Source organism: Kitasatospora sp. NPDC057692 (genome assembly GCF_042799475.1).
Classification (GTDB): domain Bacteria; phylum Actinomycetota; class Actinomycetes; order Streptomycetales; family Streptomycetaceae; genus Kitasatospora.
This window is the reverse complement of record NZ_JBHVIV010000054.1, coordinates 1-57,202: the sequence shown is the minus strand read 5'-3', so window position 1 is coordinate 57,202 and position 57,202 is coordinate 1. Positions and strand designations below refer to the sequence as shown.

Sequence of the window (57,202 nt, the reverse complement as noted above, 5' to 3'; positions counted from 1 at the left end):
TGCGGCGAGTAGTCGTCGACCTGCGGGACCTCGACGGGCAGCATCGACTCGGGCAGCGCGTGCATGACGCCGTCCTCGTCGTAGACGATCGGGAAGGGCTCGCCCCAGTACCGCTGGCGGCTGAACAGCCAGTCGCGCAGACGGAAGTTGACGGTGCCTTCGCCGATGCCGTGCGCGGTCAGCCAGGCGGTGACGGCGGCCTTGGCGTCGACGACGCTCAGGCCGTTCAGCGCGATGCCGTCCTCGGTGCCCTCGTCGTGGGCGGAGTTGACGATGACGGAGTCGTAGGTGTCGAACGCGTCGTCCCAGCCGGCCGGGTCCTCGCCGCGCCCGTCGGTGGGCTCGACGACGCAGCGCATCGGCAGGTCGAAGGCGCGCGCGAAGGCGAAGTCGCGGTGGTCGTGGGCGGGGACGGCCATGATGGCGCCGGTGCCGTAGCCCATCAGCACGTAGTCGGCGATGAAGACCGGGACGGGCTCGCCGCTGACCGGGTTGACGGCGTAGGCCCCGGTGAAGACACCGGTCTTGACCTTGGCCTCGACCTGCCGCTCGACGTCGGACTTGGCGGCCGCGGCGGCGCGGTAGGCGGTGACGGCCTCGGCGGGGGTGGCGGCGCCGCCGGTCCACGCCTCACGGGTGCCCTCGGGCCAGGCGGCGGGCACGATCGTGTCGACCAGCTCGTGCTCGGGGGCCAGCACCATGTAGGTGGCGCCGAACAGGGTGTCGGGGCGGGTGGTGAAGACGGTGATCTTCCCCTCGCCGACGGCGAAGTCGACGCGGGCGCCCTCGGAGCGGCCGATCCAGTTGCGCTGCTGCAGCTTGATGGCCTCGGGCCAGTCCAGCAGGTCCAGGTCGGCGATCAGCCGGTCGGAGTAGGCGGTGATCCGCATCATCCACTGGCGCAGGTTGGACTTGAAGACGGGGAAGTTGCCGCGCTCGGAGCGGCCGTCGGCGGTGACCTCCTCGTTGGACAGCACGGTGCCCAGGCCGGGGCACCAGTTGACCGGCACCTCCTTGGCGTAGGCCAGCCGGTACTCGCCCAGCACGTCCTCGCGCTCGGCGCCGTTCAGCTCGGACCAGGCGCGGCCGCCGGGGACCTCACGGTCGCCGTTCTCGAACTCGGCGACCAGCTCGGCGATCGGGCGGGCCTTGGCGGCCCGCTCGTCGTACCAGGAGTTGAAGATCTGCAGGAAGATCCACTGTGTCCAGCGGTAGTACTCGGGGTCGATCGTGGCGATCGAGCGGCGCGGGTCGTGGCCCAGGCCCAGCCGGCGCAGCTGCTGGCGCATGTTGGCGATGTTGGCCTCGGTGGAGACCCGCGGGTGGGTGCCGGTCTGCACGGCGTACTGCTCTGCGGGCAGGCCGAAGGAGTCGTAGCCCAGGGTGTGCAGGACGTTGTAGCCGTTCATCCGCTGGTAGCGGGCGAAGACGTCGGTGGCGATGTAGCCCAGCGGGTGGCCGACGTGCAGGCCGGCGCCCGACGGGTACGGGAACATGTCCATGATGAAGCTGTGCGGCTTCGCGGCGACGTCCGCGGCGGCCGGGTCGGCCAGGTCGCCGGCCGGGTTGGGGGCGTGGAACGTCCCCTCCTTCTCCCAGATGTCCTGCCAGCGGGACTCGATCTCCGCCGCCAGGGCGGCGCTGTACCGGAACGGCGCGGTCGCGGTGTCGGCCGCACCGGACGCAGGGGTCGTCTCGCTCATGGTCCTTCAAGCTCCATCGATGTCAGTTGGCGAACCGGCGTTCCGGGCCGGCGGCGGGACGGGGTGCCCGGGCCGGGCCCGGACGGATGCCGGGCGGCGGGCCCGGGCGGAAAACAAAAAAGCCCCTCGCAGGAGGGGGTGCCACGCCGACTCCGGCTCCGCCCTCGGGCGTGGCCGGTCCTGGTCAGCGCGGCCGACTAAGGAGCAGGCGCGCGGTTCGCATGGGCTCAGGGTACCGCAAGGGGGTCAGCGGCCTCCCGGGGATACCGCCGACGCGCCCGCCGCCCCGGCCCCGGCCACCCCGGCCGGAACGGCGTGCTCCGGGCCCTCCGCGGCGTCCGGGAGCCCCGCCGCGGCCGAAGCCGCCGTGCCGCTACCCGCGGACGCGCCCGCCACGCCCGCCGCCTCCGCCGACTCCTCCTCCACCGCCGCCGCGGCCACGGCCTCCGCGGCCTCCGCCGAACGGAACGCCGCGTCGATCCCGCGCAGCGCCCGTGCCACCCGCTCCGACTGCATCCCCGCGGCCAGCGCCCGCGCCCGGTCCGCGGTCCGCACCGCCTCGGCGGCGTCGCCCGCCAGCCGCTGCGAGTCGGCCAGCCGGACCATGAGCAGGGCCCGCGCCCGCGCCCTGCCCGGCCCCAGGCCCGCCACCGCCTCCGCCAGCAGCGCCTGCGCCCGTCCGTGCTCGCCCAGGAACAGGTACCCCTCCCCCACCATGCCCGCGAGGTCCGCCCGCGCCTCACCCGGGGCAACGCCCAAGGCACCGGCCGGGGCCCCGTCCGGAGCCCCGTCCAGCTCCGCGAAGGCCCGCTGCGCCGCCTCGGCCAGCGCGCCCGCCTCGCCGCGCCGCCCGTGGGCACGGGCGATCCGGCCGAGCTGCAGCGCCCGGTCGGCCGGGGCGAGCCCGTCCCCGGCCGCCTCCACCGCCTGCGCGAGCACCGCGACCACGTCCAGCCCGCGCCCGCCCGCGCTCCAGGTGGCCAGCACCACCAGGCCGCCGAGCACCGCCACACCGTCCCGGCGCTCCCCGCTCAGGTGCGCGGCGCGCAGCGCGGCCGCGAACGCCCGCTGCGCGGTGGCGTCGTGGCCGAGGTCGAACGCGGCCCGGGCGGCGAGCCGGGCGAGGCGGCCCGCGGCGCCGTAGAGCTCCCGGCCGAGCGGCTCGTCGTACCGGCCGAGTTCCAGCAGCTTGGCGACCATGGCCAGTTCGGCGCGGGCCGGGCCGAGGACGAGTCCGCCGCCGCAGGATCGTTCCAGCCGCAGTTTGCTGTCATGGGCGGCGGCGAGTTCACCGATCACCGCGGGATCGACGCGCAGCGCGCCGTCACCGGCGAGGGCGGGCGGCGGAGTGGCCAGCCGGCGGGCGGCCTCGGCGAGGTCGGCGCCGCGGAAGAGGTCGGTGAGGCGGACGGGTCCGGCGTCGGCGGCGGTCTCGCGCAGCGCGGTCTGCGCGGTGTCGGCCGTCCACGGGTCGGTCAGCAGGCGCGGGGAGAGGATCTTGGCCCCGCGGTGGCCGCCCATCGGGCCCCAGAGCTGTTCGTAGGTGACGGCGATGCCGAGGGTGCGGCCGAGCACCTCGCAGACGGCCTGGTCGTGCGGGCTGCGCGGGACCATGCCCCGGTCGCGCCACTTGTAGGGGGCGGTGGAGCTGATCGCGAGCCGGGACGGGACGGTGAGGTTGACCTCGCGCGCGAGCCGCTCCGGGCTCCAGCCGAGCTGGTGGAGTATCCGGGCGAGTTCCTCGTTGCGTCTGCGCGCCAGATCGGCCATGGCTCCGACGGTAGCGGCCCACCGGGGGCGGCCGCCGGAGGGTCGCGGAAAAGCCGTGAACGCCGAAGGCCGCCTCCCGTTCGGGAGGCGGCCTTCGTTTCCTGTGGAGCTACGGGGAATTGAACCCCGGACCTCTTGCATGCCATGCAAGCGCTCTACCAACTGAGCTACAGCCCCTTGACCTGCGATGTCACCGGGGGTTTCGTTCCGTTTCCCTCGGCGACATCGACTACTTTACACGGTCCGGGGGGTGCTCCACGAATCCGTTTCTCCGGCGGCCGCCTACCCGTCCACCGACCGCCCCTCCCGGCCCTCCGACCGGCCCTCCGGCCTGGTCTCCGGCCCGGTCTCCGCAGAGGCGGCCGCAGCGGCCACAGCAGAGGCCGGCACAGCGGCCGCCGCTCGACCCGCCGCAGCGGCCTCCCGCCGCCCGGCCGCCACCGCCCGGGTGGCGAGGCCGGCGGCGAGCACGACGGCCCCGCCGACGACGGCCGTGACGAGCAGCAGCGCGTGCCCGGAGCCGCGCGCGGACGCCGGCAGGTCGACCGCGCCCAGGAACACCGAGCCGACCAGCGCGATGCCGACGACCTGGCCCAGCTGGACCGCGGTGGCCACGGTCCCGCTGGCGTCCGCCGCGTCGGCGGGCGCGACCCGGGCGAGCGCCCCGGCGAACAGCGGCGCGTAGGCGCAGCCGGCGAGCAGTCCGAGGACGGCGGAGAGCAGCAGCACCGCCGCGCCGACCTCGGCCCCGTCGCGCAGCAGGAGGCCGAGCAGCACGTAGCCCACGGCGAGCAGGCCGGTACCGAGCTGGGGCAGCACGCCGTGCAGGCGCCGGGGCAGCCGCTGCCAGTACAGGCTGGCGAGGCCGAAGCCGGCGGCGATCGGCGCGGAGCAGAGTCCGGCCCGCAGGGCGCCGGCCCCGAGTCCGGACTGCTGGTGCAGGGCGAAGGAGAACATGAAGCCGGCGAAGGCCAGGAGGATCACGAACAGCGCGCCGACGGCGGGCAGCAGCCCGGGCGCCCCGAGCACCCGCCCGCTGATCAGCGGCTGTCCGCCGCGCCGGGCGATCCGCCGCTCGACGACCGCGAACAGGGCGAACAGCGGCGCGCTCGCGCCGAGCATCGCCCAGCCCCAGCCGGGCCAGCCGAGTTCGTGGCCGAGCACCAGCGGGACGACGAGCAGCCCGAGGGCGGCGGCGAGCAGCACCAGTCCGGGCAGGTCGAGGCCGCGGTCGCGGTCCCCGGGCAGCCGCGGCAGCAGCCGGGTGCCGGCCGCCAGCAGCAGCACGCCGATCGGGACGTTGACCAGGAAGACCGGTCGCCAGCCGGAGCCGAACAGGTCGGCGTTGACGAGCACCCCGCCGAACACCTGCCCGGCCGCGATGCCGCCGGCGAGGACGGCCGAGTACAGGCCCAGTGCGCGGACGCGGGCCTGGCCGGTGAAGGTCCGCTGGACGAGGCTCATCACCTGGGGGACCATCAGGGCCGCCCCGGCGCCCTGGAGCAGCCGGAAGGCGATCAGCCAGCCGGTGGCGGGGGCGATCCCGCAGGCCAGCGAGGCGGCGGTGAAGGCGGCCAGGCCGCGCTGGAAGAGCCGGCTGTAGCCGTAGCGGGCGCCGAGCCGGGCGCCGGTGATGAGCAGGACGGCGTAGGCGATGGTGTACCCGGCCACCACGAACTGGAGGGCGGCGCCGGAGGCGTGCAGGTCGGTGCGGATGGTCGGCACCGCGACGTTGACGATGGCGGTGTCGAGCACGGCCATGAACTGCCCGCCGAGGACGAGCGCGAGGAGCGGTCCGGGCCGGGCGACGGACGCCGTACCGGACCGGTCGGCGGGCGAGGCGGTCCCGGCCGGACGGCGCCGGGTCTGGAGATCGGTCATGCGTCGAGCCTCGGCGCGGCCGGGTACCAGTGGTTAGAGCCTGCGGATCCTGGTACCGGCAGCACCTGTTTCGCCCGGCCGGGCTGCGGCACCATGGCGGGTATGACCGTCGCGGACACCCCCGGCACCGTCAGGACCGGCCCCGCGGCCAGGCCCGCCGCGGCCGAGCCGCCCACCGGCCGCGCCCCCACCGGCGGCGCGCCCGCCGACCCGGCCCCTCCCGGCCGGCGCGACCGCCACCGCACCGAGCTGGCCGAGTACCTGCGCGCCCGCCGCGCCCGGATCTCCCCCGAGGACGTCGGCCTGCCGCCCGGCCTGCGCCGCCGCACACCGGGCCTGCGCCGCGAGGAGGTGGCCCAGCTCGCCGGCGTCGGGGTCACCTGGTACACGTGGCTGGAGCAGGGTCGCCGCATCAACGCCAGCGCCCAGGTGCTCACCGCGGTGGCCCGGGTGCTGCTGCTGGACGCCACCGAGCGCGAGCACCTGTTCCGGCTGGCCGGGGTGGCGGTGCGGACGCCGGCGGACCCGGAGCCGGTCCTGGACCCGTCGACCCAGGTGATCCTGGACGCCCTGGTGCCGCTGCCGGCCGCCGTCTCCAACAGCCGCTACGACGTGCTGGCGTGGAACTCCACCTACGAGGCGCTGTTCGCCGCGAGCCGGGTGCGGACGCACGACGGCTGGTTCAACAGCCTCTGGTGCACGGTGACCAGCCCGGACTGCTGCAACCCGTTCCTGAACCGCAGCGAGCAGCTGCCGCAGATGGTCGCGGTGCTGCGCGGCGCGTACGGCCGGCACGTCGGCGAGCCCCGGTGGGAGCGGTTCGTGGGGTCGCTGCTGGACGCGAGCGCGGAGTTCCGGGAGCTGTGGGCCCGGCAGGAGGTCTCCGCGCGGCGGACGGCGCTGAAGGTGTTCCGGCACCCGCGGGTGGGCGTGCTGCGGCTGAACGCGACGTACCTGACGATCCCCGGGGTGCCGGAGGCGTACGTCGCCGTCTACACCCCGGACACGCCGGAGGACCGCGCGCGGGTGGAGCGGCTGGCGGTGCTGCCGCCGGGCGGCTGGGCGGCCCCGTGCGGCCACACCGGCACCGGGCCCGCCGGCTGAGCCGCCGCACCCCGCCCGGGAGGAAACGCCGCCGGGAACGCCGGAAGGCCGCCACCCATTGGGTGACGGCCTTCCGTGGTCTGTGGAGCTACGGGGAATTGAACCCCGGACCTCTTGCATGCCATGCAAGCGCTCTACCAACTGAGCTACAGCCCCGCGACACGCGTGGCCCTCGCGGACCCCGGGTGCGGAGTGGAGCTACGGGGAATTGAACCCCGGACCTCTTGCATGCCATGCAAGCGCTCTACCAACTGAGCTACAGCCCCTCACTCGTCCGGATCTCCCGCTTCCCTTCCGGGCCGCGTTCCCTCCGTGCGAACGAGGAAGACTCTAACCGCAAAGGCCCGGAACTGCGAAATCCGCTCCCCGGCGCCCCCTCCGCACCCCGTCCGGAGAACCTCAGGTGTCGTCGCCGATGACCGGCTGCGGCAGGGTGCCCGCGTTGTGCTCCAGCAGCCGCCAGCCCCGCGCGCCCCGGCCCAGCACGGACCAGCAGCAGTTCGACAGCCCGCCGAAGCACTCCCACAGCTCCGGCTCCAGGCCGAGCATCCGCCCGAGCATGGTGCGGATGGTGCCGCCGTGGCTGACCACGACCAGCGTGCCGTTGTCGGGCAGCTTGCCGACCGCGTCGAGGACCACCGGCACCGAGCGGTCGGCGACCTCGGTCGCCAGTTCGCCGCCGCCCCGCCGGACCGGCTCGCCCCGGGTCCAGGACGCGAACTCCTCGGGGTGGCGCTCGCGGATCTCCGCGTTGGTCAGCCCCTGCCAGGAGCCCGCGTAGGTCTCCCGCAGGCCCTCGTGGTGCTCGACGTCCAGGCCGGTGACCTTGGCCAGCTCCTCGGCGGTGCGCCGGGCCCGCTGGAGGTCGGAGGAGATCAGCAGGTCCGGGCGCAGGCCGGAGAGCAGCCGGGCGGCCCGCTGCGCCTGCAGCACGCCCTGCCCGGTCAGTTCGATGTCGGTGGTGCCCTGGAAACGGGATTCGAGGTTCCAGGAGGTCTGGCCGTGCCGCCAGAAGACGATGCGCGGACCCCGCGCGTCCCGGCTCAGCTGTAGTCCTCGGCGCCGAAGTCGTCCGCCGGGGCGACCTCGGCCGGGGCGACGGCGTTGCCGTCCGCGTCGGTGTGCGCGTCGGGGCGGTTGCGGGAGGCCAGGGCGTCCTCGGGCAGCGGCAGCTCGGGGCAGTCCTTCCAGAGGCGGTCCAGCGAGTAGAAGGAGCGCTCCTCGGAGTGCTGGACGTGCACGACGATGTCGAGGTAGTCGAGCAGGATCCAGCGGCCCTCGCGCTCGCCCTCCCGGCGCACCGGCTTGATGTCCAGCTTCTCGCGCAGCTGGTCCTCGATCTCCTCGGCGATCGAGCGGACCTGGCGGTCGTTGCTCGCGGAGGCGATCAGGAAGGCGTCGGTGATCGACAGCACCTCGCTGACGTCGAACGCGACGATGTTGTGGGCCAGCTTGTCGGCCGCCGCCTGGGCGGCGACGTTGATGAGTTCCTGGCTGTGCTCAGTGGCGGTCACGGTGTTCTTCCGGCTCGGCGGCTTGGGGGCGCCCCGTGCGCGGTGCGCCGGGGATCGCCTTCCAGGATCTCACGCCGCCCGGGCGGCCCCGGAACCGTTTTCCGGGGCCGACCGGGCGCCCGCCCGGGCGCCCTGCCCTTACGCCTGCCCGCCGTCCGGCGCCCGGCTACGGGGCCTTCGGCGGCGCGTAGTCCTTGCCCAGGACGACGACCAGGTCGGCGTTCTGCGCGTCGGTGACCTTCTTGACCGCCGTCTCCGGCAGGTTGAGGCTGGTCGCCAGCGACTTCGCGGCGGCCTGCCGGGCGTCGTCGGTGTAGCGGATCTCACTGGTGGCCTGCGGCGCGGTCTTGGCGCCGCCGGGGACGAAGGTGAGGCCCGCGTTGACCACCTGGACCTGGGCGGCGGAGGCCGCCAGGTCGTTGCCGCTGGCGTCCTGGACGGAGACCCTGGCCGCCCCGTCGCCGCCGGTCGCGGACTTGACGGTGCCGCCGAGCACCTCCTTGACCTGCTTGCCCGCGGTGGCCTCGTCCAGCGAGCCGTCCGGCTTGACGGTCAGCGCGGTGGTGCCGAGCTGACCGCTCTTGGCGAGCCCGGCCATCTGCGTGAGGACCCCGGCGAGCGCGTCCTCGGGCAGCGAGGGGTCGAGCACCGCGTTCATCCGGTGCACGTCGTCCTTGGCGTCCTTGAACTCGACCGGCATGGTGCGCACCACGGCGTCCATCACCTGGCCGAACCTGGCCAGCTGGGCGTCGCGGTTCTCCCCGGCGTTCTGCAGGGTGGCGTAGGCGACCGCGGCCTTCCCGCTGAGCAGGGTGTTCTTGCCCGCGGCGGCGAGCACCTTGCCGTCCGGCTTGCCCCCCTCACGGACCTCGGCGTTGGTGTCCACCCGGACGCCGCCGAGCTGGGCGACCAGCAGTTCCAGGTACGGGGTGTCGAGCCGCCAGGTGCCGGCGACCGGGGCGCCGAGCACGGTGGTCAGGCCCTCGCGGGTGCCGGAGGCACCGAGGGTGTCCATGGCCTGGCCGACCGTGGTGACCGGCGGGTCACCGGGCCCGGGCAGCCGCAGCGTGTCCGGCAGCAGCAGCACGGTGCCCTTCCTGCCGGAGGCGTCGTTGACCAGCAGCGCGCTGGAGACCTTGCCCTGGAGGTCGCGCAGGTGGACGACGTTGACCTGGCGCGGTCCGGCGGCGGTGGCCGCGTCCTTCTTGCCGCCGGTGAGCCAGAGGTAGCCCCCGGCGCCGGCCGCGGCGACCGCGAGGACCACGCCGGCGGCGATCAGCCGCTTGCGCAGCCGGCGGCGGCGCTCGGCGCGCACCTCGCTGCGGGACTCGGCGAACTTGAGCCAGTCGATGACGTCCTCGGACTTCTCCGCCTCGTCGTCGACGAAGGTGAACTCGCCCGTGGTGTAGTCGTCCCCGGCGGCCCCGGCGCCGGTCCTGGCGCGGGCCGGGCGGGAGCCGCCGACCTGCTCGGACGGCGGTTCGGGCCGCGCGGGGGCCGCCGGTCCGGCGGCGGCCGGACGCGGCACCCGGGGGCGCGGCGGCGGCGCGGGCGCGGCGGGCTCCGCCGCCGGCTCCGGCTCGACGACGGCCGGCATCGGCGCCGTCGCGTACGGCTGCGCCTGCTGCGGCGGCTGGGCCTGCGGCTCCCGGTAGCCCTGCGGCTCCGGCTGGAGGTAGTGGTCCTGGTAGCCGTAGCCGCCCTGCTCGCGGTACCCCTGCGGCGCCTGCTGCCCGTACACCCCGGGCTGCTCGTACTGCGGCTCGTAGGAGGGCTGGTACCCCTGCTGCTGGTACTGGTCCTGGTAGCCGTACTGCCCCTGCCCGTAGGGCGCGGGCTGCACCGGCTGCCCGTACTGGTCGTACTGCTCGTACGAACCCGACTGGTCGTACGAACCAGGCTGCTCGTACGGGCCCGGCTGCTCGTACGGGCCGGGCTGCTGCTCGTAGCCGCCCTGCTGCTGGTGGGGCGGGTACTGCTGGTACTGCCCGGTGGACCAGTCGTCCGGCTGCCCGGGCTGCTGCTCCTGAGGTCCCCTGCGCTCGCTCATCCGTCGGTCGGCCCCTCCGGGATCAGGTCCGGTGCGGCGCGTACAGCGCCCGCTTGTCGATGTAGCGGACCACGCCGTCCGGGACGAGGTACCAGACCGGCTCGCCCTTGGCGACCCGGTTGCGGCAGTCCGTGGAGGAGATGGCCAGCGCCGGGACCTCCACCAGGGAGACCCCGCCCACCGGAAGCCCGGCGTCCGACAGAGTGTGCCCCGGCCGGGTGCAGCCGATGAAGTGCGCGAGCGAGAAGAGCTCGTCGGAGTCCCGCCAGGACAGGATCTGCGCGAGCGCGTCGGCGCCGGTGATGAAGAAGAGGTCGGCGTCGGGGTGCATCGCGTGCAGGTCGCGCAGGGTGTCGACGGTGTACGTCGGGCCCTCGCGGTCGATGTCGATGCGGCTGACCGAGAACTGCGGGTTCTCCGCGGTGGCGATGACCGTCATCAGGTAGCGGTCCTCCGCCGGACTCACCTGGCGGTCGCTCTTCTGCCACGGCTGTCCGGTCGGGACGAAGACCACCTCGTCCAGGTGGAACGCGCTGGCGACCTCGCTCGCGGCGACCAGGTGCCCGTGGTGGATCGGGTCGAAGGTGCCGCCCATCACGCCGAGACGGCGCCGCTCCGGCACCGGTACGCCGGGATTCCCGGTCTGCTCTCCCATGGCGCCACACCTTACGCGACGCCCGTTGCGGTGCGGGAACGGCCGGGTGACGGGCGTCCCGGGGGCGGTGCCGCACCCCGGGCCACCGTCGGCCGGGTCAGCGGTCCCGGTTGAAGCGGGTGGTCACGAAGAGCAGCAGCAGCAGGACGAACAGCGCGGCGCCACCCGTCAGGTACGGGTTGAGGCTGTCGTGGTTGCCACCCTCGCCCTCGTTCGCGAGGAGGTTCAGGACGGGAAGTGCGGCGGCAGTGCTCATGGTCGGCGGGACCTTCTCGGCTCGGATGGCGGGCAGGGGGTGTCGTACGGGCCGGTGAGGGCCCACCCGTCATCGTACGGGGGGTTACAAGGCAACCGCTCGGCGGCCCACCGCGCCTGAACCGCCGTGAGCCCGGGCCCGGCCCCGGCGGCCGCCGGGGCCGGTCAGTTGTTGCGGCCGGCCCGCAGCAGGATCCAGGCCAGCAGGCCCACACCGACGAACGACGCGACCACGATGATCCGCAGGAAGAGCCCGGGGCCGTTCTCCGCGGAGATCGGGGCGGCCAGGCTGGCAAGGGCGGCGGTGGACATCTGCGGGCTCCTCGGACTGCTCGGTGCCGCGGCCGGAGGTGGCCCGGCTCTCCCGGGCATTCAGGGTAAACCGCCCTCACACCGGCGCCGCCCACCGCCCCCGCGGGCGCCGTGCGCGCCGCGCCCGGACGGCGCCCGCGGCACTCGGAACGCGCCGCCGGGGACGAGTGCGCAACCACGGACGTTGTCCGAACAGTCGTTGCAGGCGAAGACCAGCGGGGGCCGGCCGGGGGGCCGGGGCCGCCGTCGACAGGGAGGCACTCACACCATGACCGACACGACCGCGAAGACCCCGAGCCGGCGCCGCCAGCGCTTCCCGGAGATCTCGACCCGCGCCTGGGAGCACCCGGCGGACCGCTCGGCGCTCGTCGCGCTGCGCAAGCTGACCGGCTTCGACGACGTGCTGAAGAGGCTCGCCGGCCTCGTCTCCGAGCGCTCGATCCGGCTGATGTTCCTGGCCACCGCCGTGAAGACCTCGGAGCGGCAGTTCCCCGAGCTGCACACCATGGTCCGCGACGCCGCCTACGTGCTCGACCTCGCGAACGTGCCGGACCTCTACGTCACCCAGGACCCGACGGTCAACGCCTTCTGCATAGGCATCGACACGCCGGTGATCGTGGTGACCAGCGGTCTGGTGGAGCTGCTGGACGAGGAGGAGCTCCGCTCGGTGATCGGCCACGAGGTCGGCCACGCGATGTCCGGGCACGCCGTCTACCGGACGATGCTGATGATCCTCACCAACATCGCCACCCGGATCGCCTGGGTGCCGCTCGGCAACCTGGCGATCATGGCGATCATCACCGCGCTCAAGGAGTGGTTCCGCAAGGCCGAACTCTCCAGCGACCGGGCCGGACTGCTGGCCGGGCAGGACCTCCAGGCCTCGATGCGGGCGCTGATGAAGCTGGCCGGCGGCCACAACCTGGCCGAGATGAACGTGGACGCCTTCCTGGAGCAGGCCGAGGAGTACGAGAAGGCCGGCGACCTGCGCGACGGCGTGCTCAAGCTGCTGCAGGTGCTGCCGCAGAGCCACCCGTTCGCGGTGGTCCGGGTCGCCCAGCTGAAGAAGTGGGCCGAGAGCGATGAGTACCGCTCCATCCTGGCCGGCGCCTACCCGCGCCGCACCGACGACCCGGACACCTCGGTCGGCGAGCAGTGGCGGGCCGCCGCCGAGCACTACACGACCTCGGTGAAGGAGAGCAAGGACCCGCTGATGGGCCTCATCCGCGACGTCGCGGGCGGCGCGGCCTCCGTCGGCGGCAAGCTCCGCGACACCTTCACCGGCGCCGGGCGCAGCAACGGCAACGGCAACGGCAACGGCAACGGCAACGGCAACGGCGGCAACAGCGCCGACGGCGGGAAGGACACCGGTTCCGGCGACAACCGCTGAGGCCGGTACGGGCGGCACCGCCCGCGGAGACCTTCCGGCGGCCCCCGGCCACCCCGGCCGGGGGCCGCCGGCGCACTCGCGCCGCCGCCTCAGCCGCCCGCCAGGACCCCGCACACCTGCCAGGCCGGCCGCGCGTGGTTCCCCGGGTCCACCGCCTGCGCCCCGGTCGGCGGCGCGGTGGGATCCGTCCCCGCCAGCACCGGCTGCACCACCCCGGCCAGCGAGCCGTCGCACGGAGCCGGCCCGGCCTGCAGCACCGAGTCCACCAGCCGCAGCTGCGCCGCCGCCAGGTCGACCCGGTCGAACTCGAAGGTCAGCTGCCGCCGCACGCTCTCCAGCGTGACCGGCGCCCCGCTCTGCGCCCCGGCCGGCTTCAGCGCGTAGACGAAGGTGTGGTCGGTGGTGATCCGCAGCGTGCTGCCGTCCGACTCGTCGATCCGCATGGCACCGGCCACCTTCACGGTGTCCGCGGCCAGCGCGACCTGCGCCGGGTCGAAGCGGACCAGCCAGCCGGTCAGCGCGTGGTGCCGGTCGTCGACCGGCTGGACGACGCTCGCGTCGAACTGGGCCTGCTCGCCCGGGGTGATGAAGGCCCGCACCTCCGCGGTCGCCCCCTGCACCAGCACGGCGGGCGACAGCGAGGACGCCACCAGGTAGCGCTGCACGGTGTCGAGCGCCTTGGTCACCTCGACCCGGGAGAAGTGCCCGGTGGCCGCCCCGCTCGGCGTCCCCAGCCCGACCGCGCCGTCGCTGTAGCCCGGCGGCAGGCCGGCGAACGGGTTGGCCGGATCGGCGGCCGGGTGGACCGTCGAGGCCGGGCTCAGCGCCACCAGGCTCACGGTCAGCTGGCTGCCCTGGGGGCGGGCGGTGGGCCGGACCGGTGAGCTGACCCCGAAGTACACGGCGGCCCCGAAGGCCAGCAGGATCACCAGCAGCAGGGCCAGCGCCTGCCGGGGCACCGTCCCGAGCGGGCCCAGCCGGACCTTCGGCCGGGTGGGCCGGCCGAACGCGCCGGACAGCCGCTCGCGCGCCGACAGCTCCTGGATCCGGGCAGCCCGGACGAACGATTCGTCGAAGACGACGGACCGGTACTCGTCCTCGTTCCCGGAACCACCCTCGGGCGCACCCTCCGGGGGTTCGCGCGGGTCACCCATGACACCAGGGTAAGGCGCGGGATCGCCCCTCCACGAGGGTCCTGTCGCAGTTCACCGGAAACCCTCCGTGACCGGTCGCGGCCTCCCGGGGCAGGCCGGCGCGTCGCCCGGCCGCCCCGCCCGGCGGCGGTCCGCGGGGCGCGGTCGGCCCGCGCGGTCAGCCCGTCGGTGCGGTGACCACCAGCGAGGGCTCGGCCGGCGGCGCCGGGTCGACCCCGGGACTGCTGCTGCCGGACTCGGGCCGCCGGGGGGCACCGCCGGAGCCGCCCACGCCCTGGTAGATCGCCGCGACCGCCACCGCGACCAGGCTCACGCCCATGATCACGGCGAGCACCCAGGCCACCGGGCGGTGCCAGCGCTGCTGGGCGACGTACCGGCCGCGGCCGGCGCCGATCGGGTCGAAGCCGCCCGGGCGCCAGCGCCGCGAGCGCCGTCCGGCGGACCGGCCGAGGCCGGTCCACGGATCGGGATAGCGGTGGTCGTCGTCGAGCCGGCTCGGGTACGGGCGCAGCTCCAGCGGCAGTCCGTCCCCGACCGGGGGCTCGTAGCCCCAGCCCGGACCGGCCGTGTCCGGCTCGAAGCGGGCCTCGGCGGCGGCGAGCTGCCGCTCCTTGGCCGTCGGCTCGTGCACGGCGGCGGACCGCACGAAGGCCTCGTCGAAGACCACGGTGGCGAACTCGTCGTCCGCACCACCGTGGTCGGCACCGTCGGGGTACGGCAAGCCCCCCACATCGTCAGCCACGGATTCAGCGTATTACCGGGAGGGCGATTTGTCTGGGGCTCGGGGCAGTTGGTCCGTCACTCGTGTGACGGCGGGTCGGCGGCGTCCGGCCCGGAGGGGCTCAGCCGGCGGCGGCGGCGCCGCCCGCGGTGGGCGTCGCCCCGCCCCGGACGTGGCCGTCACCAGTGACGATGTACTTGGTGCTGGTCAGCTCGGGCAGGCCCATCGGGCCGCGGGCGTGCAGCTTCTGGGTGGAGATGCCGATCTCGGCGCCGAAGCCGAACTCACCGCCGTCGGTGAACCGGGTCGAGGCGTTGACGGCCACCGTGGTCGAGTCGACGAGCTGGGTGAAGCGGCGGGCGGCGGCCTGCGAGGTGGTGACGATGGCCTCGGTATGGCCGGAGGTCCAGCGGCGGATGTGCGCGACGGCGGCGTCCAGCGAGGGGACGACGGCGGCCGCGATGTCGTACGACAGGTACTCGGTCTCCCAGTCCTCCTCGGTGGCGGGCACCGCGGTGGCGGCGGTGCCCTCGGCGGCCTTCAGCACCGCGTCGTCGCCGTGCACGGTGACCCCGGCCTCGGCGAGCGCGGTGAGCGCGAGCGGCAGGAAGGCGTCGGCGATGTCCTGGTGGACGAGCAGGGTCTCGGCCGCGTTGCAGACGCTGACCCGCTGGGCCTTGGAGTTGAGCAGGATGCCCACCGCCATCGCGAGGTCCGCCTCGGCGTCGACGTAGACGTGGCAGTTGCCGGTGCCGGTCTCGATGACGGGGACGGTGGAGTTCTCGACGACCGTGCGGATCAGCGAGGCGCCGCCGCGCGGGATGAGCACGTCGACCAGGCCGCGGGCGCGCATCAGCTCCTGCACCGAGTCGCGGCTCTCGCCGGGGACGAGCTGGACCGCGTCGGCCGGCAGCCCGGCGGCGGCGACGGCGTCGCGCACCACGGCGACCAGCGCGGTGTTGGAGCGGTAGGCGGAGGCGGAGCCGCGCAGCAGTACGGCGTTGCCGGACTTCAGGCAGAGCGCGGCGGCGTCGACGGTGACGTTGGGGCGGGCCTCGTAGATGATGCCGACGACGCCGAGCGGGACGCGGACCTGCCGGACGTCCAGGCCGTTGGGCAGGGTGTAGCCGCGCACGACCTCGCCGACCGGGTCGGGCAGGCCGGCCACGTCGCGGACGTCGGCGGCGATGGCGGCGATCCGCTCCTCGGTGAGGGTGAGCCGGTCGATCACCGACTCGGCGGTGCCGGCCGCGCGGGCGCGCTCGACGTCCTCGGCGTTGGCGGCGGTGATCTCGGCGGCGCGGGCGACCAGCGCGTCGGCGACCGCCCGCAGCGCGGCGTCCTTCGCGGCGCGCGGCAGCGGGGCGAGCGACGCGGCGGCCTCCCGGGCTCGGCGCGCTACGGCGAGGACGGGGCTGTCGGCGGTGGCGGGGTCGCTGCTCATGCGCCCAGGGTAGTGGAGGGCCCGGGCCCTCCCCCGCCCCGTTTCGCCCGGTGAGACGCGCCTTCCGGGCCTGCCGGGCCTGCCGCGCAGTACGGGTGGACCCCGCTCAGTACGGGTGGACCCCGCCCAGTTGCGGCGGCGGGCCGGCGAAGCCCTCGGCGACGCGCTTGTGGTAGGTCGCCCGGTCGACCACCTCCAGGCCGACGATCTCCCACGGCGGCAGCTTGGCCGTCACCTTGTGCTCGCCCCACAGCCGCAGCGCGATCGCCGCCGCGTCGTGCAGGTCGCGGGCCTGCTCCCAGTAGCGGATCTCGGCGTGGTCGGCGGCGTAGCGGGCCGTCAGGAAGAACGAGTGGTCGTGCGCCAGCCGCTCCAGGCCGGCCCGCAGCTCCGACAGCGGGGTGACCGGCCCGGCCACGCTGAGCACCACGTGCCAGAGCCTGGCCTGCTCGGGCCCGGTCGGCGGCTCGCTGCCGGGGCGCCGCTCGGGGCGGAGCCGGTGCACCGTGCCGGACCCCTGGGGCGGCGGACCGGCCGGCCCGGCGGCGCCGTCGTCCCCGCCGCCGTCGATGCTGGTCAGCCGTCGGCCTGCGGTTCCTCCGGTCAGCGCTGCCTCGCGCCTGCGTTCCACCGGCGGCCTCCTGTTCGGCGATGTCGTGTCGTCGTACCCGCCGGCCCCGGCCGGCGCGCGTTCGACCGCGCTCCTCCCCGCCCGTGGCCGGGCGTGCTCCCCGTGCGGAGCCGCCCGCGCTTCCGGCGGTCCGGCGGCCGGTCAGCCGCGCAGGACGACCAGGTCGTCGCGGTGGACGACCTCCCGCTCGTAGGCGGCGCCGAACTCCTGGGCCAGGTCCCGGGTGGACCGGCCGAGCAGACGGGGCAACTCCCTCGCATCAAAGTTGACCAGTCCGCGCGCCACGATGTGGCCGTTTTCGGCAAGAAGGTCCACCGGATCACCCGCGGCGAACTCGCCGTCGACCCGGGTGACCCCGGCGGGCAGCAGCGAGGCGCCGCCGGAGACCACGGCCGTGACGGCGCCGGCGTCCAGGTGCAGGGCGCCGCGCGGGCTGCTGGCGTGGGCGAGCCAGAGCATCCGGTCGGAGGAGCGGCTTCCGGTGCGCAGGAACAGGGTGCCGGTGGGGCGGCCGGCCAGCGCGTCGGCGGCGTGGCTGGCGGCGGTGAGGACCACGGGGATGCCGGCGCCGGTGGCGATCCGGGCGGCCTCGACCTTGGTGACCATGCCGCCGGTGCCGACCCCGGCCTTGCCGGCGCTGCCGATCTCGATGCCGTCGAGGTCGTGCGGTCCGGCGACCTCGGCGATCCGGCTGGTGCCGGGGCGGGACGGGTCGCCGTCGTAGAGGCCGTCGACGTCGGAGAGCAGGACGAGCAGGTCGGCGCGGACGAGGTGGGCGACGAGGGCGGCCAGCCGGTCGTTGTCGCCGAACTTGATTTCGGCGGTGGCGACGGTGTCGTTCTCGTTGACGATCGGCATCGCGCCCATCGCCAGCAGCTGGTCGAGGGTGCGGTAGGCATTGCGGTAGTGCGCGCGCCGGCTGGCGTCCTCGGCGGTGAGCAGCACCTGGCCGACGCGCAGGCCGTAGCGGGCGAAGGAGGCGGTGTAACGGGCGATCAGCAGGCCCTGGCCGACGCTGGCGGCGGCCTGCTGGCGGGCGAGGTCCTTGGGCCGCTTCTCCAGGCCGAGCGGGGAGAGCCCGGCGGCGATGGCGCCGGAGGAAACGAGCACGATCTCGGGGGCGTCGGGGCGGGTGCGGACCTTGGCGAGGGCGTCGACGAGGGCGTCGACGCGGTCGGCGTCGATGCCGCCGGCGGCGGTGGTCAGCGAGGAGGAGCCGACCTTGACGACGATGCGCCGCGCGGTCAGCACCTCCGCCCGCAGTTCGTCCTCGCTCATCTCGGGTCTCGCCCTTCCGGTGTGGTGCGCTGGCGGCGGGCCCGGGCCCGGCCGTATCCCCCGCAATCTACGCGATCGGCGCACCCGGGCCGCACCCCGTTCCAGCGGCCGGACAGCGTCCGCGACCGCCGCCGCGGATCCGGCGGTGCGTCAACGCGCGGGCCCCCGCCGCCCGTTGGCACGGGTGGCGGGGGCCTGTCGGCGACCGGGGCCGATGTGGAGCGGGCCGGCTCAGTCGTCCTCGTCGTCGCCCTCGATGGCGGCCTGGCGGCCGGAGGAGAGCGCCTCGAAGGCCAGGTACTCGGCCTCGGCGGCGTCCCGGCCCTTCTGCTTCTCGCGGCGGCGGTCGACGGCCGGGCGCGGGCTCTCGAAGCGGTGGTCCTCACCGCGGCGGCCGAGCATCTCGGCGCCGGCGGCCATGGTCGGCTCCCAGTCGAAGACGACGGCGTTCTCGTCGGGGCCGATGATGACGGTGTCGCCCTCGTGGGCGCCGATCTTCCACAGCTCCTGCTCGACGCCGAGGCGGGCCAGCCGGTCGGCGAGGTAGCCGACGGCCTCGTCGTTCGAGAAGTCGGTCTGCCGCACCCAGCGCTCGGGCTTGCCGCCGCGGATGCGGTAGGCGCCGTCCTCCTCGCTGATGGTGAAGCCGGCGTCGTCCACGGCGGCGGGCCGCAGCACGACCCGGGTGGACTCCTCGACCGGCTTGGCGGCGCGGGCCCCGGCGACGATCTGCGCCAGGGCGAAGCTCAGCTCGCGCAGACCCTTGCGGGAGGCGGCGGACACCTCGAAGACGCGGAAGCCGCGCTCCTCCAGGGAGGCGCGGGTGAGGTCCGCGATGTCCTGGCCGTCCGGCACGTCGATCTTGTTGAGGGCGACGAGCCGCGGGCGGTCGTCGAGGCCGCCGTACTGGGCGAGCTCGTCCTCGATGGTCTCCAGGTCGCTCAGCGGGTCGCGGCCGGGCTCCAGGGTGGCGCAGTCCAGGACGTGCACCAGCACCGAGCAGCGCTCGACGTGCCGCAGGAACTCCAGGCCGAGGCCCTTGCCCTGGCTGGCGCCCGGGATGAGGCCGGGGACGTCGGCGATGGTGTAGACGGTGTCGCCGGCGGTGACCACCCCGAGGTTGGGGATCAGGGTGGTGAACGGGTAGTCGGCGATCTTCGGCTTGGCGGCGGAGAGCACCGAGATCAGCGAGGACTTGCCGGCGCTCGGGTAGCCGACGAGGGCGACGTCGGCGACGGACTTGAGCTCCATGACGATGTCACCGGCGTCGCCGGGCTCGCCGAGCAGCGCGAAGCCGGGGGCCTTGCGGCGGGCGGAGGCGAGCGCGGCGTTGCCGAGGCCGCCGCGACCGCCCTGGGCGGCGACGAAGCTGGTGCCGTGGCCGACGAGGTCGGCGAGCACGTTGCCCTGCTTGTCGAGGACCACGGTGCCGTCCGGCACGGCGAGGACGAGGTCCTGGCCGTCGGCGCCGGTGCGGTGGCCGCCGGCGCCGGGCTTGCCGTTGGTGGCCTTGCGCTTGGGCGAGTGGTGGTACTCGAGCAGGGTGGTGACCTGCGCGTCGACGGTGAGGATGACGCTGCCGCCCTCACCACCGTTGCCGCCGTCCGGGCCGCCGAGCGGCTTGAACTTCTCGCGGTGCACGGAGGCGCAGCCGTGGCCCCCGCTTCCCGCGGCGACGTGGAGCTCGACGCGGTCCACGAAGGTGGTCATGGAAGTGCCTCCGATGCGAAGAAAATGGTTCTGCCTGCGGTAAAGCGCGAAGGGTGGACCGGAACATTCCGGCCCACCCTTCAGTGTGAGTCAGGTGACTCAGGCCTCGACGGCCACGACGTTGACGACCTTGCGGCCGCGGCGGGTGCCGAACTGCACGGCACCGGCGGTCAGCGCGAACAGGGTGTCGTCGCCACCGCGGCCGACACCGGCACCCGGGTGGAAGTGGGTGCCGCGCTGGCGGACGATGATCTCGCCGGCGGAGACGACCTGGCCGCCGAAGCGCTTCACGCCGAGGCGCTGGGCGTTCGAGTCACGGCCGTTGCGGGTAGAGCTTGCGCCCTTCTTGTGTGCCATCTGGCTATCCCCTTACTTGACCGAGTCGATGCTGGTGATGCGCACCGCGGTGTGCTGCTGGCGGTGACCCTGGCGACGGCGGTAGCCCGTCTTGTTCTTGTAGCGCAGGATGACGATCTTGTCACCCTTGGTCTGGTCGACGACCTCGGCGTGGGCCTTGACGCCGGCCAGCACCCACGGGTCGGAGGTGACGGCCTCGCCGTCGACCACCAGGATGGTGGAGAGCTCCACCGAGTCACCCGGCTTGGCCTCGATACGGTCGATCTCCAGCACGTCGCCGACGGCGACCTTGTGCTGGCGGCCGCCTGCGCGAACGATCGCGTACATGCGGTACCTACTTTCCCAACTCGGTCGGAGCTCCTGATGCCAGCCACCTGGGTACGGACACAGGGGACCTCTCCCGCAGGACTCTTGCGAGACCCGGGAGGTGATGTGCTCGGGAGCAAGGCGTAGACACGCCAGTGGTCAAGAATACGGACCGGCCGCCCCGGGGGCAAACCGGCCCGTACGGGCCCGGGGCGGAGGGTGTCCGCCCCGGGCCGGGCACTACTCGGCCGCCGTATCACCCTCGGCGGCCGCCGCCTTCTTGGCCGCCGCGCTCGTCCGCTTGGTGGCGGTCTTGCGGGCGGTGGTCTTCTTCGCCGCCGTCGCCGTCTTCTTGGCGGCGGTGGTCTTCTTGGCGGCGGTCTTGCGGGCCGCCCGCTTCTTCGGCGCCGGCGCCTCCTCGGCGGGCTCCTCGGCCGCGGCCGGCTCGGCGGCGGCTTCGGCGGCGGCCTCCTCGGCGGGGGCCTCGGTGACCGGCTCGGCGGGGGCCTCGGCCTCGACGGCGGCCGGCTCGGCCACCGCCTCGACGACGGCCGCCTCGACCGGCTCCTCCTCGACCGCGGCCTGCGCGGCCGGGCTGACGGCCGCGAGGGCCGACTCCAGCGCCGCCTCGGCCTTGGCCTGCAGCACCACGATCTCCGCCTCGCCCGGCGCGCCGGCCGGGGCCGTGGCCTTGCGCACCGCCCGGCGGCGGGGCCGCCCGGTGGGCGTGCCGGCGGGCGCCGGCTCGACCGGGGCCTCGACGGCCGCGGCCTCGGCCGGCGGCTCCTCGACACCCGGGACCTCGATCGCCAGCTGGCCCTCGATCTCCTCGCGGACCGGCGCCTCGACGGCCTCGACGACTGCCTCGGCGGCGGCCTCGACGGCCTCCACCGGCTCGACGGCCTGCGGCTCCTCGTGCGCCGCGCCGCCCTTGCCCCGGCGCCGGCGCTTGCCGCCGCCCGCACCCGCCTCGACGGCGGCCGCGCCGCCACCGGCGTGCACGTGGGCGCTCGGCTGCTCCATGTGGACGATCACACCGCGGCCGTTGCAGTGCACGCAGGGCTCGGAGAAGGACTCCAGCAGCCCCTGGCCGACCCGCTTGCGGGTCATCTGCACCAGGCCCAGCGAGGTGACCTCGGCCACCTGGTGCTTGGTCCGGTCCCGGCCCAGGCACTCCAGCAGGCGGCGCAGCACCAGGTCGCGGTTGGACTCCAGGACCATGTCGATGAAGTCGATCACGATGATGCCGCCGAGGTCGCGCAGCCGCAGCTGGCGCACGATCTCCTCGGCCGCCTCGATGTTGTTCCGGGTGACCGTCTCCTCCAGGTTGCCGCCCTGGCCGACGAACTTCCCGGTGTTGACGTCGATGACGACCATCGCCTCGGTGCGGTCGATCACCAGCGAACCGCCGCTGGGCAGCCAGACCTTGCGGTCCAGCGCCTTCATCAGCTGCTCGTCGATCCGGTAGGTGGCGAACACGTCCACCTCGGAGGTCCACCGCTGGAGCCGGCCGGCGAGGTCCGGGGCCACGTTGGAGACGTAGTCGTGGATGGTGTTCCACGCCTCGTTGCCGGAGACGATGACCTTGGTGAAGTCCTCGTTGAAGATGTCGCGGACGACCCGGACGGTCATGTCCGGCTCGCCGTACAGCAGCGCCGGGGCGTTGCCGGTCGCGGCCTTCTTCTGGATGTCCTCCCACTGCTGCTGCAGCCGCTGGACGTCCCGGGTCAGCTCCTCCTCGGAGGCGCCCTCGGCGGCGGTGCGCACGATGACGCCCGCGTCGTCCGGGACGATCTTCTTGAGGATCTGCTTCAGGCGGGCGCGCTCGTTCTCCGGCAGCTTGCGGGAGATGCCGGTCATCGAGCCCTCGGGCACGTAGACCAGGTAGCGGCCGGGCAGCGAGATCTGGCTGGTCAGGCGGGCGCCCTTGTGGCCGATCGGGTCCTTGGAGACCTGCACCAGCACGGACTGGCCGGACTTCAGCACCGACTCGATCCGGCGCGGGCCGCCGTGGCCGCCGAGCGCGCCGAAGTTGACCTCGCCGGCGTACAGCACCGCGTTGCGGCCCTTGCCGATGTCGACGAACGCGGCCTCCATCGACGGCAGCACGTTCTGGACCTTGCCCAGGTAGACGTTGCCGACGTACGAGGTGGCCTGCTCCTTGTTGACGTAGTGCTCGACGAGCACGCCGTCCTCGAGGACGCCGATCTGGGTGCGCTGGCCGTTCTGGCGCACCACCATGACGCGCTCGACCGACTCCCGGCGGGCCAGGAACTCGGCCTCGGTGATGATCGGCACCCGGCGGCGGCCCAGCTCGCGGCCCTCACGGCGGCGCTGCTTCTTGGCCTCCAGGCGGGTGGAGCCCTTGATGGACTGCACCTCGTCCGGGTCGAAGGACGGCTCGGTGGAGCGGCGGCGCGGCTCGCGCACCTTCACCACCGTGCGGACGCCGTCCTCGGTGGTCTCGGCGACCTCGACGGCGCCGGCCTCACCGCTGCGGCGGCGACGGCGGCGACGGCGGCGGGACGAGGACAGGCCGGCGGCCAGGTCGTCGTCCTCGTCGTCCTCGTCGCCGACGGCCGGCTCCTCGGCGGCGGGCTGCTCGGTCTCGGCCTCCTCGGCCTCCTCGGCCTCACCGCGACGGCGGCGGCGGCCGCCCCGGCGGCGGCGGCGCGACGGGCGGCCGTCCTCCCACTCGTCCTCGGCCTCGGGGCCGGTGGCGGGGGCCTCGACGGCGGCGGGCGCCTCGACGGGCGCCTCCTCCACCACGGGCTTCGCGGCGGCGGGCTTCACGGCGGCGGGCTTCTCGACGACCGGCTTCGCGGCGACCGGCTTCGCGGCGGCCTTCGAGCGCGCCGGGGTCTGCACCCGCACCGAGGTGCGGACGCGGCGGCGGCGGCCGACGCCGCTGTACTCGAACTCCTCGTCCTCCTCGGGCTCCCCCGACACGGCGGGCGCGGCGGGCGCGGCGGGCGCCTCGGCGGCGACCGGCTGCGGGGCGGCCGGCGCGGCCGCGGGGGCGCTCGGGGCGACGTAGGGGGCGGGCTCCTGGAAGACCGGCGCCTGGAAGATCGCGGTGGACGGGCGGACCGCGCGGCGGCGCACCCGGTGCGGCGGCTCGGCCTCGGCGGCCGGCGCGGGCTGCTCGGCGGCGGGCGCCTCGACGGCCGGTGCCTCGACGGCGGCCGGCTCGGCGGCGGGCTCCTCGGCCTCCGGCTCCTCGGCGGCGGGCGCGGACTCGACCACCGGGGCGGCCTCGACCACCCGGCGGCGGCGGGTACGGCGCGCCGGGGCGGCCGGGGCCTCCTCGGCGGGCGCCTCGACGGCCGACGCCTCGACGGCGGCCGGCTCGGCGGCGGGGGCGACGACGGGCTCGGGCTCGGCGACGGCCTGCACCGGCTCCTCGACCGGCGCGGCCTCGGCCTTCTTGCGGGTCCGGCGGGCCCGCACGGGCTTCTCCGCCTTCTCGGCGGCCTCGGCCTTCTCCGTCTTCTCCGCCTTGGCGGCCTTCGGCGCCTTGGCGGCCTCGACCACCGTCTCGCCGGCGTCCGGCGCGGTGACCACGATGGCGGTGTCCTCGGGCGCACCGGCGGGCGCCTCGGCGCGCTTGCGGGTGCGGCGGGCGCGCACCGGCTTCTCCGCGACCGGCTCGGCCGCGGGCGCCTCGGCGGCCGGCGCCTCGGCCGGCTTCACCTCGGACTCGGCCGCGATGACCGTCTCGGCGGCCTCCGCGGCCGCGCCCTGCGGCGCTCCGGCCGGGCGGGAGACCGCCCGGCGGCGCCGGCGCGGCGGCGCGGCGGACGCGCCGTCGCCGCCGGTGGCGGTGTCGTTCTGTTCCGTTGCCGCAGACTGCTGCGGATCGGTGTTCTCGAGCATGCGGGTGGATCTCCCGTCAGGCCCCCGGGCTCCGCATCCGGGCACGGCTCGGCACCGGTGGCCGGCCGGCATCGCGACGATGCTCGGGCCGGACCCTTCACGGTGCCGCCGTGCGGACGCGAGGCCGCACAGGGGCTCGTAGTCGCGCGGCGCCCCGCACTCGGCGGGGTGTCGAAAGTCTTCTGGTCTGACCAGTCTTCTGAGGTTTTCCCAAGCTGCGCCGTTCCCCAACCCCGGGTGGCTCCCGGACGGGGTCCTCGGGCCCACCGACCGTCCGGGTCGGCGGGCCGCAAGAGGCCGGCCTGTGCTTCGACGACGCTCGCTCCCCTGGGGAGCCGCGGGGGCCTGGAGGACCAGCGGGCCCAGTGGGGAACTGGACCCGGCCTCCGCCCGCTAGGCGGACGCGGTTGCGCGCGGCTCGCCGGTGGCCACAGGGCCGGCCGGGGCCGCGGCGCGGTCGAGCGCCAACGGGTCGGTCACCGTGCCGGTCCCCTCGTCGAGCGGCCCCTGCGCCAGCCTGGTCACCTCTGCGGGGACCGGCGGCGCCAGGTCGGCCGTCGCACGGAGACCGGACAACACGTCGTCGGGTCGTACGGCGGGTGTGGCGTGTCGTACTACCAGGCGCAGTATCGCACAGGGACGCCCGGTCCGAACATCGCGGGCCTCTTCGCCCGCCGTGTCCGCACCGCCGTCGACCTGCGGCGGGAGCAGGTCGAGAGCCGCCACCGCGCCGCGCGCGTCGAAGACCCGGACGCCGTTCTTGGTGAGGCGTTCGACCTCGACCCGCTCCTCGGCGAGGAACGCCGCGATCGCGCGGCCCGCCTCCGCCGGCTCGACGCCGTCGAGCCGGACCTGCCATTCGGAGGCCTCGAGGCGCTCCACGAAGTTGGACGTGCGCACCTCGACCGCGTCGATCACGTCGAGGCCCCCGGGCAGCGACGCGTCCAGCTGGGCGCGCAGCTCCTCCGGGTCGCGCGGGGCGGCGAGCCCGATCTCCAGGTACTCCGCCTCGCTGGCCACGCCGGTCGGCGCGGCGTTGGCGTAGGACACCTTGGGGTGCGGGGTGAAGCCGGCCGAGTAGGCCATCGGCACCGCCGACCGGCGCAGGGCGCGCTCGAAGGCGCGCTGGAAGTCGCGGTGGCTGGTGAAGCGGAGCCGGCCGCGCTTGGTGTAGCGGAGACGGATCCGCTGCACCGTCGGCGCGGGCGGCGGACCGTCGGGCGTACGGCGTGCCAGGGTCGCTCAGTCCTTCGTCAGGTTGTCCCCGTCCGCAGCGGCGGCGTTCTTCCCGCCACTGTCCGGACGCTGTCACCTCAAAGGGTACGCGCCCCCGCCCACCCCTCGCCCCGCCCCCGGTCGGACCGGGGCCCTCAGACCAGCGACCCGGGCTCCGCGAGCCATCGGGTCCTGAGTTCGGTGTGCTTGGCGATGGTCTCGAAGTCCCGGTCGTAGTGCAGCACGGTCAGCCCGTGGTGCAGCGCCGTGACAACGACCAGCAGGTCCGGGATCCCGGCCGACCTGTGCTGCCCCGCCTCCGCCAGGGACCGCTGCAGCGCGAGCAGTTGACGCCACGCGTCGTCCGGGACAGGACGCCACACGTACATCTCCGCCAGAGCGTCCTTCAGGTCCGTGTAGTGCTTCGCGGAGCGCGCCGGGTACAGCAGCTCCGCCTCCGTCGGCTCACACAGGCCGATCCGGATCAACATCGAATCAGCCACTGAAAATTTAACACTCGCCAGATTCGATACATACACGGAGGCCCCGGGAAGATACATCTAGATACATCTTCCCGGGGCCTCAGTATTGCTGCTACTTGTTCACCACGGTGAGCGGGAGGAGCTTCTTGCCGGTGGGGCCGATCTGGATATCGAGTCCGAGCTGCGGGCAGACGCCGCAGTCGAAGCACGGGGTCCAGCGGCAGTCGTCGACCTCGACCTCCTCAAGGGCGTCCTGCCAGTCCTCCCAGAGCCAGTCCTTGTCGAGGCCGCTGTCCAGGTGGTCCCAGGGCAGGACCTCCTCGTAGCCGCGCTCGCGGGTGGTGTACCAGTCGACGTCGACGCCGGTGCCGGCCAGGCCCTTGTCCGCGGCGGCCATCCAGCGGTCGTAGGAGAAGTGCTCGCGCCAGCCGTCGAAGCGGCCGCCGTCCTCGTAGACCGCGCGGATGATCGCGCCGACCCGGCGGTCGCCGCGGGAGAGCAGGCCCTCGACGATGCCGGGCTTGCCGTCGTGGTAGCGGTAGCCGATGTTCTTGCCGTACTTGCGGTCGCCGCGGATCGAGTCGCGCAGCTTGGCCAGGCGGGCGTCGGTGGCCTCGGCGGACAGCTGCGGGGCCCACTGGAACGGGGTGTGCGGCTTGGGCACGAACCCGCCGATGGAGACGGTGCAGCGGATGTCGTTCTGGCCGGTGACCTCGCGGCCCTTCTGGATGACGTTCTTCGCCATCTCGCCGATCTGGAGCACGTCCTCGTCGGTCTCGGTGGGCAGGCCGCACATGAAGTACAGCTTCACCTGGCGCCAGCCGTTGCCGTAGGCGGTGGCGACGGTGCGGATGAGGTCCTCCTCCGACACCATCTTGTTGATCACCTTGCGCATCCGCTCGCTGCCGCCCTCGGGGGCGAAGGTGAGACCGGAGCGGCGGCCGTTGCGGCTGAGCTCGTTGGCGAGGTCGATGTTGAAGGCGTCGACGCGGGTGGACGGCAGCGACAGGCCGATCTTGTCCTCGGCGTAGCGGTCGGCCAGGCCCTTGGCGACGTCGGCGATCTCGGTGTGGTCCGCGGAGGACAGCGACAGCAGGCCGACCTCCTCGAAACCGGTCGCCTTGAGCCCGCGCTCGACCATCTCGCCGATGCCGGTGATGCTTCGCTCCCGCACGGGGCGCGTGATCATGCCGGCCTGGCAGAAGCGGCAGCCGCGGGTGCAGCCGCGGAAGATCTCCACGGACATCCGCTCGTGGACGGTCTCGGCGAGCGGGACGAGCGGCTGCTTCGGGTAGGGCCACTCGTCGAGGTCCATCACGGTGTGCTTGGACACCCGCCACGGCACGCCGGGGGCGTTCGGCACGACGCGCCCGATCCGGCCGTCGGCCAGGTACTCGACGTCGTAGAACTTCGGCACGTAGACGCCGCCGGTGCGCGCCAGGCGCAGCAGCAGCTCGTCGCGCCCGCCGGGGCGCCCCTCGGCCTTCCACTCCCGGACGATCTTCGTGATGTCGAGCACGGCCTGCTCGCCGTCGCCGATGACCGCGCAGTCGATGAAGTCCGCGATCGGCTCGGGGTTGAACGCGGCGTGGCCGCCGGCCAGCACGACCGGGTCCTCGTCGGTCCGGTCGCGGGCGGCCAGCGGGATGCCGGCCAGTTCGAGCGCGGCCAGCATGTTGGTGTAGCCGAGCTCGGTGGAGAAGGAGAGCCCGAACACGTCGAAGGCGCGCACCGGCCGGTGGGCGTCCACGGTGAACTGGGGGACGCCGTGCTCGCGCATCAGCGCCTCGAGGTCCGGCCAGACGCTGTAGGTGCGCTCGGCGAGGACGCCCTCCTGCTCGTTGAGCACCTCGTAGAGGATCATGACGCCCTGGTTGGGCAGGCCCACCTCGTAGGCGTCGGGGTACATCAGCGCCCAGCGCACGTCGCAGGCGTCCCAGTCCTTGACGGTCGAGTTGAGCTCGCCGCCGACGTACTGGATCGGCTTCTGGACGTGCGGGAGGAGGGCCTCCAGGCGTGGGAAGACCGATTCGACAGTCATGAGTACTAGGAACCCTTACGACGTTCGGGACCGCCGCGCACTCCGCGGGGGCGACGGCTGGGAGGGGTGACCCTCAAGGGTAGCCGAACCGCCGCGGCCCCCGGCCCGGCCGGGAGTTCGGGGACGACCCCTCGGGGACGGGTTTCCGCGGGCCGGGGCGGGGGATCACGGCACGTGAACGCGGCCCCACCGGCGCCCGACCGCGAGCCCACCGCGGCCCCACCGCCGGTGCCCGACGACTGTTGACACGCTCCGAGGGCGCGTGCGGTACTGGCAAGGCTCCACCGGAAGGTCCTGTGCGTCCCCGGAACGAGGGAGTTGGCCGCGCGCGCACCGGCCGTGCCGGGAGGGCCCGGCGCGACCCCGCGCCGCGCTCCCGGCCGAGGCCCCCGACCGCGCCGCCCCGCCCGCCCCCGAGGACAGGAGAGCCATGACCGACACGGGCCGGCGGACGCGCCGTACCGAAGCCCCTCGCCACGACACCGGGACCTATCCGACGGTGGCGCGCGCGATCGCCGCGGCCCACCGGCTGGCCCGCCGCCACCCCGGGCGCTGCCGGGTCCGCGAGGTGGGACGCTCCCGGGCGGGACGCCCGCTGGTGCTGCTCTCGGTGGACGGCGGCGAGCACACCGTGCTGGCCGTCGGCGGGCCGCACCCCAACGAGCCGGTCGGCCTGGCCGCCGCCGTCCGGCTGGCCGAGCGGGTCCTGGAGCTGCCGCCCCGGCCGGGGGTCGGCTGGCACGTCCTGCTCTGCCTGGACCCGGACGGCGCCGCGCTCAACGAGGGCTGGCTGCACGGCCCGCTCACCGCGGCCCGGCACTACGAGCACTTCTTCCGCCCGGCCTTCCACGAGCAACCGGAGCTGCTGCCGCACCCGGACGGCCCGCTGGCCCCGATGCCGGAGAGCCGGGTGCTCACCGGGCTGATCGACGAGCTGCGGCCGGTGCTCCAGTGCTCGCTGCACGGCGTGGACTTCGGCGGGGCTTTCGTGCAGCTCACCCGGCCGCTGCCGGCCCTGGCCGACCGCTTCGCCCGCTCGGTGGCGCGCGGCGGCATCCCGCTGGACGTCGACTCCTACGACGCGGTCGGCTGGGACAGCCCGGCCCCCGGCAGCTACGTGATGCCGGGGCCGGGGCGCCGCCGGCAGCCGCTGCCGGACCGCCCGGAGCTGTCCACCTGGTCGTACGCGGGCCGGTACGGCGGCACCACGGCGGTGCTGGAGGTCCCGATGTGGGCGATCGACGCGGTGGGCGACGCCCGCCCGGCGCCGGACGTGCGGGCCGCCGTCGGGGCCTGCGCCGACCGGCTGGGCGGCCGGGTCGCGGAGCTGACCGCGCTGCTGCCGCTGGTCCCGCCGCACGCGGGGGTGGCGTACGGGCCGCTGCTGCGCGCCGTCGAGTTCAACCTGGCGGTCTGCCGCCCGGTGGTGGACGACTGGCTGGCCGACTGGTGCTCGTCGCCGCTGACGGTGTCCCGGGTGACCGCGGCGCGGATCGCGGCCGAGCGGGTGCCGCTGCGGATCGCCTCGATGCTGCTGCGGCTGCTCGCGGACTGCGGCGGCCCGGCGGCGGACGCGGCCCGGGCGCGGGCCCGGGGGATCGCGGCGGCGAGCCTGGAGGGCCTGCACCGGCTGGGCGCCCGCTGGGTGCCGGTGGAGACCCAGGTCGCCCACCAGACCCGGGCGGTGTTCGCCGCCGCCGACCTCCTGCTGCCCCCGGGGTAGCGCCCCGGGGGACCGCTCAGGCGGCGAGCAGCGGCAGCAGGTACGGCTCGACCAGGCCGGCCAGCCGGTGCTCGCCGGCCGCGGTCGGGTGCAGGCCGTCGGCGTACAGCCGGTCCGTCTCGGCGAGCGGCAGCACGTCGCGGCCGTCGACCAGGTGGAGCCGCCGGTCGCCGAGCCGTTGGAGCATCCGCACGGCGGTGCCGGTCAGGTCGCGGATCAGGGCCAGGGTCAGTCCGGCGGCGTTGACGGCGTGCTCGCGCTTCGTCGACGGCAGGGCGGAGATCACCGCGATCGGCGTGTCCGGGTGCCCGTCGCGGATGGTCTCGACGAAGCCGCACACCGCGGGGGCCCAGCTACGGGCGGTGAAGGCGGACCCGATGTAGGCGTTGGTGCCGATCTCCAGGGTGATCAGCTCGGCGGGGGTGTCCCGGACGATCCGGGCGACCGGCTGGTCCAGGTAGGCCTGTCCGATGAAGCCGAGGTTGCGCAGCCGCCAGCCGTTGCGGCGCGCGAGCAGCGCGGTCCAGCTCTCGGAGGGCCCGTGCGGGAACATCGCGTGCGTCAGCGAGCTGCCGTAGGCCGTCCAGCGCGGGCCGGTGCGCACGACCGGCTCCAGCAGCCGGTGGCCGCGCAGGCCGACGGCCGCGAGGCGGGTGCGGGACAGGTGCGGGAGCCAGACCTCGATGTCGGCCGGGGTGCCGGGCAGGGCGACGTCGAGCCGCGTCCGGCCGGATCCCGGCCGCCGCCGGTCGACGAGCACGCCGTCGGCGAGGACGTCCAGGGGCGCACCGCCCGCCTCCGCCTCCAGGTCCAGCAGCAGCCGGGCCGCGTCGGTGCGCACCGCGAAGCGGACGCCGGCCGGCAGCGCGGCGAACCTGATGAGGTCGCCGCTGAGCGCGGTGGCGATCCGTTCCGCCGGCGCCCGCAGCGGCAGCACGGTCCCGCCGTTCCGCTCGAAGCCGCAGACGCCGTCCCAGCCGAGCCGCTCGTCCGCCGGGTCGAACCACTGCTCCCCCGGCTCCCCCGCCCGCCCGGCCCCGGTCATCGCCCACCCCTGATCCATCCGCCGACCAATGATCTGATTATCCATCACGCCTGTCCGGTGGGCGCGGGCCGCCGGACGCGCGAAGGGCCGGCCCGGGAATCCCCGGACCGGCCCCGACGGCCGCGACGGCGTGCTCAGGCCGCTATCGGCCGCTGGCTCTGCACCGCCTGCAGCAGCCCGATCGCCACCCAGGTCGAGAACATCGACGAGCCCCCGTAGGAGACGAACGGCAGCGGGATGCCGGCCACCGGCATGATGCCCAGGCACATCCCTATGTTCTCGAAGCCCTGGAAGGCGAACCAGGCGACCACCCCGGCAGCCACGATGGTGCCGTACAGGTCGGTGGCCTGGCGGGCGATCCGGCAGGCCCGCCACAGCACCACGCCGAGCAGCACGATGATCGCCATCGCCCCGAGGAAGCCCAGCTCCTCGCCGGCCACCGTGAACACGAAGTCGGTCTGCTGCTCCGGCACGAACTGCCCGGTGGTCTGCGTCCCGTGGAACAGGCCCTTGCCGGTCAGCCCGCCGGAGCCGATCGCGATCCGGGCCTGCGCGGTGTTGTAGCCGACCCCGGACGGGTCGAGCGCCGGGTTGGCGAAGGCCGCGAAGCGGTCGATCTGGTACTTGCTCAGCACCCCGAGCTTCCAGATCGCCACGCAGCCGCCGACGCCGGCCAGGATCAGCCCGAACACCCAGCGGTTGGCCGCGCCGGAGGCCAGCAGGATGCCGAGCACGATGACGGCCATCACCATCACCGAGCCGGCGTCCGGCATCAGCATCACTATGGCCATCGGCAGCGTCGCCCAGACCAGCCCGCGGAACACCGCCTTGTCCGCCGGGAACTCCCGCTCCCCCGCGTCCACCTGGTCGGACAGCACGACCGCCATCGACAGCACGATCGCCAGCTTGGCGAACTCGGCCGGCTGCACCGAGAAGCCGCCGCCCAGCTGGATCCAGGAGTGCTGGCCGTTGATGGTCGAGCCGAGCGGGCTCAGCGTGGCCAGCAGCAGCACGATCACGCCGGCGTACAGGAACGGCACGACCGTCCGGAACCGCCGGCTCCCTATCGCTATCACCACCGCGCAGAGCACGGCCCCGATCAGGACGTTGGTCAGGTGCCGGAACAGGAAGTACTGCGGGTCGCCGTGGGTGAGCGTGTCGCGCCCGCGGGTCGCCGACCAGACCAGCAGCGAGCTGCCCAGCGAGAGGACCACCGCGGCCAGCAGCAGTATCCAGTCGATCCGCCACAGCGGGGAGTCCTTGGCCATCGACTTGGGCACCCCGCCGCGCTGCGGCGCGAACCGCAGCTGACGGTACGAGCCGTAGGAGGTCATGCCCGGCCCCTTCCGGTGGAGCGGGTGGGTTCGACCGCGTCCGCCGCCGCCACGAGCACCGGGGCGGCGCCGCCGCCGGGCTGCGCCGGGTCCAGGAAGACCCGCGGCGAGCCGCCGCTCACCCCGGGATCGCCGAGCCCGGTGCCGGTGCCGAACGAGGCCGGCTTGATGATCGCGGTGCCGTCCGGGTTGAACTTCGGCAGCTCGGCCTGCGGCGCGGGCAGCAGCGCCTTGCCCTGGTCGACGTTGCCCTTGTCGTCGACGCCGTACAGCGACTGGTAGATCCGCCGGATCGCGTCGCCGGAGCCGCCGGAGCCGGTGCCGCCCTGGCTTATCGTCATCACGACCGCGTAGTCGCGGCTGTAGGTGGTCAGCCACGAGGTGGTCTGCTTGCCCTCGACCTCGGCGGTGCCGGTCTTGGCGTGCAGCTCGATCTTGCCCTGCGGCCAGCCCGCGCCGGTGAACTTCCAGGCGGCGGTGCCGCTGGTGACGACGCCCGCGGTGGCCTGGTCGATGTAGCCGAGCAGCTTCTGGTCACCGGGCAGGCGGCCGTCCTCGTGCGGGGCGATCTCGCGGACGAGCTCCCCGCTCGGGCTCATCACGGCCTTGGCGACGGTCGGGCGGTAGAAGGTGCCGCCGTTGGCGAGCGCCGCGTAGATCCGGGCCATCTGGATCGGGGTGACCAGGGTGTCGCCCTGGCCGATCGCGAAGTTGACGGCGTCACCGGCGCGCATCTGGTAACCGTCGACGCAGTTCTCCCGGGCGATCTGGTCGGAGAAGCTGGTGCCGCCCTTCTCCGCCTGCCGGCACCAGGCGTCCTTGTTGTTGTCGTAGAAGGACTGCTTCCACTGGCGGTCCGGGATCCGGCCGGTGACCTCGCTCGGCAGGTCGATGCCGGTCTTGGCGCCGAGGCCGAACTCGTGGGCGGTCTTGAAGAAGAAGTCGCCCGGCTCCTTCTTCGGCTTGATGCCGCCGTCCTTCATCCACTGGTCGTAGGCCAGGCCGTAGAAGACGGTGTCGCAGGAGACCTCCAGGGCCCGCTCCAGGGAGATCGCCCCGAAGCTCTCGCTCTCGAAGTTCTTGAACTCGCGGCCGCCGATGGTCATGCTCTTCGGGCAGTCGTAGCGGCCGTCCAGCGAGTAGCCGGCCTGGACGGCGGCGGTGGTGGAGATGACCTTGAACGTCGAGCCGGGGGCCGACTGCCCCTGTATGGCCCGGTTCAGCAGCGGGAAGTTGGACTCCTTGCTGGTCAGCGCCTGGTAGTCCTTGCCGCTGATGCCGCCCTGCCACAGGTTGGGGTCGTAGGTGGGGGCGCTGGCCATCGCCACGATCCGCCCGGTGTGCACGTCCATCACGACGGCGGCGCCGGAGTCGGCCTCGTAGTTGCGGTTGGTGACCTTGTCGAAGGTCTTGCGGGCGTCGGCCATCGCCTGCGCCAGGTTGTCCTCGACGACCTTCTGCACCCGGGCGTCGATGCTGGTCACCAGGTTGTTGCCGGTCTGCGGGGCGGCCTGGTCGGCGGTGCCGATGACCCGCCCGAGGTTGTCCACCTCCAGCTTGGTGATGCCGGCGGTGCCCCGCAGGTCGCGGTCGTAGACGGACTCCAGCCCGGCGCGGCCGATCTGGTCGGCCGGCAGGTAGCGGTCCAGGCCCGCCTGCTCGGCGGTCTTGGAGACCTCCTCGTCGGTGACCGGCGAGAGGTAGCCGAGCACCTGGGCGAGGTTGGCGCCCTCGACGCCGGTGTAGTGGCGCACGGCGGTGGGCTGGGCGGTGATCCCGGGGAAGTCCTCCCGGCGCTCCATTATCTGCATGGCCTGCTGGGTGGTCGCGTCCTTGGTGACCGGGATCGGCTGGTAGGGCGAGCCGTTCCAGCAGGGCTGCGGGGTCTTGGCGTCGCAGAGCCGGACCTTCTCCTGGACGTCCTTGGCCGGCATACCGAGCACGTCGGCGAGCCGGGTCAGCACCGCCTTGCCGCCGTCCTTCTGCTGGAGCAGCGAGGTGCGGCTGACCGAGACGACCAGCTTGGTCTCGTTGCCGGCGAGGATGCGGCCGGAGGCGTCCAGGATCTCGCCGCGCACGGCCGGTTCGACGACCTCGCGGATGTGGTTGCCGGTCGCCTTGGCGGTGTAGACGCTGGCGTTGCGGATCTGCAGGTACCACAGCCGTCCGCCGAGGGTGGCGAGCAGCGAGAGCACCAGGATCTGCAGCACCACCAGACGGATCGTCACCCGCCGGGTACGGCCGGTCTCGGGGATGTTGCTCACGTCTCGTGCGCTCCAAAACAGAACAGGACAGGGCGGGCGGGCCGGTCGGGGCGGGGGGCTACGGGCGCTTTCCCGCGCCGAGCAGGCGCTTCTTCTTGTAGGCCGGGCCGTTCCCGGCGTCGCGGGTGGTGCGGTAGCGGGCCAGGGTGCCGAGCCCGGGGCCGCCCTCGTCGTCATCGGCGACGGCCAGCGGGTCCTTGCCGAAGCGGCGGGCGACCAGCATCACGACGGGCACCACGAAGGGGGCGAGCAGCAGGTCGTAGAGCAGCGCGGTGAACACCAGCTGGCCGAGCCCGACGTGCCGGGCGGCGGTGTCGCCGACCAGCGCGCCGACCATCGCGTACAGCAAGGTGGACGCGATCGCGGCGCCCGCCACCACCAGCAGCGAGCTGGAGACCGAGCGCTGCCGGCCGTGCTCGGGGCGCAGCAGTCCGGCGGCGTAGCCCATCAGGCAGAGCACCAGCGCGTAGCGGCCGATGGCGTGGTCGGACGGCGGGGCGAGGTCGGCGAGCAGGCCGGCCGCGAAGCCGACCAGGCAGCCGCCGGTGGGACCGTAGACCATGGCGAGGCCGACGACCACGAGCAGCAGTATGTCGGGGGTGGCCCCGGGCAGTTGCAGCCGGCCGAAGACGCTGACCTGGAGCAGCAGGCCGAGCAGGATCAGGACGGCGGAGACGGGGATGCGGGCGAGGCGCATGGCTCAGTTCCCCCCAGTGGGCGTGGCGGGCGGGAGGGCGGCCGGGGCGGCGGGGACGAGGGGCACGGCCGGTCCGGCGGGCGCCGCCGGCGCGGCCTGGCCCTGGCCGGCCGGCGCGGGGGCGGGCGGCAGGACGGCGTCGCGCGGGTCGGTGCGCGGCGGGACGACGACCACGCCGACCAGGTCGAGCCGGGTGAACTGGACGAAGGGCTCGACCAGGACCGTCTTGGTGAGCTGGCCGGGGTTGGCCTCGACGTGGACGACCTTGCCGACCGGGACGCCGGGGACGAACGGGCGGCCGCTCTGCGAGCCGAAGGTGACCAGTCGGTCGCCCTCCTTGACCTGGGCCTTTCCGTTGAGCAGCGAGACCTTCATGGCGCTGGTGCCGCCGCCGGCCGCGAAGCCGATCTCGCCGGTGGCCTCCAGCCGGGTGCCGGCGGTGAAGCCGGGGTCGGAGGCGAGTAGCACGGTGGCGGTGGTCGGGGCGACAGTGGTGATCCGGCCGACCAGGCCCTGGCCGTTGACGACGGTCATGTCGCGGGTGAGGCCGTCGTCGCTGCCGGCGTCGATGGTGATGGTCCAGGAGAAGCCCTGGGCCGGGCCGATCGCGATGGTCTGCGCGGCCTTGACGGTGTATCCGCCGGCGCCGGCGGTGCGCAGCAGGTCGTCGAGCTGCTTGGTGCGTCCGCCGGCCATGTCGGAGGAGGCGAGCTTCTGCCGCAGTTCGGTGTTCTCGCGGGCGAGCTGGTCGGTGCGCCCGCTGTGCGAGGCGGCGTCGCGGAAGGCCCGGACGGTGTCGGCGACCGGGTCGACGGCGGTGGCGGCGCCGCGTTCGACCGGGCCGAGGACGGCGGCGGCCGCGCGCCGGGCGCCGCCGAGCGGGGAGCTCTCACCGCCCTTGATGTCGACGGTGATCAGTGCGAAGGCGACGGCCACCAGCAGGATGAGCAGTAGCCGGCTCTCTCGTGTGTCCCTCACGGTGCTGGTACTGCCCCTTCGTACCCCTGGCCGCCGGCCCCGGGCTGTGGACCCGGGCGGGGGCCCGTCAGTTCGGCTGGTGTGTCGGTACTGCTCAGCGGCGCGGCGCGGCGTCGAGCACCTGCTGGAGCGCCTCGAACTCCTCGACGCACTTGCCGGAGCCGAGTGCGACGGAGTCCAGCGGGTTCTCCGCGATGTGGATCGGCATGCCGGTCTCCCGGCGCAGCCGCTCGTCCATGCCGCGGAGCAGCGCGCCGCCGCCGGTGAGCACGATGCCCCGGTCCATGACGTCGCCGGCCAGCTCGGGCGGGCACTGGTCGAGGGTGGTCTTGACGGCGTCGATGATCGAGTTGACCGGCTCGTCGATGGCCTCGCGGACCTCGGCGGCGGAGATGACGACGGTCTTGGGCAGGCCGCTGACGAGGTCGCGGCCGCGGATCTCGGCGTGCTCGTCCTTCTCGCCCTCCAGGCCGAAGGCGGAGCCGATGCTCATCTTGATCTGTTCGGCGCTGCGCTCGCCGAGGAGCAGCGAGTACTCCTTCTTGATGTGCTGGACGATGGCGTTGTCCAGCTCGTCGCCGGCGACCCGGATGGACTGCGCGGTGACGATGCCGCCGAGCGAGATGACGGCGACCTCGGTGGTGCCGCCGCCGATGTCGACGACCATGTTGCCGGTGGGCTCGTGGACGGGCAGCCCGGCGCCGATGGCCGCGGCCATCGGCTCCTCGATGATGTGCACCTGGCGGCAGCCGGCCTGCAGGGAGGCCTCGATGACGGCGCGCCGCTCGACGCCGGTGATGCCGGAGGGGACGCAGACGACGACCCGGGGGCGGGCGAGGAAGCGGCGGCGGTGCACCTTGAGGATGAAGTAGCGCAGCATCCGCTCGGTGATCTCGAAGTCGGCGATCACGCCGTCCTTGAGCGGGCGGATGGCCACGATGTTGCCGGGAGTGCGGCCGATCATCTTCTTGGCCTCGGAGCCGACGGCGAGGATGCCCCCGGTGTTGGTGTTGACCGCGACCACGGACGGCTCGTTGAGGACGATGCCCTTGCCCCTGACGTACACCAGCGTGTTGGCAGTTCCGAGGTCGATCGCCAAGTCGCGGCCGATGAACGACAGGTTGCTCGCCATGGGGTGGGGTGCCTTTCCCGGGCTCGGAGTCTTGTGGGGTTGACGGTGTGCGCGCCCACATGTGGGCGGCGACCAGTTGAGCTGCCTTACCGGGCCCGTGAGTCGCGTCCATCGTAGTCACGCCGGTCGGCACGGAGGTCGACGTGGGGCATACCGTCCATTGTCCGGGGCGTGATCGCTTCTCCGGGCATTGGGACGCCGTGTCGGAGGGCCTGGTTCCCTATTTCCCGATAAGAATGCCCCGGCCGGGCCAATGGTCCCGACCGGGGCATTCCGAAGGTCCCTGGTGGCCGTCGCGCCCGGTCGGATCAGGCGTGGGCCGGGAAGAAGATCTTGATCTCGCGCTCCGCGGACTCGACCGAGTCGGAGGCGTGGATGAGGTTCTCGCGGGTGATCGTCGCGTAGTCGCCGCGGATGGTGCCGGCCCCGGCCTCCAGCGGGTTGGTGGCGCCGGCCAGCATCCGGATGCCGGCGATGGCCTCCTCGCCCTCGACGATCAGGGCGATGGACGGGCCGGAGGTCATGAACTCCAGCAGCGGCTCGTAGAACGGGCGGCCGACGTGCTCCGCGTAGTGCTGCTCCAGCGTCGCCCGGTCGAAGGTGCGCAGCTCGACGGCGGCGAGCCGCCAGCCGGCCTTGCGCTCGATGCGGCTGATGATCTCGCCGGCCAGGCCGCGCTTGACGGCGTCGGGCTTGAGCAGGACGAGAGTGCGCTGGGACACGGGGCGTCTCCTGGAGGAATGGGATGCGGCGCGCACGCGGATCGGCGCGCACGCGCGGATCCGCGTGCGCCGTGCGACTACCGCAGAGGTTACCTTGCGTGAGCGGACGCCCCGGACCCGGTCCGGGACCGCCTCAGGCCGCCGCGGCGGCGGTCCTGGCGGCCTTGATCTCGTCGATCTTGCGGCCGTAGTGCACCGAGCACCACCACAGGCCGGCGAAGACCGCGCCGAGCCCGAACATGGTCGGCACGACGAAGCCGCTGGCGACCAGCGCGAGTTGCAGGGCCCAGCCGACGGCCACCGCGCCGGGGCGGTTGATCATGCCGCAGAGCAGCAGGCAGAGCGCCATGGCGACGCCGCTGACCGTCCACAGCGCGGCGCTGGACACGTCGGAGAGCTGCATCGCGACCAGTGCCGCGAAGAGCACCACGAGGGCCTCGCCGATCAGCGTCGAGGAGCAGAGCGTCCTCATCGTCACTTCCTCCCGAGCAGCAGGCGGGCCTCGCCCACGGTGATGACCGAACCGGTGACCAGCACCCCGGCGCCGCCGAGGTCGCCCTCCTCCTCGGCCAGGGTGACGGCGGCGGCGATGGCGTCGTCGAGCCGGGGCTCGACCTGGACGCGCTCCTCGCCGAAGATCTCGACCGCGAGCGCGGCCAGCGCGTCCACGTCCATCGCGCGGTGGGTGGAGTTCCGGGTGATGACGACCTCGGCGAGGACCGGCTCGAAGGCCTCCAGCAGCCCGGCCACGTCCTTGTCGCCGCTGGTGCCGATGACGCCGACGAGGCGGGTGAAGCCGAAGGACTCGGTGAGCGCGGCGACGGTGGCCCGGGCGCCGTGCGGGTTGTGGGCGGCGTCCAGGACGATGGTGGGGCTGCGCCGGACGACCTCCAGCCGGCCCGGGGAGCTGACGCCGGAGAACGCCTGGCGGACCTTGTCGGCGTCGAGCTGCCCGCCGCGGGCGCCGCCGACGCCGAAGAAGGCCTCGACGGCGGCCAGCGCGAGGGCCGCGTTCTGCGCCTGGTACTCGCCGTGCAGCGGCAGGAAGATGTCCTCGTACTCCTCGCCGCCGAGCCCGCGCAGGGTCACCAGCTGGCCGCCGACCGCGAGTTCGCGGCGGATGACGCCGAACTCCATGCCCTCGCGGGCGACCGTGGCGTCGACCTCGACGGCGCGCCGCAGGATGGTCTGGGCGGCGTCGAGCTGCTGCTGGGCGACGACGGCGACGGCGCCGGGCTTGATGATCCCGGACTTCTCGACGGCGATCTCGCCGGTGGTCTCCCCCAGCTTGTCGGTGTGGTCCAGGCCGATCGGGGTGATCACGGCGACGGCGGCGTCGATGACGTTGGTGGCGTCCCAGGAGCCGCCCATGCCGACCTCGACCACGGCGACGTCCACCGGCGCGTCGGCGAAGGCCGCGTAGGCCATGCCGGTGAGCACCTCGAAGAAGGACATCGCGACCGGCTCGCGCTCGTCGACCATCCGCACGTAGGGCTCGATGTCGCGGTAGACCTCGACGAACCGCTCCGGGGTGATCGGGGCGCCGTCCAGGGTGATCCGCTCGGTGACGCTCTCCACGTGCGGGCTGGTGTAGCGGCCGGTGCGCAGCTCGAAGGCGCCGAACAGCTGCTCGATCATCCGGGCGGTGGAGGTCTTGCCGTTGGTGCCGGTGATGTGGATGGAGGGGAAGGAGCGCTGGGGCTGGCCCAGGATGTCCATCAGGGCCTCGATCCGGTCGAGCGAGGGCTCCAGCTTGTTCTCCGGCCAGCGCTCGGAGAGTTCCACCTCGACGTCGCGCAGGGCGTCGCCGGTGCCGCCGTCGGCGGGGCGGAGGGTGTACGGGTTCGGGTCGGCCTTGTCGCTCACGACCACAGTCTACGGAGCGGGGCCCGGCACTCCTCACGGGGTGAGAACGACCACTTTGCCCTGGTTGGACAGATTCCCCCATTTACTATCGATTTAGCGACATCAGACCGCAATGAAGCATTGATTCGCATCCCAAGGAGACAAATCACCTTTGATCATGAGGAGCATCGCGCCATGCCCGACGCCCTGCGCCAGTTCGTCGAGACGCGCCGCGAGGGGTTCCTCCAGCTCGGCGGGCTGATCTCGCTGGCCCTGCTCTGCTACATGGTCCTGGTCTTCGGCCGCTTCCTGGTCTACTGGGCCGGTTCCCGGCACGCCTTCCGGCACAGCACCCCGGCCGCGCCCGGCGACCCCGCCGCCTTCCAGTGGCACCTGATGATCCCCTGCCGGGACGAGGAGGCGGTGGTCACCCAGACCCTCGCGGGCCTGCGGGCCGCCGCCCCCGCCGCCCACCTGTGGGTGATCGACGACGACAGCGACGACGCCACCCGCGCGCTGGTGCTCGCCGCCGCCGAGCGCGACGAGCGCGTCCACCTGGTGCAGCGCCGCCGCCCGCACGCCCGGATCGGCAAGGGCGCCGCCCTCAACGCCGCCTACCGGGAGATCTCCGCCTGGCTGCCGCCCGGCACCGACCGCTCCCGGGTCGTCCTCGGCGTGGTCGACGCCGACGGGCAGCTCGACCCCGGCACCCTCGAACAGGTCTGCAACGACCGCGCGATGGGCCGCCCCGACACCGGCGCCGTGCAGATCGGCGTACGGATGCGCAACGCCGAGGACGAGCGGCCGCTGCCCGGCCGCGGCCGCGCCGCCAACGCCGCGGCCCGCGCCCTGGTCCGGATGCAGGACGTCGAGTTCCAGGCCAACAACGCCGGCATGCAGCTGCTGCGCCGCCGCACCGGCAGCGTCGGCCTCGGCGGCAACGGCCAGTTCGTCCGGCTCACCGCCCTGGACGCGCTCACCGCCGAGGAGGGCCGCGACGGCCGCCCCTGGCCCGAACGCGCCCTGCTGGAGGACTACGAGTCCGGCCTGGAACTGCGGCTGGCCGGCTGGCGGCTCACCCACGTCACCGAGGCCGACGTCTCCCAGGAGGCCCTGGTCTCCTGGCGGCGCTTCCTCACCCAGCGCACCCGCTGGGCCCAGGGCAACATGCAGTGCCTGCGCTACACCGGCCGGGTGCTGCGCTCGCGGCACTACACGGCCGCCGGCAAGGCCGAGGTGCTCTACACCTTCCTCCAGCCCGTGGTCTGCGTGCTGCTGGTCGTGCTCACCCCGCTGTCGCTCGCGATCACCGGGGCCGGGCTCGCGCTCTTCCCCGAGGAGACCGCCGACTTCCAGCTGCGGTACGGGCCGTGGATGGTGCTCGCCTTCGTGCTCGCCACCCTGCCGATGGTCTTCTGGGGCCCGGCCTACCGCCGGCTCGTCCACCCCGACCGCAGCCGGGCCGCCGGCCTGCTCTGGGGCGTCCTGGTCTGGCTCTACGCCTACCACCTGTTCGTGGTCGCCGCCCGGGCCGCCGTCCGCCTGCTGCTCGGCCGCAACGGCTGGGCCAAGACCCGCCGCAACGCCGAGAAGGTCGCCCTCGGCGCCCCGACCGCGCTCGAATCCTGAGCGCCCGGCCCCCCGACCCCGCCCCACCCCGACCCCGGAGCCGTCCCGCCATGACCGCGTGCCCGTCCCCGAAGCCCGCCTCCCCCCGCCCGCTCGCCCCCGGCAGCGTCGCCGTCGTCCTCGGCACCCGCCCCGAGCTGGTCAAGCTCGCCCCGCTGATCCACGAGCTCGGCCCCGCCACCCGCCTGGTCCACACCGGCCAGCACTGGGACGAGGCGATGTCCGGCCGCTTCCTGCGCGACCTCGGCCTGCCCCGCCCCGAGCTGCTCACCGGAGTCGGCGGCCGGCCCCGGGCCGGCCAGATCGCCCGGTCGCTCGGCCAGCTCGACGCCGCCTTCGCCGAGGACCGCCCGGCCGCCGTCGTCGTCCAGGGCGACACCAACGCCACCCTGGCCGGCGCGCTCGCCGCCAACGCCCGGGACATCCCGCTGGTGCACGTCGAGGCCGGGCTGCGCAGCTTCGACCGGGCGATGCCCGAGGAGCACAACCGGGTGATGGTCGACCACGTCGCCGACCTGCTGTGCGCGGCCACCCCCGACAACGCCGCCAACCTGCGCGCCGAGTCCCTCGCCGAGGAGCGGATCGCGCTCACCGGCAACACCGTCGTCGAGGTGGTCCGCAGCTCGCTGCCGGACGCCGCGGCGCGGGCCGCCCTGCTCGCCCGGCACGGGCTCGCGGCGGACGGCTACGTGCTGGCCACCGTGCACCGGCCGGAGAACACCGACACCGCCGAGGCACTCGGCGCCGTGCTCGCCGAGCTCGACCGGATCGCCCGGGCCGGCACCCCGGTGCTGTTCCCGATGCACCCGCGCACCCGGGCCGCCGTCGAGCGGTTCGGCCTGGACGGCCTGCTGGAGCGGCTCGCGGTGACCGGGCCGGTCGGCTACGCCGACTTCCTGGGCCTGGCCCGGCACGCCGCGCTGCTGGTCTCCGACTCCGGCGGGGTGCAGGAGGAGTGCACCGTGCTCGGCCGGCCGCTGCTGGTCGTGCGCCGCTCCACCGAGCGGCCCGAGGCCGTCGAGGCGGGGTTCGCCGCGCTGGTGGCACCCGGCGCCGAACTCGGCGCGCAGGCCCGGGCCTGGCTGGCCGACACCCCCGAGCGGCTCGCCCGGCTCGCGGCCGCGCCGAGCCCCTACGGCGACGGCCTGGCCTCCGCCCGGATCGCCGGGCTGACGGCACGGCTGGTCGGCGGGCCCGCCGCGCCGCCGCTCGCCGCCTGAACCCGGCCCGCCGTCAGGCGCCCTCGTCCGGGGCCCTCTTGACAGCGGAATTGGTCTACTCCACCTTGTGAGGGCAAGTCTCCTTCCCCGACAGGGACTTGTGTTGTCGGTAGCTCCCGCATGCGAACCCGTCGACACCCGGACGGCTCTCCCCCACAGGGAGCCGCCGGCCTCCCCCACACAGGAGCTGGAGTCATGCCACCTGCCCCGCAGCGGCGCCCGCGCGCCGTGCACTCGATGCTCGCCGGCGCCAGTGCCGTCGCCATCGGCCTGAGCGGCCTCGTCCTCGCCGGCGGCACCGGCGCCGCCCAGGCCGCGCCCAACGACGTCGAACTGATCACCAACGGCGGCTTCGAGGACGCCAACCGCCTGAACGGCTGGACCTGTACGGCCGGCACCCCGGAGACCGCCACCGTCCACTCCGGCACCGGGGCACTGCGCTCCACCCCGGCCGGCAGCGGCACCGGCGAGTGCACCCAGACCGTCACGGTCAGGCCGTCCTCGACCTACACCCTGAGCAGCTGGGTCCAGGGATCGTACGTCTACCTCGGCGCCCGCGGCACCGGCGGCACCGACCCGAGCACCTGGACCCCCGGCGGCAGCGCCTGGTCCAAGCTCAGCACCACCTTCACCACCGGCGCCGGCACCACCAGCGTCACCGTCTACCTGCACGGCTGGTACGGGCAGCCGGCCTTCCTGGCCGACGACGTCTCGCTGCTCGGCCCGGGCGACCCCAAGCCGAGCCCCACCGCGACCAGCCCCACCCCGACCGGCACGGTCAGCCCGTCGCCCACCGACACCACCACGCCCTCCCCCACCGCCACCACGCCCCGGCCCCCGTCCAAGCACCTGCTGACCGGCTACTGGCAGAACTTCGACAACGGCGCCACCGTGCAGCGGATCAGCGACGTGCCGGCCGCGTACGACATCATCGCGGTCTCCTTCGCCGAGGCCACCGGCACGCCCGGCGGGCTGGGCTTCGCCCTGGACCCGACGCTCTCCTCCCGGCTCGGCGGCTACACCGAGGCCCAGTTCAAGGCCGACATCGCGGCCAAGAAGGCGGCCGGCAAGAAGGTGATCCTCTCGGTCGGCGGCGAGAAGGGCTCCGTGTCCGTCAGCAGCGGCAGCGCGGCCGCCAACTTCGCCAACACCGCCTGGTCCCTGATGCAGACCTACGGCTTCGACGGCGTCGACATCGACCTGGAGAACGGCATCAACTCCACCTACATGGGCCAGGCGCTGCACACGCTGGCGGCCAGGGCCGGCGCCGGCTTCACGCTCACCATGGCGCCGCAGACCATCGACATGCAGTCCACCGGCATGGAGTACTTCAAGCTGGCGCTGAACGTGAAGGACATCCTCACCATCGTCAACATGCAGTACTACAACTCCGGGGCGATGCTGGGCTGCGACGGCCAGGTCTACTCCCAGGGCACCGTCAACTTCCTCACCGGGCTGGCCTGCATCCAGCTCAAGGGCGGGCTGCGGCCCGACCAGGTGGGCCTCGGTGTCCCGGCCTCCACCAGCGCGGCCGGCGGCGGCTACGTCAGCCCGAGCGTGGTCAACAACGCGCTGGACTGCCTGGCCGCCGGCACCAACTGCGGCAGCTTCAAGCCCGACACCAAGTGGCCCGGGATCGGCGGGGCGATGACCTGGTCGACCAACTGGGACGCCAAGGCGGGCGGCGGCATCGCCAACACCGTCGGCTCGCACCTGCACGCGATGCCGTAACCGGCGCGCGCGGAGCCCGGGGCCCGGGCGGGGGTCAGACCCCCGCCCGGGCCTCGGGCACTCCCGCGGGCGCGCCGCCGTGCCGGCGGCGCAGCTCGGCGGTGATCTCGGCGAGCTCGCCCTCCGGCAGCAGCGGCAGCATCATCGCCACCCCCTGGAGCAGGCCGCCGAGCAGGAAGGTGGTGTCGGGGGTGGTCGCGACCAGGCCGCGGACCTCGTTCACCTCTCCGGCCGCGACCGCCTCGATCAGCCGGGCCGCGTCCACGCCCTCCTCGTCGACGTGGACGCCGCCGGTGTCGCGCGGGGCCCGCCGGGCCAGCGCCCGCAGCACCCGGTCGCCGACCTCGGGGGCGTAGGCCTTGCGGACCGCCTCGGCGGCGATCCAGGCGAGCAGCGTGGTCACCTCGCGCTCGACGTGCTCCTCGAGCAGCCGGTCCAGCGCGTGGTCGAACGCGAGCTGGTTGCCGTGCCGGAAGGCCAGCAGCAGGGTCGCCGCCCGTCCCTTGGCCTCCTCGACCGCCTCGGCAGGCAGTTCGTCGACCCGCTCCTCGGTCACCATCACGTCCATGCCCTCCCGTCGCTCCTCGCTGTCCGGAACTCGAAGCACACCGTACACAGTCGACCTGGAAACTTACGCGAGCGCGCGCGGGCAAGACCGGAATGAATTCGGGCGGAATAGGTCCTCACCCGGTCCGGGATGAATATTCGCCGGAAGGGGGCAACGGATTGGGCTATTGGGCCGCCAGATTTTCCGACCTCCGGAAAAACGGAGGAGCCGCACCCCGCGCGGCGGGGTGCGGCTCCGGGGAACCGTCGGCGCGTCAGCCCTGCGGCAGCGCCGCGAGCTGGGCGGTGATCCGGGCGATGTCGGCCTCGGCGGACTCCTGGCGGCCCCGGATCTTGGCGACCACGTCGTCCGGCGCCTTGGCCAGGAAGGCCTCGTTGCCGAGCTTGGCGCCGCACTGCGCCTTCTCCTTCTCGGCCGCCGCGAGGTCCTTGGCGAGGCGCTTGCGCTCCGCCGCGACGTCGATCGTGCCGGACAGGTCCAGCGCCACGGTGGCGCCGGCGACCGGCAGCGAGGCGGTGGCCGCGAAGCCCTCCTCGGGGACGGTCAGCCGCAGCAACGAGCGGATCGCGTCCTCGTGGACGGCGAGCACGGTGCCCGCCAGCTCCAGCTTCGCCGGAACCTTCTGGGCCGGCTGCAGGCCCTGGTCCGAGCGGAACCGGCGGACCTCGGTGACCACCTGCTGCACCGTGGCGACCTCGGCCTCGGCACCGGTGTCCCGGAAGCCGCTGTCCTTCGGCCAGGCGGCGACGACCACCGACTCGGCCCCGGTCAGCGTCGTCCACAGCGCCTCGGTGACGAACGGCACCACCGGGTGGAGCAGCCGCAGGGTGACGTCCAGGACCTCGCCCAGCACCCGGCGGGAGGCCTCGGCCGGCGCACCGCCCTTGGCCAGGGTGGTCTTGGAGAGCTCGACGTACCAGTCGAACACCTCGTCCCACGCGAAGTGGTAGAGCGCGTCGGCGGCCTTGGCGAACTCGAAGCCGTCGTACAGCGCGTCGACCTCGGCCACGGTCGCGTTCAGCCGCGACAGGATCCAGCGGTCCACCGCGGTCAGCTGCTCCGGGGCGGGCAGCGGGCCCTCGACGGTCGCGCCGTTCATCAGCGCGAAGCGGGTCGCGTTCCAGATCTTGTTGCAGAAGTTCCGCGAGCCCTTGACCCAGTCCTCGCCGATCGGCACGTCCGCGCCCGGGTTGGCGCCGCGGGCCAGGGTGAAGCGGACGGCGTCGGCGCCGTAGGCGTCCATCCAGTCCAGCGGGTCCACGGCGGTGCCCGACGACTTCGACATCTTCTTGCCGAACTCGTCGCGGACCAGGCCGGTCAGGGCGACCGTCTTGAACGGCGCCTGGCCGTCCATCGCGTACAGGCCGAACATCATCATCCGGGCGACCCAGAAGAAGATGATGTCGTGGCCGGTGACCAGGACGTCGGTCGGGTAGAACCGCTCCAGGTCCGCGGTCTTCTCCGGCCAGCCCAGCGTGGAGAACGGCCACAGGCCCGAGGAGAACCAGGTGTCCAGGACGTCCGGGTCCTGGTGCCAGCCCTCGCCGGTCGGCGGCTGCTCGTCCGGTCCGACGCAGACGACCTCGCCGTCGGGGCCGTACCAGACCGGGATCCGGTGGCCCCACCACAGCTGGCGCGAGATGCACCAGTCGTACATGTTGTCGACCCAGTCGAAGTAGCGGCGCTCCAGCTCCTTCGGGTGGATCTCCACCTTGCCGTCGCGGACCGCGTCGCCGGCCGCCTTGGCCAGCGGCTCGACCTTGACCCACCACTGCAGCGACAGCCGCGGCTCGACCACCGTGTGGCAGCGCGAGCAGTGGCCGACGGCGTGCATGTACGGGCGCTTCTCGGCGACGATCCGGCCCTGCTCGCGCAGCGCGCCGACGACGGCCGAGCGGGCCTCCAGCCGGTCCAGGCCGAGGAACGGGCCGTGCACGGTGATCGCGCCGCGCTCGTCCATGACGCTCAGGTTCGGCAGGTCGTGGCGCTGGCCGATGGCGAAGTCGTTGGGGTCGTGCGCCGGGGTCACCTTGACGGCGCCGGTGCCGAACTCCGGGTCGACGTGCTCGTCCGCGACGACCGGGATCTCGCGGTCGGTCAGCGGCAGCTTGATGGTCCGGCCGACCAGGTGCCGGTAGCGCTCGTCGTCCGGGTGGACGGCGACCGCGGTGTCGCCCAGCATCGTCTCGGCCCGGGTGGTGGCGACGACGAGCGAGTCCTCGCCGTCCCCGTAGCGGATCGAGACCAGCTCGCCCGGGACCTCCTCGTGCTCCACCTCGATGTCGGACAGCGCGGTGAGGCAGCGCGGGCACCAGTTGATGATGCGCTCGGCGCGGTAGATCAGGCCGTCGTCGAAGAGCCGCTTGAAGATGGTCTGGACGGCCTGCGACAGGCCCTCGTCCATCGTGAAGCGCTCGCGCGACCAGTCGACGCCGTCGCCCAGGCGGCGCATCTGGCCGAGGATCCGGCCGCCGTAGTTCTCCTTCCACTCCCAGACCTTCTCGACGAAGGCCTCCCGGCCCAGGTCGTGGCGGGAGAGGCCGGACTCGGCGAGCTGCTGCTCGACCTTGTTCTGGGTGGCGATGCCGGCGTGGTCCATGCCGGGCAGCCAGAGCGCCTCGAAGCCCTGCATGCGCTTGCGGCGGGTCAGCGCGTCCATCAGCGTGTGCTGGAAGGCGTGGCCCAGGTGCAGCGCGCCGGTGACGTTCGGCGGGGGGATGACGATGGTGTACGGGGGCTTGTCGCTCGTGGCGTCGGCGGTGAAGTAACCGCGCTCTACCCAGCGCTCGTACAGCTCGCCCTCTACCTCCGCCGGGGCGAAGGTCGTCGGGAGGGTGGCTGCTTCGTCCCCGGCGTGCGTGCTCACGGGGCGCTGGTTCGTGGTGTCGGTCACGACGGACAGTTTACGTAACCCGGGAACCCGGTCACGAACGGCTTTCACCCCCCGGACACCGCAGCCCCCCGGCGGCCGCCCCGGCGGTATTCCCCGTCCGGGTGACGGACCGGTGCGATAGCGTGCCGGACATTCGTCCGAACCTTCGCACCAGCCCGGCACCACCGTCCCAGGAAGGGCCTCCGTGACCGAGCAGAACCCCTACGGCACCCCGCCCCCGCCCGGCGGGCAGCCCTACGGCGGCCAGCCCTACACCGGACAGTCCTACGGCGGCCAGCCCGCGCCGCCGCAGGGCCCGCCGCCGCCCTACGGCGCCGTCCCACCGCAGCCCGGCCCGCCCGGCTACGCCCCGTACGGCGCGTTCCCCGCCGCCCCGCCGCCGCGCCGCTCCCGGCGCACCCTCGGCATCCTCATCGGCGTGTTCGTCCTCGTGCTGGCCCTCATCGGCGGCGCCGTCGCGTACTTCGTCTTCGACATCACCTCCAACGCCGGCACCCAGAAGATCGTCCTGCCGGCCACCTTCAACGGCCTCGCCAAGGACGACGACAACCAGGTCGCCCGGCAGATGGAGCAGGCCATCACCTCCGAGCTCGGCAAGGGCGACGGCGCCTGGAACCCGACCGGCGTCAGCGCGGTCTACCAGGACACCGCCGGAGAGCCGAAGCTCGTGGTGCTCGGCGGCTACGGCAAGGTGCTCGCCCCGAAGACCGAGCTCAACGCGATGTTCAAGGGCCTGCAGTCCGACGGCACCACGGTCACCGACCGCCACGCGGTCGACCCGGGCCCCAAGGGCGGCAGCATGGACTGCGGCGTGGCCTCCCAGGACGGCAGCGACCTGGCCGTCTGCGCCTGGGCCGACTCCAGCAGCCTGGTCCTGACGATGGCCCCGCCGGCCGAGGACGGCGGCCGCCCCGACCTCGACAAGCTCGCCGCGGACACCCGCGCCCTGCGCGCCGTCGCCGAGATCCCGAAGTAGGCCGCACGGACGAGGGCCCCGGCGCCGCCCGTGGAGGCGGTACCGGGGCCCTCGCGCGTCCGGGGCGGGAAGGTCAGGCGCTCTTGTCGCGCCGCTCCCGCTTGATCATGTCGCGCGGCACCAGGGTCGGAATGGCGTGCTTGGAGACGACGTCCCCGGTCACCACCACGCGGGCGACGTCCTGACGCGAGGGGACCTCGTACATCACGGACATCAGCACCTCCTCCATGATGGCCCGCAGCCCGCGCGCGCCGGTCCCGCGCAGGATCGCCTGGTCGGCGATCGCCTCCAGCGCGTCCCGGGAGAACTCCAGCTCCACGCCGTCCAGTTCGAAGAGCTTGCGGTACTGCTTGACCAGCGCGTTCTTCGGCTCGGTGAGGATCTGGAGGAGCGCCTCGCGGTCCAGGTTGTGCACGCTGGTGATCACCGGGAGGCGGCCGATGAACTCCGGGATCATGCCGAACTTGACCAGGTCCTCCGGCATCACCTGGCGGAAGTGGTCGCTGGCGTCCAGCTCCCGCTTGGAGCGGATGTTCGCGCCGAAGCCGATGCCCTTGGCGCCCGCCCGGCCCTCGATGATCCGCTCCAGGCCCGCGAACGCGCCGCCCACGATGAACAGCACGTTGGTGGTGTCGATCTGGATGAACTCCTGGTGCGGGTGCTTGCGCCCGCCCTGCGGCGGCACCGAGGCGGTGGTGCCCTCCAGGATCTTCAGCAGCGCCTGCTGCACGCCCTCGCCGGAGACGTCCCGGGTGATCGACGGGTTCTCGCTCTTGCGCGCGACCTTGTCGATCTCGTCGATGTAGATGATCCCGGTCTCGGCCTTCTTGACGTCGTAGTCGGCCGCCTGGATCAGCTTGAGCAGGATGTTCTCGACGTCCTCGCCGACGTACCCGGCCTCGGTGAGCGCGGTGGCGTCGGCGATCGCGAACGGCACGTTCAGCATCCGGGCCAGGGTCTGCGCCAGCAGCGTCTTGCCGGAGCCGGTCGGACCGAGCAGCAGGATGTTGGACTTCGCCAGCTCGATGGCGTCCTCGCGGCCGTTGCCGCCGCTGCGGCCCGCCTCGCCGGCCTGGACCCGCTTGTAGTGGTTGTAGACGGCCACCGACAGGGCCTTCTTGGCGAGGTCCTGGCCGACCACGTACTGGTCCAGGAACTCGTAGATCTCACGGGGCTTCGGGAGCTCCTCGAAGCGCACCTCGGAGGTCTCGGCGAGCTCCTCCTCGATGATCTCGTTGCACAGGTCGATGCACTCGTCGCAGATGTACACGCCTGGGCCGGCGATCAGCTTCTTCACCTGCTTCTGCGACTTGCCGCAGAACGAGCACTTGAGCAGGTCGCCACCGTCTCCGATGCGTGCCACGAGGTGCTTCCCCTTCGCCAGGGGCCCCGCGGGAGTTCCGGGGCCTGGTGCTGTGGACCGTCGACGCCGACGGCGATCGGTCTCGCTATCCGACGGTACTCTGCCGAGCCGCCGATTCCGCCCTCTTCGCCGGGTCTGCCCTACGCCCTGGGCGAATTGATACCGAACAGATGCCGTCGGAGCAACCGCCGGTGCGCCGGGGGCGGGACGCGCGAGCCGGTCGCGCGCCCCGCCCCCGGCACCCTCCCCGCCCGCGGAGGGACGGGGAGGGCCGGTGCCGGCCTCAGGAGGTCAGCGAGGCCTTGCGGGTCGAGATGACCAGGTCGACCAGACCGTACTCGACGGCCTCCTCGGCCGTGAGGATCTTGTCGCGCTCGATGTCGTCGCGGACCTGCTCGACCGACTTGTTGGAGTGCTTGGACAGCATCTCCTCCAGCTGCTCGCGCATCCGGAAGATCTCCTTGGCCTGGATCTCCAGGTCGGAGACCTGGCCGCGGCCGGTCTCGGTGTACGGCTGGTGGATGAGGATGCGGGCGTTCGGCAGCGCCATCCGCTTGCCGGGGGTGCCGGCCGCCAGCAGCACGGCCGCCGCCGAGGCCGCCTGCCCCATGCAGACGGTGGTGATGTCCGGCTTGACGTACTGCATGGTGTCGTAGATGGCCGTCAGGGCCGTGAACGAGCCGCCGGGCGAGTTGATGTACATCTGGATCTCGCGGTCCGGGTCCATCGACTCCAGGCACAGCAGCTGCGCCATGATGTCGTTGGCCGACACGTCGTCCACCTGGGAGCCGAGGAAGATGATGCGCTCCTCGAACAGCTTGGCGTACGGGTCGTACTCGCGGATGCCCTGCGAGGTGCGCTCGACGAAGCGCGGGACGATGTAGCGGCCCTCGGCCCGCATGTCCTCGACGCGGGCCTTGGCGGCCGACAGGCTGGGGATGTTCATGGGTGTTCTGGTCCTCCGGAGCGTTGTGGCTGTGGTCTCGTGGCCCGGTCCGGGCTCAGGCGCCGGTGCCGCCGCCGCCGGGGACGTCCGCGGCGCTGTGCATGATCGCGTCGATCAGGCCGTACTCCAGGGCCTCCTCCGGGGTGAACCAGCGGTCGCGGTCGGAGTCCTGGGTGATCTGCTCGAAGGACTGGCCGCTGTGGAACGCGATCAGCTCGGACATCCGCTTCTTGGTGCGCAGCAGCTGCTCCGCCTGGATGCGGATGTCGGTGGCCGAGCCGCCGAGGCCGGCGGAGGGCTGGTGCATCAGGATGTTGGCGTTCGGCAGCGAGAAGCGCTTGCCCTTGGCGCCGGCGGTCAGCAGGAACTGACCCATCGAGGCCGCCATGCCCATGGCGATCGTGACGACGTCGTTCTTGATGTACTGCATGGTGTCGTAGATCGCCATGCCGGCCGAGATCGAGCCGCCCGGGGAGTTGATGTAGAGGAAGATGTCCTTGTCCGGGTCCGCGGCCAGCAGCAGCAGCTGGGCGGTGATCTTGTTCGCGATGTCGTCGTCGACCTGCTGGCCGAGGAAGATGATCCGCTCGTTGAGCAGCCGGTTGTAGACCTGGTCGCCGAGGCCGCCCAGCACGTCACCAGCGGCGGCGTGCGGCGCCATCGGGCCGGGCATCTGCATCTGCGGGTACGTCACTTAGCCACCTGCTCAGTCGATTTGGACGGTCGCTCCACGGCCGTCACGATGTCGCACAGCTTCCGGGTATCACGTCGTGATTGTTGCTGTCCATGGACCCTAACGCGCAGGCCGGGCCGCTGAATCCCTCACGCCGAACTGTTCGCTGTGAGCGCAGGGTTCGCGGTCGCGGCGGGCCTGGCCGGGCCGGGAACGGCGCGGGCCCGGACGCCGTACGGCGTCCGGGCCCGCGCTCACGCCTCAGGGCGAGCGAGGCGGTCAGGCCTCGGTCTTCTCCTCGGCCTCGGCCTCGGCGGCCGGGGCCTCGACGGTCTCGGCCGACTCGTCGGCCTCGTCGTCGTCGAAGTTGATCTCGTTGCCCTCGGTGTCGACGACCTTGGCGGCCTCGACCACGGTGGCCAGCGCCTTGCCGCGGGCGACCTCGCCGACCAGCAGCGGAACCTGGCCGCCCTGGACGACCTGCTGCGCGAACTGGTCCGGGGTCAGGCCCGAGCCGGCGGCGCGGCGGATGAGGTGCTCGGTCAGCTCCTCCTGGGAGACGTTGAGCTCCTCGTCCGCGACGATCTGGTCCAGGACGAACTGGGTCTTGATGCCCTTCTTCGCCTGCTCCTCGAGCTCCGCGAGGTACTCCTCCTCCGACTTGCCCTGGGTCTCCAGGTAGCTCGCCAGGGTGAGGCCCATCGGCTCCAGCTGGTGGTGCTCCAGGTTGTGCTTGCGGGTCTCGATCTCGTCCTTGAGGAGCTTCTCCGGGAACTCGATCTCGACCAGGCCGAGCAGCGCGTCCAGCACCTTCTCCTGGGCCTGGGTGGCCTGGTCGTACTCCTTCATGCGCTCCAGGCGCTTGCGGGAGTCGGCCTTCAGGTCCTCCAGGGTGTCGAACTCGCTGGCCAGCTGGGCGAACTCGTCGTCCAGCTCGGGCAGCTCCTTCTCCTGGACGGCGGTGACCTTGACGGTGACCTCGGAGGTCTTGCCGGCCTGGGTGCCGCCCTTGAGCTCGGTGCTGAAGGTGGCGGTGCCGCCGGCCTCCAGGCCGACGACGGCCTCGTCGATGCCGTCGATCAGACGGCCCGAGCCGATCTCGTAGCTGACGCCGGCGGCGGTGCCGTCCTCCGGCACCTCGCCGTCGACCTTGGCCTCGAGGTCGACGACCACGATGTCGCCGGCGGCGGCGGCGCGCTCGACGTCCTTGACCGAGGAGAAGCGCTCGCGCAGCTGCTCCAGGGACTTGGCGATGTCCTCGTCGGAGACCGCGATCGGGTCGACGGCGACCTCGATGGTCGAGAAGTCCGGCAGGGTGATCTCCGGACGGATGTCGACCTCGGCGGTGAACTTCAGGTCACCGCCGTCGGCGATCTTCTCGACACCCTCGATGTTGGTGATGTCGGGCTGGCCGAGGACCTCGATCTTGCCCTCGTCGACGGCCTGCGTGTAGAAGCGCGGCAGGGCGTCGTTGACGGCCTCCTCCAGCACGGCACCACGGCCGAAGCGCTGGTCGATGACCCGGTTCGGGATCTTGCCCTTGCGGAAGCCCGGGACCGAGACCTGCTGGTTGATCTTCTTGTACGCCGCGTCGAGGCTGGGCTTGAGCTCCTCGAAGGGCACCTCGACGGTGAGTCGAACCCGGGTCGGGTTCAGAGTCTCGACGGCGCTCTTCACGGTTAGGTCTCCTATGGGCTTGCGGTCAGGTTGCCTCCGCCCTCCCGGGACGCCGGCCTGGGCCGGTTTCCAGCGGTGGGGCGAGACGGGCGATGGGCGGTTGGAGCTGCATCTCCCGTGGGGGGTGGACGGTGAGCGTGACTCCTCGCCCTCGTGCGGTTGACCTGGGTTGACGCCACAGGGACTACCGCCAGCGCCCCATCCTACCGGTACCACGAAAGGCGGACGCCAGGACGCCGCCGTCCGGGCCCCCTCAGGCCCTCCCGACGGCCTTGCCGGCCGGCTCGGACGCACCCGCGGACGCGCCCCGGGGCGCGTCCGCGGCGCCCGCCCCCGAGTCCGGCCCCGGACCGCCGGACACCGGCGGGCGCATGGTCGCGGCGGCGTCGGAGTCCCGCACCCGCAGCGCGATCACGGCCGCCAGCAGGGCCAGCCCGGCCGCGGTCAGGAAGGCCGCGCGGTAGGCCGCGAGGTTCGCCACGGGCGTACCCGAGGCGTCCGCGGTGAACGGCCCGACGGCGGTCAGCACGGTGCCGAGCACGGCCACGCCGAGCGCCGAGCCGAGCTGGCGCTGGGCGTTGTAGAGGGTGGAGGCGGCGCCGGTGGAGGCGGCCGGGACGGTCGCGAAGGCCGCGGTCTGGCTCGGCATGAAGACGTGCGCCATGGCGAACCCGCAGACGAAGAGCAGCGCGCGCACCGCCCACAGGTTGCTGTCCGGCCCGATCGTGGCCATCACCGCCAGCCCGGCGGCCACCACGGTGGCGCCGGTGACGAGCAGCCGGCGCGGCCCGAACCGCGGGTACAGCCGCCCCGCGATCTGCGAGGCGAGCATCACACCGAGCGCCTCGGGGAAGATCATCAGACCGCTGTGCAGCGCGTCCATGCCGAGCGCGTCCTGCATCAGCAGCGGGAACAGGTAGAGCATGCCGAGGAAGGCCGCGCCGGAGAAGAGCGAGAGCAGGTTGGTGGTGCGGAAGATCCGGTCCCGGAAGAGCCGCAGGTCGAGCATCGGCTCGGGGCGGCGCAGCTCGACGGCGACCAGGGCGGCGAGGGCGAGCGTGCCGCCGAGCGCCGCGGCGAGGATCCGCGCGCTCCCCCAGCCCTCGGACGCGCCCTCCGAGAGGGCGTACATCGCGGCGCCGAAGCCCGCCGCGGAGAGCAGGAAGCCGGCCGCGTCGAAGCGCCCGGCCCGCTCGGCGCGGTAGTCCGGCAGGAAGAGCAGGCCGAAGGCCAGCGCGGCGAGGCCGACCGGCAGGTTGACCATGAAGACCCAGTGCCAGGACCAGCCGTCCACCAGCCAGCCGCCGAGCACCGGCCCGGCGGCCGGGGCGACGGCGGTGGGCAGCATCAGCACCCGGGTCGCCCGCATCCGCTCCTCCTGCGGGAAGGCGTGGAAGAGCATGGTCATCCCGACCGGGGTGAGCAGGCCGCCGGCCGCGCCCTGGAGGATCCGGGCGAGGGTGAGGCCGGTCAGCGAGCCGGCCACCCCGCACAGCAGCGAGGCGACGGTGAACAGGGCGAGCGAGGCCAGGAAGACCCGGCGGGTGCCGATCCGGTCGCCGAGCCAGCCGGAGAGCGGCACGAAGACCGCCAGGCTGACCAGGTAGCCGACGTTGATCACGCCGACCCCGGCCGGGTCGGTGCCGAAGTCGCGGCCGATGGCCGGCAGCGCCACGTTGACGATCGTGGTGTCCATGATGGACATGAAGAGCGCGGCGACGAAGACGACGCCGACCGCGGCCTTGGGGTTCATCCGCGTCCGGCGCGGGGCTCTCGCCGGGCTCGTCGCACTCATCGGGGCTCCAGGTTCGGTGAAAAATCAACCACCAACCTTGCCGGACCGACCCCCGGAACGACAACAGGGCCCCGCCCTGGGCGAGACCCTGCGCACGGTCGGGGTGACCGGATTCGAACCGACGGCCTTCCGCTCCCAAAGCGGACGCGCTACCAAACTGCGCCACACCCCGTGGTGCCGAGAGGAAGCGTACACGCCGGGCCCTGCCGGATCGCCGAGATATTCCGAGGCCCTCACCGCGAACGGGGTGTGCGCACAGCCGACCGGACCAGGTACGCTGTTCCCGACCTTCCGTCCGGTGACGGCCGGGGGATCGCGCGGGCGTAGCTCAATGGTAGAGCCCTAGTCTTCCAAACTAGTCACGCGAGTTCGATTCTCGTCGCCCGCTCCGCAGGACGAACGGCCCCGCCGGATGCACCGCATCCGGCGGGGCCGTTCGCGTTCCCGACGGCGGGTCAGCCGCTCCCGGAGGTCACAGGCCCAGCCGGGCGGCCCGGGCGGCGGCCCGTTCCAGCAGCCGGTGGACGTCGGCCTGCCGGGTGGCGGGCCGGTCGTTGAACTCGTCCGGGGAGCGCACCGGGCGGCCGGTCGCGTGCAGCACCTCCATCAGCTGGACCCGCGCGGTGCGCACGGTGGCCGGGGTGCCGAAGCCGTGGGCGAGCACCGCCGCCTGGGCGCCGAGCAGGCAGACCCGGCCGGCCTCGTCCCACATCGCCCCCTGCAGCCAGCCGTGCGCGGTGATGTAGCGGGAGGCCAGGTCCAGGTGCTCGGCGGCGGTGACCGGCACGGGCCGGGCCGGGCGGCGCAGCGCCCGGTCGAGCAGGGTGGCGCGGGGCGGCGGGTGGCCGGCGTGCCAGGGCCGCAGCACCGAGCCGTACGGGCGGACGGCATAGGGCGCCGGGGTGCGCGCGGGGGCGGGCAGCGAGGCCAGGTACGCCTCGATCTCGGCGACCAGCCCGGAGGCCTCCGGCGTGAGCGGCGGCGCGGGCGGCGCGAGGAGCGCCGGAACGGGTGGCGGGGCGGGCGTCGGGGCGGTGCGGGGCATGCGGGGCTCTCCAGGCGGTGCCGGCGGTTTCCGCTACCCAAAATGGTGCATTCCGGTCATTTCTGCGACCGGAGCGGCGAGGCGGACGGGCCGCGCCCGGGCCGCACGGCGACGCTCGAACGGTTTCCCGGGGAGCCTCCGGGCCGATAGCCTCGGCGGCGTTCGAGAAGCAGTTCGATGGCCGATGGCGTTCGAGACGATTCGAAGCCGTGAGCGGAGGAGTCCCCCGTGCGCCCGCAGGACCGACTGGCCGTCATTCAGCACTGCGTGGTCCGGGAGATGGCGCGGCTCGGGCAGGAGTTCACCGTCGACGGCGACGTGGTGCGCGGCCCGGGGACGGTCGCGGTGGCCGTCCGCGAGCACCCCGGCGGCGAGGGCGCCGGGCACGTCGACCTCGGCTGGGCGCTGGAGCTCGGCCGGGCGGACGCGCCGGTGGTGTGGGACTGCGCGGCCGGGCTCGGCCAGACCGAGGAGGAGAAGCTCGACAACGCGGTGCGGATGTGGGCGACCACCACGGCCGCCGCGCTGGTCGAGCTGCGGGAGGGCCGCGGGGCGCGCGCCGACCACGCCGACCACCCCGAACTGCCCGGCTGGCACGCCGTCCAGGGGCCGGCGGCGGTCTTCGGGTTCGGCAACGAGCACCTGGCCGCCTGGCTGGCCGGGAACCGGGTGGTGCCGGCCCTGGCGCCCGCGCTGCTGCCGGCGCTGAGCAGCCCGGGGGCGCGGCGCCCGCACGGGGTGAAGCTGTTCCTCGGCGGGCGGTCGGGGGACGACGTGGCCGAGGTCAGGGTCGACGGCGAGGTCGACGAGGCGGCCTCGGCGGCGCTGCGCGCGCTGGACTGGCCGCGCGGCGAGCGGCTGTGCTGGGCGCGGCTGTTCGTCCTGCTGACGGCCCGCGAGGAGCCCCCGGCGCCGGTGACCGCACCCGCCGGCGCCGCCGGGGTCGCGCCCGCCCGGCCGGCGGCCGTGGCGGCGGCGCGCCCGCGGGGCCTGTTCGCCCTGTGGGGGCAGGCGAGGCGCGCCGACCGGTGACGGGGCGCCGGCCGCGGCGGGGCGGCGGTCCCGGGGTCAGCTGGTGATGTTGGTGATGGACTTGGCGA

The 57,202-nt window shown here is 73.6% G+C and carries 46 protein-coding genes and 5 tRNA genes (1 of these 51 cut by a window edge); 9 read left to right on the top strand and 42 right to left on the bottom strand.

Annotated features, from left to right (window positions below; translation table 11 throughout):
- The 4 genes from leuS to ACFVFS_RS26935 form a co-directional block, all read right to left on the bottom strand.
- Positions 1-1,703, bottom strand: partial view of a leucine--tRNA ligase gene (gene leuS / locus ACFVFS_RS26950; protein WP_380627282.1) — the 5' portion only. Its footprint begins 1,192 nt before the window's first position; 1,703 of the gene's 2,895 nt are visible here — the first part of the coding sequence; the start codon lies at positions 1,701-1,703; its stop codon lies beyond the left edge, outside the window.
- Between the two features lie 246 nt (positions 1,704-1,949).
- The gene (locus ACFVFS_RS26945) at positions 1,950-3,473 is read right to left on the bottom strand and encodes a hypothetical protein (RefSeq protein ID WP_380627281.1); all 1,524 of its coding nucleotides are present in this window, start codon (positions 3,471-3,473) and stop codon (positions 1,950-1,952) included.
- A gap of 104 nt (positions 3,474-3,577) precedes the next feature.
- A tRNA-Ala gene (locus tag ACFVFS_RS26940) sits at positions 3,578-3,650 on the bottom strand.
- 105 nt (positions 3,651-3,755) lie between these two features.
- Positions 3,756-5,354, bottom strand: a complete 1,599-nt coding sequence (locus tag ACFVFS_RS26935) for an MFS transporter (RefSeq protein ID WP_380627280.1) — start codon at positions 5,352-5,354, stop codon at positions 3,756-3,758.
- Positions 5,355-5,456: 102 nt separating this feature from the next.
- On the opposite strand from ACFVFS_RS26935, the gene ACFVFS_RS26930 reads away from it, so the two are divergent.
- Positions 5,457-6,458 carry a helix-turn-helix transcriptional regulator gene (locus tag ACFVFS_RS26930; protein ID WP_380627279.1) on the top strand — a complete coding sequence of 334 codons (1,002 nt, stop codon included), beginning with the start codon at positions 5,457-5,459 and terminating at the stop codon, positions 6,456-6,458.
- 83 nt (positions 6,459-6,541) lie between these two features.
- Here the strand turns inward: ACFVFS_RS26930 and ACFVFS_RS26925 are convergent.
- The 8 genes from ACFVFS_RS26925 to ACFVFS_RS26890 all read right to left on the bottom strand — a co-directional run bounded on the left by ACFVFS_RS26925 (position 6,542) and on the right by ACFVFS_RS26890 (position 11,244).
- Positions 6,542-6,614 (bottom strand) — tRNA-Ala (locus ACFVFS_RS26925).
- 37 nt (positions 6,615-6,651) lie between these two features.
- Positions 6,652-6,724 (bottom strand) — tRNA-Ala (locus ACFVFS_RS26920).
- Between the two features lie 133 nt (positions 6,725-6,857).
- Positions 6,858-7,505 carry a histidine phosphatase family protein gene (locus tag ACFVFS_RS26915; protein WP_380627287.1) on the bottom strand — a complete coding sequence of 216 codons (648 nt, stop codon included), beginning with the start codon at positions 7,503-7,505 and terminating at the stop codon, positions 6,858-6,860.
- Positions 7,502-7,972 carry a ribosome silencing factor gene (gene rsfS, locus ACFVFS_RS26910; protein ID WP_380627277.1) on the bottom strand — a complete coding sequence of 157 codons (471 nt, stop codon included), beginning with the start codon at positions 7,970-7,972 and terminating at the stop codon, positions 7,502-7,504. Before rsfS ends, ACFVFS_RS26915 begins: the two co-directional genes overlap by 4 nt.
- 166 nt (positions 7,973-8,138) lie before the next feature.
- Complete coding sequence (locus ACFVFS_RS26905; RefSeq protein WP_380627276.1) at positions 8,139-10,022, bottom strand: LytR C-terminal domain-containing protein; 1,884 nt, start codon at positions 10,020-10,022, stop codon at positions 8,139-8,141.
- 22 nt (positions 10,023-10,044) lie between these two features.
- A complete protein-coding gene (gene nadD / locus ACFVFS_RS26900) occupies positions 10,045-10,677 on the bottom strand; it encodes a nicotinate-nucleotide adenylyltransferase (protein ID WP_380627275.1) in 633 nt (210 codons plus the stop codon).
- Positions 10,678-10,774: 97 nt separating this feature from the next.
- On the bottom strand, positions 10,775-10,933 hold the full coding sequence (locus ACFVFS_RS26895; RefSeq protein ID WP_350569256.1) for a hypothetical protein: 159 nt from the start codon (positions 10,931-10,933) through the stop codon (positions 10,775-10,777).
- A 164-nt stretch (positions 10,934-11,097) separates the two neighbouring features.
- Positions 11,098-11,244 carry a hypothetical protein gene (locus tag ACFVFS_RS26890; RefSeq protein ID WP_350553676.1) on the bottom strand — a complete coding sequence of 49 codons (147 nt, stop codon included), beginning with the start codon at positions 11,242-11,244 and terminating at the stop codon, positions 11,098-11,100.
- Between the two features lie 268 nt (positions 11,245-11,512).
- Between ACFVFS_RS26890 and ACFVFS_RS26885 the strand changes: the two genes are divergently transcribed.
- Positions 11,513-12,631 carry a M48 family metallopeptidase gene (locus ACFVFS_RS26885; protein WP_380627274.1) on the top strand — a complete coding sequence of 373 codons (1,119 nt, stop codon included), beginning with the start codon at positions 11,513-11,515 and terminating at the stop codon, positions 12,629-12,631.
- An 89-nt stretch (positions 12,632-12,720) separates the two neighbouring features.
- Here the strand turns inward: ACFVFS_RS26885 and ACFVFS_RS26880 are convergent, their stop codons facing one another.
- From ACFVFS_RS26880 to ACFVFS_RS26825, 12 genes are all read right to left on the bottom strand, one after another.
- Positions 12,721-13,785 (bottom strand): hypothetical protein, encoded by a 1,065-nt coding sequence (locus ACFVFS_RS26880; RefSeq protein WP_380627273.1) that lies wholly within the window; start codon positions 13,783-13,785, stop codon positions 12,721-12,723.
- A 157-nt stretch (positions 13,786-13,942) separates the two neighbouring features.
- Positions 13,943-14,527, bottom strand: a complete 585-nt coding sequence (locus tag ACFVFS_RS26875) for a hypothetical protein (RefSeq protein WP_380627272.1) — start codon at positions 14,525-14,527, stop codon at positions 13,943-13,945.
- 100 nt (positions 14,528-14,627) lie between these two features.
- Positions 14,628-15,950, bottom strand: a complete 1,323-nt coding sequence (locus ACFVFS_RS26870) for a glutamate-5-semialdehyde dehydrogenase (protein WP_380627271.1) — start codon at positions 15,948-15,950, stop codon at positions 14,628-14,630.
- A 106-nt stretch (positions 15,951-16,056) separates the two neighbouring features.
- A complete protein-coding gene (locus ACFVFS_RS26865; protein ID WP_380627270.1) occupies positions 16,057-16,581 on the bottom strand; it encodes a hypothetical protein in 525 nt (174 codons plus the stop codon).
- A 141-nt stretch (positions 16,582-16,722) separates the two neighbouring features.
- Positions 16,723-17,859 carry a glutamate 5-kinase gene (proB, locus tag ACFVFS_RS26860; protein WP_380627269.1) on the bottom strand — a complete coding sequence of 379 codons (1,137 nt, stop codon included), beginning with the start codon at positions 17,857-17,859 and terminating at the stop codon, positions 16,723-16,725.
- A 231-nt stretch (positions 17,860-18,090) separates the two neighbouring features.
- A complete protein-coding gene (gene obgE / locus ACFVFS_RS26855) occupies positions 18,091-19,569 on the bottom strand; it encodes a GTPase ObgE (protein WP_380627268.1) in 1,479 nt (492 codons plus the stop codon).
- A 99-nt stretch (positions 19,570-19,668) separates the two neighbouring features.
- Positions 19,669-19,926, bottom strand: coding sequence for a 50S ribosomal protein L27 (rpmA, locus tag ACFVFS_RS26850; protein WP_355372266.1), 258 nt, complete (start codon positions 19,924-19,926; stop codon positions 19,669-19,671).
- 12 nt (positions 19,927-19,938) lie between these two features.
- A complete protein-coding gene (gene rplU, locus ACFVFS_RS26845; RefSeq protein ID WP_030309710.1) occupies positions 19,939-20,253 on the bottom strand; it encodes a 50S ribosomal protein L21 in 315 nt (104 codons plus the stop codon).
- A 219-nt stretch (positions 20,254-20,472) separates the two neighbouring features.
- Entirely contained in the window at positions 20,473-24,108 is a 3,636-nt protein-coding gene (locus ACFVFS_RS26840) for a ribonuclease E/G (RefSeq protein WP_380627267.1), read from the bottom strand.
- Between the two features lie 393 nt (positions 24,109-24,501).
- Positions 24,502-25,302, bottom strand: a complete 801-nt coding sequence (locus ACFVFS_RS26835) for a TIGR03936 family radical SAM-associated protein (protein ID WP_380627266.1) — start codon at positions 25,300-25,302, stop codon at positions 24,502-24,504.
- Positions 25,303-25,478: 176 nt separating this feature from the next.
- Positions 25,479-25,826, bottom strand: coding sequence for a PIN domain-containing protein (locus ACFVFS_RS26830; RefSeq protein WP_380627265.1), 348 nt, complete (start codon positions 25,824-25,826; stop codon positions 25,479-25,481).
- 91 nt (positions 25,827-25,917) lie between these two features.
- The gene (locus ACFVFS_RS26825; protein ID WP_380627264.1) at positions 25,918-27,846 is read right to left on the bottom strand and encodes a TIGR03960 family B12-binding radical SAM protein; all 1,929 of its coding nucleotides are present in this window, start codon (positions 27,844-27,846) and stop codon (positions 25,918-25,920) included.
- A 430-nt stretch (positions 27,847-28,276) separates the two neighbouring features.
- On the opposite strand from ACFVFS_RS26825, the gene ACFVFS_RS26820 reads away from it, so the two are divergent.
- Positions 28,277-29,569 carry a M14 family zinc carboxypeptidase gene (locus ACFVFS_RS26820; protein WP_380627263.1) on the top strand — a complete coding sequence of 431 codons (1,293 nt, stop codon included), beginning with the start codon at positions 28,277-28,279 and terminating at the stop codon, positions 29,567-29,569.
- Between the two features lie 16 nt (positions 29,570-29,585).
- On the opposite strand, the gene ACFVFS_RS26815 is transcribed toward ACFVFS_RS26820, so the two are convergent.
- The 9 genes from ACFVFS_RS26815 to ACFVFS_RS26775 form a co-directional block, all read right to left on the bottom strand.
- On the bottom strand, positions 29,586-30,632 hold the full coding sequence (locus ACFVFS_RS26815; protein WP_380627262.1) for an SGNH/GDSL hydrolase family protein: 1,047 nt from the start codon (positions 30,630-30,632) through the stop codon (positions 29,586-29,588).
- A 116-nt stretch (positions 30,633-30,748) separates the two neighbouring features.
- Positions 30,749-31,948, bottom strand: coding sequence for a rod shape-determining protein RodA (gene rodA, locus ACFVFS_RS26810; protein WP_380627261.1), 1,200 nt, complete (start codon positions 31,946-31,948; stop codon positions 30,749-30,751).
- Entirely contained in the window at positions 31,945-34,212 is a 2,268-nt protein-coding gene (gene mrdA, locus ACFVFS_RS26805; protein ID WP_380627260.1) for a penicillin-binding protein 2, read from the bottom strand. Before mrdA ends, rodA begins: the two co-directional genes overlap by 4 nt.
- 58 nt (positions 34,213-34,270) lie before the next feature.
- Complete coding sequence (mreD, locus tag ACFVFS_RS26800; RefSeq protein WP_380627259.1) at positions 34,271-34,909, bottom strand: rod shape-determining protein MreD; 639 nt, start codon at positions 34,907-34,909, stop codon at positions 34,271-34,273.
- Between the two features lie 3 nt (positions 34,910-34,912).
- The gene (gene mreC / locus ACFVFS_RS26795) at positions 34,913-35,887 is read right to left on the bottom strand and encodes a rod shape-determining protein MreC (RefSeq protein ID WP_380627258.1); all 975 of its coding nucleotides are present in this window, start codon (positions 35,885-35,887) and stop codon (positions 34,913-34,915) included.
- Positions 35,888-35,981: 94 nt separating this feature from the next.
- Entirely contained in the window at positions 35,982-37,007 is a 1,026-nt protein-coding gene (locus ACFVFS_RS26790; RefSeq protein ID WP_355372351.1) for a rod shape-determining protein, read from the bottom strand.
- 320 nt (positions 37,008-37,327) lie between these two features.
- Positions 37,328-37,741 (bottom strand): nucleoside-diphosphate kinase, encoded by a 414-nt coding sequence (ndk, locus tag ACFVFS_RS26785; protein ID WP_363560564.1) that lies wholly within the window; start codon positions 37,739-37,741, stop codon positions 37,328-37,330.
- Positions 37,742-37,874: 133 nt separating this feature from the next.
- Entirely contained in the window at positions 37,875-38,213 is a 339-nt protein-coding gene (locus ACFVFS_RS26780; protein WP_380627257.1) for a DUF4233 domain-containing protein, read from the bottom strand.
- A 2-nt stretch (positions 38,214-38,215) separates the two neighbouring features.
- Positions 38,216-39,607, bottom strand: coding sequence for a bifunctional folylpolyglutamate synthase/dihydrofolate synthase (locus tag ACFVFS_RS26775; protein ID WP_380627256.1), 1,392 nt, complete (start codon positions 39,605-39,607; stop codon positions 38,216-38,218).
- Positions 39,608-39,781: 174 nt separating this feature from the next.
- On the opposite strand from ACFVFS_RS26775, the gene ACFVFS_RS26770 reads away from it, so the two are divergent.
- The 3 genes from ACFVFS_RS26770 to ACFVFS_RS26760 all read left to right on the top strand — a co-directional run bounded on the left by ACFVFS_RS26770 (position 39,782) and on the right by ACFVFS_RS26760 (position 44,166).
- Positions 39,782-41,215 (top strand): glycosyltransferase, encoded by a 1,434-nt coding sequence (locus ACFVFS_RS26770; protein WP_380627255.1) that lies wholly within the window; start codon positions 39,782-39,784, stop codon positions 41,213-41,215.
- 50 nt (positions 41,216-41,265) lie between these two features.
- Positions 41,266-42,435, top strand: a complete 1,170-nt coding sequence (gene wecB / locus ACFVFS_RS26765) for a non-hydrolyzing UDP-N-acetylglucosamine 2-epimerase (RefSeq protein ID WP_380627254.1) — start codon at positions 41,266-41,268, stop codon at positions 42,433-42,435.
- A 195-nt stretch (positions 42,436-42,630) separates the two neighbouring features.
- Positions 42,631-44,166, top strand: coding sequence for a chitinase (locus tag ACFVFS_RS26760; RefSeq protein WP_380627253.1), 1,536 nt, complete (start codon positions 42,631-42,633; stop codon positions 44,164-44,166).
- A 34-nt stretch (positions 44,167-44,200) separates the two neighbouring features.
- Here the strand turns inward: ACFVFS_RS26760 and ACFVFS_RS26755 are convergent, their stop codons facing one another.
- Positions 44,201-44,734 (bottom strand): hypothetical protein, encoded by a 534-nt coding sequence (locus ACFVFS_RS26755; RefSeq protein WP_380627252.1) that lies wholly within the window; start codon positions 44,732-44,734, stop codon positions 44,201-44,203.
- 253 nt (positions 44,735-44,987) lie between these two features.
- Positions 44,988-47,627, bottom strand: a complete 2,640-nt coding sequence (locus ACFVFS_RS26750; protein ID WP_380627251.1) for a valine--tRNA ligase — start codon at positions 47,625-47,627, stop codon at positions 44,988-44,990.
- Between the two features lie 184 nt (positions 47,628-47,811).
- Between ACFVFS_RS26750 and ACFVFS_RS26745 the strand changes: the two genes are divergently transcribed.
- Positions 47,812-48,603 carry a hypothetical protein gene (locus ACFVFS_RS26745; RefSeq protein WP_380627250.1) on the top strand — a complete coding sequence of 264 codons (792 nt, stop codon included), beginning with the start codon at positions 47,812-47,814 and terminating at the stop codon, positions 48,601-48,603.
- Between the two features lie 73 nt (positions 48,604-48,676).
- Here ACFVFS_RS26745 and clpX read toward each other — a convergent pair whose 3' ends face one another.
- The 6 genes from clpX to ACFVFS_RS26715 all read right to left on the bottom strand — a co-directional run bounded on the left by clpX (position 48,677) and on the right by ACFVFS_RS26715 (position 55,229).
- Positions 48,677-49,966, bottom strand: coding sequence for an ATP-dependent Clp protease ATP-binding subunit ClpX (clpX, locus tag ACFVFS_RS26740; RefSeq protein WP_350569305.1), 1,290 nt, complete (start codon positions 49,964-49,966; stop codon positions 48,677-48,679).
- Between the two features lie 283 nt (positions 49,967-50,249).
- Positions 50,250-50,912 carry an ATP-dependent Clp protease proteolytic subunit gene (locus ACFVFS_RS26735; RefSeq protein WP_344344462.1) on the bottom strand — a complete coding sequence of 221 codons (663 nt, stop codon included), beginning with the start codon at positions 50,910-50,912 and terminating at the stop codon, positions 50,250-50,252.
- 55 nt (positions 50,913-50,967) lie between these two features.
- Positions 50,968-51,585: an ATP-dependent Clp protease proteolytic subunit gene (locus tag ACFVFS_RS26730; protein WP_376096046.1), complete on the bottom strand. Its 618-nt coding sequence runs from the start codon at positions 51,583-51,585 to the stop codon at positions 50,968-50,970.
- A gap of 279 nt (positions 51,586-51,864) precedes the next feature.
- On the bottom strand, positions 51,865-53,262 hold the full coding sequence (tig, locus tag ACFVFS_RS26725) for a trigger factor (protein WP_380627249.1): 1,398 nt from the start codon (positions 53,260-53,262) through the stop codon (positions 51,865-51,867).
- 253 nt (positions 53,263-53,515) lie between these two features.
- Positions 53,516-55,057 (bottom strand): DHA2 family efflux MFS transporter permease subunit, encoded by a 1,542-nt coding sequence (locus ACFVFS_RS26720; RefSeq protein WP_380627248.1) that lies wholly within the window; start codon positions 55,055-55,057, stop codon positions 53,516-53,518.
- A 98-nt stretch (positions 55,058-55,155) separates the two neighbouring features.
- A tRNA-Pro gene (locus ACFVFS_RS26715) sits at positions 55,156-55,229 on the bottom strand.
- 145 nt (positions 55,230-55,374) lie between these two features.
- On the opposite strand from ACFVFS_RS26715, the gene ACFVFS_RS26710 reads away from it, so the two are divergent.
- Positions 55,375-55,445, top strand: a tRNA-Gly gene (locus ACFVFS_RS26710).
- Positions 55,446-55,529: 84 nt separating this feature from the next.
- Here the strand turns inward: ACFVFS_RS26710 and ACFVFS_RS26705 are convergent.
- Positions 55,530-56,102, bottom strand: coding sequence for a hypothetical protein (locus ACFVFS_RS26705; RefSeq protein WP_380627247.1), 573 nt, complete (start codon positions 56,100-56,102; stop codon positions 55,530-55,532).
- A 228-nt stretch (positions 56,103-56,330) separates the two neighbouring features.
- Here ACFVFS_RS26705 and ACFVFS_RS26700 point away from each other — a divergent pair, with 228 nt between their 5' ends.
- Positions 56,331-57,134 (top strand): DUF6348 family protein, encoded by an 804-nt coding sequence (locus ACFVFS_RS26700; RefSeq protein ID WP_380627246.1) that lies wholly within the window; start codon positions 56,331-56,333, stop codon positions 57,132-57,134.
- Positions 57,135-57,202: the final 68 nt, after the last annotated feature.

What these genes read in the sequence shown, in the direction of transcription:
- ACFVFS_RS26945 (WP_380627281.1), bottom strand. Translation starts at nt 3,473, where the DNA reads ATGGCCGATCTGGCGCGCAGACGCAACGAGGAACTCGCCCGGATACTC.
- ACFVFS_RS26935 (WP_380627280.1), bottom strand. Translation starts at nt 5,354, where the DNA reads ATGACCGATCTCCAGACCCGGCGCCGTCCGGCCGGGACCGCCTCGCCC.
- ACFVFS_RS26930 (WP_380627279.1), top strand. Translation starts at nt 5,457, where the DNA reads ATGACCGTCGCGGACACCCCCGGCACCGTCAGGACCGGCCCCGCGGCC.
- ACFVFS_RS26905 (WP_380627276.1), bottom strand. Translation starts at nt 10,022, where the DNA reads ATGAGCGAGCGCAGGGGACCTCAGGAGCAGCAGCCCGGGCAGCCGGAC.
- nadD (WP_380627275.1), bottom strand. Translation starts at nt 10,677, where the DNA reads ATGGGAGAGCAGACCGGGAATCCCGGCGTACCGGTGCCGGAGCGGCGC.
- ACFVFS_RS26895 (WP_350569256.1), bottom strand. Translation starts at nt 10,933, where the DNA reads ATGAGCACTGCCGCCGCACTTCCCGTCCTGAACCTCCTCGCGAACGAG.
- ACFVFS_RS26890 (WP_350553676.1), bottom strand. Translation starts at nt 11,244, where the DNA reads ATGTCCACCGCCGCCCTTGCCAGCCTGGCCGCCCCGATCTCCGCGGAG.
- ACFVFS_RS26885 (WP_380627274.1), top strand. Translation starts at nt 11,513, where the DNA reads ATGACCGACACGACCGCGAAGACCCCGAGCCGGCGCCGCCAGCGCTTC.
- ACFVFS_RS26880 (WP_380627273.1), bottom strand. Translation starts at nt 13,785, where the DNA reads ATGGGTGACCCGCGCGAACCCCCGGAGGGTGCGCCCGAGGGTGGTTCC.
- ACFVFS_RS26870 (WP_380627271.1), bottom strand. Translation starts at nt 15,950, where the DNA reads ATGAGCAGCGACCCCGCCACCGCCGACAGCCCCGTCCTCGCCGTAGCG.
- proB (WP_380627269.1), bottom strand. Translation starts at nt 17,859, where the DNA reads ATGAGCGAGGACGAACTGCGGGCGGAGGTGCTGACCGCGCGGCGCATC.
- obgE (WP_380627268.1), bottom strand. Translation starts at nt 19,569, where the DNA reads ATGACCACCTTCGTGGACCGCGTCGAGCTCCACGTCGCCGCGGGAAGC.
- rpmA (WP_355372266.1), bottom strand. Translation starts at nt 19,926, where the DNA reads ATGGCACACAAGAAGGGCGCAAGCTCTACCCGCAACGGCCGTGACTCG.
- rplU (WP_030309710.1), bottom strand. Translation starts at nt 20,253, where the DNA reads ATGTACGCGATCGTTCGCGCAGGCGGCCGCCAGCACAAGGTCGCCGTC.
- ACFVFS_RS26840 (WP_380627267.1), bottom strand. Translation starts at nt 24,108, where the DNA reads ATGCTCGAGAACACCGATCCGCAGCAGTCTGCGGCAACGGAACAGAAC.
- ACFVFS_RS26825 (WP_380627264.1), bottom strand. Translation starts at nt 27,846, where the DNA reads ATGACTGTCGAATCGGTCTTCCCACGCCTGGAGGCCCTCCTCCCGCAC.
- ACFVFS_RS26820 (WP_380627263.1), top strand. Translation starts at nt 28,277, where the DNA reads ATGACCGACACGGGCCGGCGGACGCGCCGTACCGAAGCCCCTCGCCAC.
- ACFVFS_RS26815 (WP_380627262.1), bottom strand. Translation starts at nt 30,632, where the DNA reads ATGGATCAGGGGTGGGCGATGACCGGGGCCGGGCGGGCGGGGGAGCCG.
- rodA (WP_380627261.1), bottom strand. Translation starts at nt 31,948, where the DNA reads ATGACCTCCTACGGCTCGTACCGTCAGCTGCGGTTCGCGCCGCAGCGC.
- mreD (WP_380627259.1), bottom strand. Translation starts at nt 34,909, where the DNA reads ATGCGCCTCGCCCGCATCCCCGTCTCCGCCGTCCTGATCCTGCTCGGC.
- ACFVFS_RS26780 (WP_380627257.1), bottom strand. Translation starts at nt 38,213, where the DNA reads ATGAGGACGCTCTGCTCCTCGACGCTGATCGGCGAGGCCCTCGTGGTG.
- ACFVFS_RS26770 (WP_380627255.1), top strand. Translation starts at nt 39,782, where the DNA reads ATGCCCGACGCCCTGCGCCAGTTCGTCGAGACGCGCCGCGAGGGGTTC.
- wecB (WP_380627254.1), top strand. Translation starts at nt 41,266, where the DNA reads ATGACCGCGTGCCCGTCCCCGAAGCCCGCCTCCCCCCGCCCGCTCGCC.
- ACFVFS_RS26760 (WP_380627253.1), top strand. Translation starts at nt 42,631, where the DNA reads ATGCCACCTGCCCCGCAGCGGCGCCCGCGCGCCGTGCACTCGATGCTC.
- ACFVFS_RS26755 (WP_380627252.1), bottom strand. Translation starts at nt 44,734, where the DNA reads ATGGACGTGATGGTGACCGAGGAGCGGGTCGACGAACTGCCTGCCGAG.
- ACFVFS_RS26735 (WP_344344462.1), bottom strand. Translation starts at nt 50,912, where the DNA reads ATGAACATCCCCAGCCTGTCGGCCGCCAAGGCCCGCGTCGAGGACATG.
- ACFVFS_RS26730 (WP_376096046.1), bottom strand. Translation starts at nt 51,585, where the DNA reads ATGCCCGGCCCGATGGCGCCGCACGCCGCCGCTGGTGACGTGCTGGGC.
- ACFVFS_RS26720 (WP_380627248.1), bottom strand. Translation starts at nt 55,057, where the DNA reads ATGAGTGCGACGAGCCCGGCGAGAGCCCCGCGCCGGACGCGGATGAAC.
- ACFVFS_RS26705 (WP_380627247.1), bottom strand. Translation starts at nt 56,102, where the DNA reads ATGCCCCGCACCGCCCCGACGCCCGCCCCGCCACCCGTTCCGGCGCTC.